This is a genomic window from Marinobacterium lacunae (genome assembly GCF_000705555.1).
Taxonomy (GTDB): domain Bacteria; phylum Pseudomonadota; class Gammaproteobacteria; order Pseudomonadales; family Balneatricaceae; genus Marinobacterium_D; species Marinobacterium_D lacunae.
In genome coordinates this window covers 230687-287747 of record NZ_JMQN01000013.1, presented here as the reverse complement: position 1 = coordinate 287747, position 57061 = coordinate 230687, and the positions used below count along the sequence as shown (strand labels likewise).

Here is a 57061-nt window from a genome sequence, read left to right as displayed (position 1 = left end):
GGTGCTGATCGATGGCATCAAGGTCGGCTCGGCGACGTTGGGCACCACCGGTTTTGAGCATCTGGCGGTTGATCAGATCGAGCGGATCGAGATCGTGCGCGGACCGCGTTCATCCCTCTACGGCTCCGAAGCGATTGGCGGCGTCATCCAGATCTTCACCCGGGGCGGCGCTCAGCGTGAGGGATTCTCGCCGCGCTTCAGTACCGGAGTGGGCAGTCACGACGCCCGTGAAGTGACACTAGGGGCGTCCGGTGGGAACGGTCAGGGCTGGTATAACCTGGATCTGAGCGACTACACCACCGATGGCTTCAACGCCAAGGTGGAAGACTCCTTCGGCTATAACCCGGATGACGACGGCTACGATAACCGCTCCTGGGCACTCAGTGGCGGTTACCGCTTTAGTGACAGCGCAACAGGGCGTCTCAACTGGAGCCGCAACGAAGGTGATAACGCCTATGACGGTGGCAGCAGCTTTGACAACTACAGCACCACGACCCGCATGGATACGCTGGGCGCGGCGCTTGAGCTGACATTGCGTGACGACTGGGCACTGAACATGACGCTCGGGCGCAGCCGTGACGAGTCGACCCAGTACGGCGATGGCCAGTATCAGAGCCATATCGATACCGAACGCGATACTGCCTCAATTGTCAGCGAGCACCAGATCGGTGGCATGAATCAGTTCACCTGGGGCGTGGACTACCAGCAGGACGAGGTGGACAGCAGCAACGATTACGCCGAAACCTCGCGCGACAACCTGGCGGCGTTTGGCCTGTTGCAGCTCTATTTCGGCGATCAGGATGTGGCGATCAGTCTGCGTCGCGACGACAACGAACAGTTCGATGGCTACAACACCGGCTCTCTGGCCTGGGGTATACAGCTCGATACCGATCTGCGCCTGTTCGCCAGCTACGGTACTGCGTTTAAAGCCCCGACCTTCAACGATCTTTACTGGCCGGAAACCGCGTTCTCCGTGGGTAATCCCGATCTGGTGCCTGAAGAGTCCGAAACCTACGAGATCGGCCTGTCCGGTCAGAATGCAGGTGTTCGCTGGAGCGCCAACCTGTACCAGACCGAGGTGGAAAACCTGATCTCCTGGGATATCAACGGAGTTGGCAAATACATGCCGATGAACATCAGCGATGCGCGCATTCGAGGTCTGGAGCTGGCGGCGTCAACGCGTTTGGCAGGCTGGAATCTGCAGTCGAGCCTCGACCTGATGGATCCGAAAAATCTGGAAGATGACAGCCTGCTCAGCCGTCGTCCGCGCAAGGTGCTGAACCTGGCCGCGGATCGCGATTTTGGCAAATGGTCCATGGGTAGCTCGCTAAAAGCGGTGGGCAAGCGTAAGGACAGCACGGCGCATCTGGCCGGATACACCACCGTGGATCTGCGCGCCGGTTACCGTCTTGGCGGCGACTGGTCGTTGAAGGCACGCATCGACAACCTGTTCGATGAGCAGTACCAGACCGTTAACAACTACAACCAGCCGGATCGTGAGTACTGGTTGTCACTTCACTATGCTCCCGGCGCCTGAGCGCGCCGGATAAACTGAAAGGAGACGTTCATGCTCAACCTGAACAAAAATCCGCAGATCGCTATCGGTATCGGTTTGATACTGCTGATGGCGGTTACCCGCGGCCAACATGCCGCAACGATCGACGCGCTGCCCAGCGCGTCCTGGGCGGTGTTCTTCCTGGCCGGGGTTTTCCTGCGCCCGCGCTGGATGTTCCCACTGCTGTTCCTGCAGGCGGTTGCACTGGACGTTATCTCTCTCGGTGGCTTTACGGAAGCGGCCAAGCACCACTGCGTCTCTCCGGCCTACGCAATGCTGTTGCCGGCATACGCGACACTCTGGTTTGGCGGTCGCCTTTACTCACGCATCCATCGTGACAGCTGGATGACGCTTGCGCCGCTGGTCGGCATCCTGCTGGTCAGCGCATTTGTCTCCAACCTGTTCTCCAGCGGTGGCTACTACTACTTCTCCGGTGTTTACACCGATCCGACCCTGTCGGGCCTCTGGGGGCGTATCGAGCTCTACCTGCCGCCCCGTCTGCTGACCCTGTTCGGCTATGTCGGTGCAGTGGGTGGCCTGATCCAGCTGATGATCCTGAGCGCTCGTCCGCGTCAGGCTGTTCAGGCATGAATGACGAGAGCAGCCGGGAGCTGCGTCACCGGGAGCGGATGCAGCGCAAGAAGGCTGTCGTCGATCAGGCGATAGCCCGCGCGGATGTTGATCGTGGCGTGTTGCTGGTATTGACGGGCAACGGCAAGGGTAAAAGCAGCTCAGCCTTCGGCATGCTGGCCCGTGCGCTCGGGCATGGCATGCAGGTGGGTGTCGTGCAGTTTATCAAGGGCAGTTACAGCACCGGCGAGGAGGCGTTCTTCCGTCGCTTTCCCGAGGTGAGCTACCACGTCATGGGCGAGGGGTTTACCTGGGAAACCCAGGATCGCGAGCGTGATGTTCAGGCGGCGCAGGCAGCCTGGGCGCAGGCCCGTGCACTGCTTCGCGACGAGCGGGTGTCGCTGGTGGTGCTGGATGAGCTGAACATCGCCCTCAAGTACGGTTACATCGCGCTTGAGGAGGTGCTCGAAGCGCTCCAGCAGCGTCCGGCCATGCAGCATGCGGTGGTCACCGGTCGCGGTGCACCGGCTGCACTGATCGAGATTGCCGATACGGTAACCGAGATGCAGGTGGTCAAGCATGCGTTCAAGGCCGGTGTCCGGGCCCAGAAGGGGGTGGAGCTGTGAGTGCCGAGTCTGTGATCTCTTCGCGCAACTGCCCGGCGCTGCTGATCTCGGCGCCGGCGTCCGGTCAGGGCAAAACCACGGTGACGGCAGCGCTGGCGCGTCTTCACACACGTCAGGGGAGACGGGTACGGGTGTTCAAGACAGGGCCTGACTTTCTCGATCCGATGATACTCGCCCGCGCCTGTGGCTCCGAGGTCTACCAGCTGGATCTGTTCATGGGGGGGGCCGAGCACTGTAAACGTCTGCTCTGGGACGCCGCCGGTGAGGCCGACCTGATCCTGATCGAGGGCGTGATGGGCTTGTATGACGGGGCGCCGAGCAGTGCCGATCTGGCCGAGCTGTTCGGAATTCCGGTGTTGGCCGTTATCGACGCAGGTGGCATGGCGCAAACCTTCTCGGCACTGGCCCATGGTCTGGCCAGCTATCGCCAGACGCTCGCGTTCGGCGGTGTGCTGGCCAACCGGGTGGGAAGCCTTGGCCATGCACGTATGCTGGAGGAGGCGCTGCCGGAGTCGCTGCGCTGGTATGGCGCCCTGACCCGCGATCAGGCTTTCGAACTGCCCAGTCGCCATCTCGGGCTGGTGCAGGGCAGCGAGATCGAGGATCTGGATCGACGGCTTGATGCCGCGGCCGACGCCATCGCCGAGACGGCCGGATCCGAGCTACCGCCGCCGGTGCTGTTTCAGGCACAGACAGAAACCCCGACTCGGCCGCTGTTGGAGGGCGTTCGGATCGGGGTGGCACGGGATGCAGCATTCAGTTTTATCTATCCGGCGAACCTCGACACCCTGCGTGAGCTGGGGGCCGAGCTGATCTTTTTCTCCCCGCTGACTGATGCTGATCTGCCGGAGGTGGACAGCCTGTATCTGCCCGGCGGTTATCCGGAGCTGTACCTGACCGAGCTCGGAGCCAATTGGCCTTTGATCGAACAGATTGCGGCGCATCATCGTCAGGGCAAGCCGATACTCGCCGAGTGTGGCGGCATGCTATGGCTGTGCGAATCGCTGACGACGCTTTCGGGTGATCGGGTCGAACTCTGCGGACTGTTGCCCGCACAGGCGAAAATGCATGCGCGTTTTACCGCCCTGGGACTGCAACGTGTGCAGTTGCCGATGGAGGAAGATCACGCAGAGCTGCGTGGGCATACCTTCCACCACTCCAGTCTGGAGACCGAGCTTGAGCCGATAACGGTGGGCGAATGCCCCAACGGGCGCAAGGCGGCGGAGGCGGTCTACCGTCTAGGTCGCTTGAGCGCGTCGTACATACATGCGTACTTCCCCTCTAACCCCGTGGCCGTTGCGGCCCTGTTCCGGCCATGAGTCAGGCGTTCAGCGCAGTTGAGCGCGAGGCGGTGTATCGCGCGATCCGCGAACGCCGTGATATGCGTCATTTCAGTGGTGAAGCGCTAGAAGCCGGGGTGCTGGAACGTCTGCTTCAGGCGGCCCATCAAGCGCCCAGTGTCGGTCTGATGCAGCCTTGGCGTTTTATCCGCATCACCGATAGCGATCTGAGAGGCGAGATTCGCACACTGGTTGATCAGGAGCGGCAGGCGACCGCCAAGGCGTTGGGGGAGCGGGAGGCCGAGTTTCTGCGGCTCAAGGTCGAGGGGCTCGACCGCTGCGCCGAGCTGCTGGTGGTATCGCTGATGGACCAGCGAGAGCGTCACATTTTCGGCCGCCGGACGCTGCCGGAGATGGATCTGGCGTCGGTTGCCTGCGCGATTCAGAACCTCTGGCTGGCCGCCCGTGCCGAGGGTGTCGGGGTCGGCTGGGTCTCGCTGTTCGATCCCGATGCGCTGGCGGATCTGTTGGCCATGCCGTCGGGTAGCCGGGCCGTGGCGATCCTCTGTATCGGCCCTGTGGATAGGTTTTACGATCAACCGATGCTTGAGCAGGAGGGGTGGACCAAGGCAGCGCCCCTGTCGGTGATGCTGGCAGAGAACCGCTGGCCTGCCGGGGAGGTGTTGCCATGACGGCAGCACTGCTGCTGTGCGGGGTGTTGCTCGACCTCTGGTGGGGCGAGCCAAGGCGCTGGCACCCACTGGTCGGTTTCGGACACTGTACGGCGTGGATCGAGCGCCGCTTCAACACCGGTAATGGGGGCGTGCGTCGCCTGTTGGGTGTGCTCGCCGTACTGATGCTAGTGCTGCCGCCGGTGCTGCTGTGCCTCTGGTTGGTCCAGTTGCCCTATGTGGGGCTGCTGGTGTCGGTACTGACGCTCTGGTTTGCATTGGGGCTGAACAGTCTGCGCGCGCACATGCTGCCGATTTTCAACGCACTCGAGCAGGGTGATCGCGATAAGGCCAGAGCGCTGACCGCACGGATCTGCAGTCGCGATGAGGCGACGCTGGATATCGAGCGCAGCGCCGTGGAGTCTATATTGGAAAATGGCAGCGATGCGGTGTTCGGTGCGCTGTTCTGGTTCTGTATTGCCGGGGCGCCCGGGGCGTTGGCGTTTCGGCTGATCAACACTTTGGACGCCAGCTGGGGCTATCGCAGCGAGCGTTTTCTACATTTTGGCTGGGCCGCGGCGCGGCTGGATGATCTGGTGGGCCTGATTCCGGCGCGCCTGACTGCGATCAGTTATGCCCTGTGCGGGAATGCCCGCCTTGCCTTTCATTGCTGGCGCACTCAGGCAGGTGCTCATGACAGCCCCAATGGCGGCCCGGTGATGGCCAGTGGCGCCGGTGCACTGGCGGTGCAGCTGGGTGGTCCCACCTGCTATCGCGGTATTTGGGTGCACAAACCCCAGCTCGGCGAAGGGCCTGCGGCCTGTGCCTTGGATCTCAAGCGGGCGATCGCTCTGGTGGGGCGTGGCGTGATGCTTTGGCTCTCGGTGATTCTGATGATGCAACTGATCGGGCAAGGGTGGCTGGTGTGGCAGAGCTGACTCCTCCGGTGCACGGCGGCGGTGTGAACGCTGCGGCAAAACGTTATGGAATACCGGTCGAGTCCTGGCTGGACCTCTCCACCGGTATCAATCCCCAGGGGTGGCCGGTGCCGCGAATCCCGCAGAGCGTGTTCGCCCGTCTGCCGGAGGCCGATGACGCGCTGGAGAGCGCGGCGGCCGAGTACTACGGGAGTTCTGACCTGCTGGCGCTGGCCGGATCGCAGCAGGCCATTGAGTTGCTGCCACGCCTGAGGCGGGAGCTGTCCGGCCGCAGTCGTGTCGGTGTGTTGGCGCCGGGGTATGCCGAGCACGACTACCACTGGCGCGTGAACGGCCATCAGGTCGTATCGGTGCCTGCACAGGCGATTGAAGCGCATCTCCCGGAACTTGATGTACTGGTGGTGATCAATCCCTGCAACCCGAGCACATGTCGCTTTACGCCGCTGCAACTTGAGCAGTGGCGGGAGGCGCTGGCAAGCCGGGGCGGTTGGTTGGTGGTCGATGAAGCGTTCATCGATGCCACGCCTGAACTCAGTCTGCTTAGGGGCGAGATGCCGCCGGGGCTGATTGTACTGCGCTCACTGGGCAAGTTTTTTGGTCTGGCCGGGCTTCGGGTCGGTTTCCTGTTTGCCGAGCAGGCCGTGCGTGAGGCTCTGGAAAAAGTGATTGGCCCCTGGAGCATTGCCCACCCGTCGCGCTGGGTGGCCGCTCAGGCGCTGCAGGATACGCGCTGGCAGCAGCGCACACGTGAACGCTTGATCGTCCAGCAGGCGCGCCTGAGAGGCCTGTTACAAACCTATCTGTCAGACCCGGTGCACAGTACAGCGCTATTTGCCTGGGTCGAGACAGATGAGGCCCGATACCTCGGACAGCGGCTGGCGATGCGCGCTGTGCTGGTACGTCGGTTCGAGACGCCCTCTGGGCTCAGGTTCGGTTTGCCCGGTGTCGAGACTCAGTGGCGCTGGCTGGAGCGGGTTTTACAGGAGATCAAAGAGTGACAGGTGGTACGGGTTACGGTCGTACATTGATGGTGCAGGGCACCACGTCTGATGCCGGAAAGAGTACGCTGGTGGCTGGGCTGTGCCGTGTTCTCAAGCGTCTGGGGGTCGAGGTGGCACCGTTCAAGCCCCAGAATATGGCGCTGAACAGCGCGGTGACGGCCGAGGGCGGCGAGATCGGGCGGGCGCAGGCAGTGCAGGCGCAGGCCTGTGGTCTGTCGCCCCATATCGACATGAACCCGGTATTGCTCAAACCCTGCTCCGATACCGGCGCTCAGGTGATCATTCATGGTCGCGCGGTCGATAACATGGAAGCCGGGCGCTATCACGACTATAAGGCGGTTGCCTGGCAGGCCGTGGCTGAATCTCACGATCGCCTTCGACAGCGCTACCGCGCAGTGGTGGTCGAGGGCGCCGGTTCTCCCGCCGAGATCAATCTGCGTGACCGTGATATCGCCAATATGGGCTTTGCCGAGCGGGTCGATTGTCCGGTGATCCTGATTGCCGACATCGACAAGGGCGGCGTGTTTGCCCACCTGGTCGGTACTCTGGAGTTGTTAAGCCCCACCGAGCAGGCGCGGATCAAGGGGTTCGTGATCAACCGCTTTCGCGGCGATATCGGCCTGCTTCAGCCCGGTATCGACTGGCTCGAGCAGCGCACGGGCAAGCCGGTTCTGGGCGTGTTGCCGTATCTGCATGGTTTGCATCTCGAGGCGGAAGACGCCATCGATACCGCCGCTGGCGAGCTGGAGAAAAGCGATGATGCATTGAACATCCTGGTACCGGTTCTGCCCCACATCAGTAACCATACCGATTTTGACCCCTTGCGCCTGCATCCGCAGGTGCGGCTGACCTTTGTCGGGCCCGATCAGGAGAAGCCACCCGCCGATCTGGTCATTCTGCCCGGATCGAAGGCGGTGCGCAGCGATCTTGCCTGGCTGCGCGAACAGGGCTGGGCGTCATACCTGATGCGGCATCTGCGCTACGGTGGCCGCGTGCTGGGTATCTGTGGTGGCTACCAGATGCTGGGCGAGCAGGTCGACGACCCTCTGGGTATCGAGGGCCCGGCCGGCTGCTCTGCGGGATTGGGGCTTTTGCCGGTCCAGACCGAACTCAAGGCCGACAAGACCCTGCGCAACACCCGGGGTCGCCTGATGCTCAACGGCGATCATGAACCGGTGCGCGGGTATGAGATCCATTGCGGTGTCACTCAGGTCGCCGCGGAAGCTGCACCGCTTTTGGTGTTGGACCAGGGGGCCGATGGTGCGATCTCCGACGATGAACGCGTCGCGGGTTGTTATCTGCATGGATTGTTTGAGCAACCGGAGGCCTGCGAAGCCTTTCTGCGCTGGGCAGGTCTTGCCCGTGCGCGGAGAATCGACTACCTGGCGCTGCGGGAGGCGGGCATCGATCGGGTTGCAGACACACTGGAGCAGTATCTGGATATAGCGGCCGTCAAATCGCTGCTGGCGCTGGATCAGGAGGGCTCGCGATGATCCGTTTCATAACCGGAGGCGCCCGCTCCGGCAAAAGCAGCCGCGCCGAGCAGTTGGCGGCCGCATCCGGTCGGGAGGTGGTCTATATTGCTACCGCCGAAGCCCGGGATGGCGAAATGAGCGAGCGTCTGGCGATGCACCGCGCACGCCGCCCTTCGAACTGGCAAACCGTCGAGGAGCCGTTGGCGCTCCCCGAAGTGATCCGTAGTCGGCAGGGCGAAGGTATCTGCCTGCTGGTGGATTGTCTGACGCTCTGGGTGACCAATCTGCTGCTGGCCGATCGGGATATGCAGGTGCATCGCGAGACCCTGTTATCGGCGCTTGAAGTGGCAAAGGGGGAGATCATTCTGGTCTCCAACGAAACCGGCATGGGTGTGGTGCCTATGGGCGAGTTGAGTCGACGTTTTGTTGATGAGTCGGGCTGGCTGCATCAGGCGGTCGCGGCGCAGGCCGATCAGGTTGTGTTGATGGTGGCGGGTCTGCCGCTGGTGGTGAAAGGGGACAGCGTATGATCGATAACGCAGGCTACGATCCGGCATTCTTGAGCTGGCTGGACGCGCCGGTAGCGGCGCTGGATCAGATTAGCCGCAATGCGGCGCAGGCGCGGCAGATGCAGCTGACCAAGCCGCAGGGGGCGCTGGGTGATCTGGAGCGACTGGCCGTCCGTCTGGCCGGGATGCAGGGGCGCGCATGCCCGGGCGCTGATCGGGTATCGATCGCGGTCTTTGCGGCTGATCACGGTGTTGCGGCTGAAGGCGTATCCGCCTACCCGCAGGCGGTTACCGGGCAGATGATCGTCAATTTCTCCCGCGGCGGGGCCGCGATCAGTGTGGCGGCCAAGGCGCTCGATGCGCATCTTCGGGTGTATAACCTGGGTACGGTGACCGCGCTGGAGCCGCTTGCAGGCGTCGAGGATCAGGTGATCGCGCCGCAGACCGGCAATCTGGCCCGTGAGGCGGCGATGACGCAGGCGCAACTGGTGCAGGCGATGAATGTCGGCCGGTTGGCGGTTGAGCAGGCACAGGCGCGTGAAGCGGTCATCGATATATTCATCGGTGGCGAGATGGGGATCGGCAATACCACACCGGCTACCGCGCTGGCGGCGGCCCTTATGGGGCTGCCGGTCACTGACTTGGTCGGGCCCGGCACCGGCATTGATGGCGCGGGTATCGCACGCAAGGTGGCGGTTATCGAGCGGGCGCTGGCGCTGCATAAACCGCAACCGGTCGATCCGCTGGAGATGTTGCGTTGTCTGGGTGGGTTTGAAATAGCGGCGCTGTGCGGAGCGTATCTGCAGTGCGCTCAACAGGGCGTACCCGTGTTGGTCGATGGTTTTATCTGCACCGTGGCGGCGTTGCTTGGCTGCCGTCTGCAGCCCCAGCTTGGCGATTGGCTGCTTTTTTCCCACTGCTCTGCCGAACCCGGTTATGCACGCCTGCTGGATCATCTCCCCTCCTTTCCGTTACTGGATCTGGGCATGCGCCTGGGCGAGGGCAGCGGCGCGGCGGTGGCAATACCGCTGTTGCGCATGGCCTGCACACTGCACGCCCAGATGTCGACGTTCGAGGAAGCCGCTGTATCGGGAGCCAGTCTGTGAGTCTGACGCTTGAGCTGCTGCGTCACGGTGAAACCATCCGTGGCCGATGTTATCTAGGGCGCACCGATGCGCCGCTGAACGAGCGTGGCTGGCAGCAGATGCACGAGGGTTTGAGTCAGCGTTCTGCCGATCAATACGATGCGATCATCAGCTCACCCCGTTCGCGCTGTCTCGACTTTGCCAGGGCGTGGGCCGATGACGATCGGCTGAGCATCGAGCCACGCATCGCCGAATATGATTTCGGCGAGTGGGACGGCATGACCGGCGAAGAGCTCTATGAGCGTTATCCACAGGCACTGTCACGGTTTTGGAGCGACCCCTGGCGCTACCCTCCGCCGGGTGCCGAGAGTATGCCGGCGTTCTTTACCCGTCTTGAGTCCTGTCTAGATGACCTCAAGCGTATGTACACAGGGCGGGTATTGTTGATCTGCCATGGCGGGGTGATCTGTGTGATGCGCAGTCTGATCGAGCGCCTGCCACGCGAGCAGCTGTTCGAGTGCATGCCGAAACATGGCTCGTTGCACCTCTTTGAGGATATCGATCAGTGATTCAGCTGCGCCGACAACTGGACGCCTTTGCCTGTGCCCTGCAATTCCTGACCCTGATACCGGTGCAGCTGTCGGCACCGCCGGATCGACGCACACAGGCGTTGGCGATGCTCTACTACCCGGCAGTAGGCGGCTTGATCGGAGCGCTTTTGTGCCTGGGTGCGAGGTTGACCACCGGCCTGCCGCTTGAGTTGCAGGCGACGCTGCTGCTGCTGTTGTGGTGTGGTGTAACCGGCGGGCTTCATCTCGATGGTCTGGCCGATAGCGCCGATGGCTGGATGGGCGGGCTCGGTGATCGCGAGCGGACGCTCGCAATCATGAAGGACCCCCATATCGGTGCCAGTGGCACGATCGCGTTGTTGTTGCAGCTGTTACTGAAGTGGAGCCTGCTGATGGCAGTACTGCCTCAGGAGGGGGGCTGGTTAGCATTGGTGATGGCGCCGGTCGCGGCGCGGGCATCGGCACTGATGCTACTGGTGCAGACGCCCTACGCACGACGTGGCGGTATTGCCAGCGAGATGCTCCAAGCGTTGTCGATAACCGCCGTCGTGATCTTGGTTGCCGTGATCGCTCTGGTGCTGTTGCTGATCAGTCCGCTGTGGTTGCTGTTACCGGTGTCTCTGTACTGGGCCGGCCGGGCCCTGATGTTGCGCCGATTGCAGGGCGTGACCGGAGACACCGCCGGCGCGCTGATCGAGTTGAGCGAAAGCGCGCTGCTGCTGGCGGCATCGTTGGCCTATTTGACTACACCGGCGTCCGGCGTGCTGACCTGAGCCTGGCCCCCGGGGCTGACCCATGTTGCCAGCAGTTGCTCCAGTGTCGGACCAATAGGGGCATCGAGCTTCAGATCAAGCAGTGCATCGGCCCGCGTCTTGCCCAGCGTCAGGGCGGCGATCGGTTTCCCCCACTCCTTAGCGCGTCGACAGAAGCGAAATCCCGAATAGACCATCAACGATGAGCCGACCACCAGCAGCGCATCGGCGCGTTGCAGGGCATCGAGCGCGTGCTGAACACGGGATTTGGGCACGTTGTCGCCGAAGAACACCACATCGGGTTTGAGAATGCCGCCACAGTGCGGGCAGTGCGGTACTTCGAAGTCGCTGAAATCCACCTCAAGATCGGCATCGCCGTCGGGCGCCGTGGCAGCAGTAAAGCCGCTGAAGTCAGGGTTCAGTCGGGCCGAGCGTTCATGGACCTCGTCGCGGCTGCATTGGTAGTTACAGCCCATGCAGATCACGGCGTCGGCACGTCCGTGCAGGTCGATCACCGCCTGCGAACCGGCGCGCTGATGCAGACCATCGACATTCTGGGTCACCAGCAGCTCGATGTGACCCCGTTGCTCAAGCAATGCCAGTGCTTCGTGGGCCCGATTGGGACGCGCTTTCTGCATCACCGGCCAGCCGATCAGGCTGCGTCCCCAGTACCGCTGGCGCGTGGAATGGCTGTGCATGAAGTCAGCGTGTTGAACCGGCTGCTTGCGCTTCCACTGGCCGTCACGGTCACGGTAATCGGGGATGCCCGAATCGGTGCTGATACCGGCGCCGGTCAAGACCAGCAGACGGGGGTGGCGGTGAATAAAGTGGAACAGGGACGGGCTGCTCGACATGGGCTCTGCTCTCCGGCGTGTATCTGTTAGCTACTTGTACTCTACCAGAGGCTTTTTGGATTTTTGCTTACGCATGATGTGGAGGCCCTCGACTACAGCGGCAGCAAAAGCCCGTCGCGACTGATCAGCCAGCAGGCGAAATCCTCGGCCAGCTGCAACTGGCCGCTGTAATGCGTCCGAGCCTCGGTTTTGATCTCGCTGATCTGTCGGTCGCCGCGACGGCGTGCCTTGCGCAGGTAGCGGGGGCTGAAGTGCGTCAGAATCAGGTTGGGAATACCTCGGGATTCGGCGAAACGTGCCACTTGCGCTGCGCAACTGTGCTGGGGCTCAGGCCCGACCTGCTCAAGCACATCGGCGGTATAGGTCGCCTCGTGCACCAGCAGGGCTGCATCGGCACACAGTCCGGTGAGGCGCTCGGGGCTGTCGTTGTCACCGGCGATCACGGCCACGCGGGGCGCTCTGGAGGGGCGGGTGTAATCGGCACTGCGCAGCCAGCGGCCATCGGGCAGCTGAAGATCCCTGCCCTGCTGCAGCTGCGCATACTCAGGTCCGGGCGACACGCCTTCGTCCTTGAGCCGTTGCACGTCGAGCTGTAACGGAATCTCGCACTCTTCAAGTCTGTACGCCCAGCACTCGGTGCGGTGGCTCAATGCACACGCCTGTATTCTGAACCCCGCGGCTTCAAGATCGAGTGTGCCGTCAACCGGGATGAACTCGATCGGATAGTCGATGCGCATCTCGGTACATTCGATGACCGCTTGCAGGTAGCGCCAGATAGCGTGCGGCCCCACCAGCGTCAAGGGTGCCTTGCGGCCGTTGAGCTGGCAGGAGGCCAGCAGCCCCGGCAGTCCATAACAGTGATCGCCGTGAACGTGGGTGATCAGAATGGCCGACAGCTGCAGTGGTGAGAGCCGTGTGCGCAGCAGTTGATGCTGGGTTGCCTCGCCACAGTCGATCAGTACCCAGGGTTTGCCGCGCTCGGGCTGAACCGCTGTGGCGCTGACATTGCGGTGGCGGGTCGGTGCGCCGGAGGAGGTGCCTAGAAAGGTTATCTTCACAACAAGGGTCCAAACGCTGTTTGTCCCTTCAGTGTAAAACAGCCCCGCACCGATGTATCGGGCGGGGCGGTGTTTGCAGGTTCAGTCGATATCCTGAGGCATGGCGCTGCGTTTGCGACCGGTCAGCATCGACTTGACCAGACTTTCCCGGTGACGCAGGCTCGCCAGCACAACACCTGCAACGTGCAGGCCCACCAGCATCAGGATCAGGTTGCCGATGAGCTCATGCAGCTCCCCGACCCAATCCACGCCCCAGAAACGGTCGGTGGTGCCGAGCCAGCCGCTGAAGGTCAGGGCCGCCAAGCCGATCAGCAGGACGACCACCATCATACCTCCGGCCGGATTGTGACCGATATAGCGGGCTTCGCGGGCATGGCGGATATCCCGCAGATAGGCGATAACCTTGCCGGGGTGGCGGACAAAATGGTTGAAGCGGGCGTAGCGCGTGCCGATCAGCCCCCATATGACTCTGATCGTTATGAGCGATGCGACGATGTAGCCGCAGACCTCGTGAAGATCCTGCCATTCGTCGGCGCTGATCCAGGCCACTGCAAAACTCAGTACCAGTGACCAGTGAAAAACACGGACAATCGGATCCCATACTTTAACGCTGGGTGGTACTCCAGTGACCTGCATCCGGCTGCTCCTTAGTCCTGCATCTTCACAATTTCAAAGGACTTCGGGTTAAAGTAGGCCTCAACGCGCTCGCCCTTGTCGTCTTTCGCGTAGACCTCGTAGCAGCCCTCATCCACCTTGATCTTGCGGACCTCCCAGCCCTTTTCCTTGACCGCCTGTTCCAAGGCATCCTGAGTCTGCCATTCGCTTTTGGGTACATTGCACAGCTCATCTTCCGCATGAGCGGCAGCGGAGAGGGTGGCGGTAGAGATCAGCAGTGCAGCGATGAGTTTGTTCATGTGTAGCTCCTTTTTGACATGTTGGATGAGGCCACTTTAGGAGCGATTACTTAAGTGATGCTTAAGTGCGGTGACATTGAGCTTGAGGCTGTCTGGCCGGAAATTCTCCGCCGGACTGTGGTATAAACAGCCACAGGCGAAGCGATCGGGAGCTGAAAAATGAAGTTGCGCACCCAACTGACACTGACGATGTTACTGGTTGGCCTGATCGCCTCGGCGCTAGTAGGCGGAGTCGCCTACTGGTTATTGATGCGCGACTTCCGCCAGTCGGTTCAGGATCAGGCGTTCGATAATTTTCAGACCGATGTACAGGCCTATCTGAGCCGTTACGGGTCCTGGTCGAGGGGCGAGTCGGTCGAGCCATTCCCGCTGTTTGTGCAGCGCTCGCGCCCGATGCTATCCCCGGGCTTCGGTTCAGGCCCACAACCTCCGTTTCCGCCCGCGGACCGGAGAATGCCCCTGCCCGATCATACCGGTATCGATGCCAATAGAGCGCCGAGCGGTATGGGCGCCCAGCGCAGAACCGCACCCTTCCTGTTCATGCTGACCGATCCTGCCGGTCGGGTGGTTAAGCCCGGGCAGGATTATCGCCGGGGCGAGCAGGTTTCCGGTCGTTTGCTCGCCAGTGCTCGCCCTATCGAAGTTGACGGCAAGGTGGCGCTATTGGCTGTGCCGTTGGGCGATCCCAACTTGTCGCCGCAGGACCTTAGCTATCTGGCGGCGATGGAGCGGGCTCTGAGTTATGGCCTTGCCGGTGCCGCCTTAATGGCTTTGCTGCTTGGGGTGCTGTTCAGTCGGCGTCTTTGCCGCCGGATAGACGAGCTGACGAGCGCGGTGCATGCGATGCGCGCCGACGGAGAGCTGGAGCAGGCGGTGGCTGTGCACAGCCGGGACGAAATCGGCGAGTTGGCCGGTGCCTTCAATCGCATGAGTCGTGAGCTGGCAAAGGCTCACGCCGAGATGAGAGAGGCCGCCATCCGTGACCCGCTGACCCAATTGCATAACCGCCGCTATTTTAACGAGCAGGCGGCTCTGGCGTTCGACCAGGCTGTGCGTTACGACCAGCCACTGACGGTGATGATCGCGGATCTCGATCACTTTAAGCAGATCAACGACAACTTTTCCCACGCCGTGGGTGATGAGGTACTCAAAGGTGTTGCCCGGATCCTCAGGAGCAATATCCGCAAGAGTGACGTGCTTGCCCGGCATGGTGGCGAGGAGTTTGTGATCCTGTTTCCACAAACCTCGCTGCAGCAAGCGTACGAGCGTTGCGAGTTACTGCGCACGCAGATCGAAAACAGTGACTGGAGCGGCGTGCATCCGCAGCTGAATGTCACTCTGAGCATCGGTTTGAACGACGCTCTGACATTGGGCAGCATCGAGAAGATGCTCAGTGCCGCTGATGAGGCGCTCTATATCGCCAAACGATCCGGGCGCAACCGCATCGAGCCGGTGGCGGCCTGAGATCAGCGCACGCAGCGCACGTAGTTGTCGATACGGATTTCATCACGCTGACCGCCCTGAAAATCCCCCCGCCGTACACTGGCGTCTTTCGGGTCGCTGCGCTGGGCGCCGGCACCGTGCACGTCGATCCCGTCGACGGATGTGCAGTGGCCAAAGCAGATATAGTCGGCCTGCCGGATGTTGTCGCCGTGTGTGGTAGAGGACCAGAACCAGCCGCGTTTATCGCGCATCTGCAAATGACGCGTATCGATGGCCGGATCGTGACGGCTGTAATCAACGATGCTTTGGAGCTCTTTGATATTGGGCAAGCGCCAGTCGTTGTGGCCGCCCAAATCAAGACCCTCACAGTAAGCGAGTGCTTGCTTCCAGTTGCGCGTCTGACCGTCGTCGCGCTGCTGCCAGGTCAGCGCACTGGCCCGATCGGTCACGGTGGCATCGCCGTTATCGACGAAATCGTTATCGCCCCAGGGCTTGCCGCGCACGCAACGATAGAACAGCGCCGTGCGGCCGCCTTCGATCGGGGCCTGTTTGATATGGCCATCGAGGAAATTCATGAAAAACGCGGCCTGTACCCCCTTGCGTCCCCAGTGATCCCCTGTGTACAGGGTTGCTGACCAGGTCTGGCCCATCATGTCGGTGGCATGAGTGCTGGCGTAGGGATCGTTGCGCAGGATGGAGGCGTCAGGTTGGTGAATCTCGAAGCGATCATCCAGGTAGGGGCGTCGGCCTACCGAGCCGCGAAAGTCGGCGATCGAAAACAGCTCTTTGATCGAGGGCAGGCGCCAGTCGTCATAACCGCCCAGTTCCAGTTGCGCGCAGGCCTGACGGGCCTCGTTCCAACTCAGGCGGGTTGCATTATGCGCCTGCTGCCACATCAGTTCGGTGATGCGGTCGGTGACGATGCCATCGCGCACTGAGTAAGCAGGCGAGGCACCTGAAAACTGAGCATCCTGACCGTAATAAGCCTGCCCGGGCTTGGGGCAGGGGATCAAGCCTTGATCGTCGAAGCAGCCGCCCTGATTGGTATCCGGTATACGGCTTACGATGCTCAGCGCCCCGTCGGGCGTCGGCGGTATATCGGCACCCAGAGGGGCTCCTGCTCTCGCCATGTCCGGTTGCCCGTTGTTGAAACCGGGGCTTGGTCGGCCTCCCATCTGACCCTCCGGCAAGGCTGAGGCCGGGGCTGTGCGCAAACTGGTCGGGCCATCAAATTCAGGCACACAGACAAGCCCCTGCCGCACCGGGCGACAGCTGCCGTTAACCTGGCCGTGAGGTGCGCGGAACGCGCACTGCGTACCTTGTTGTTGTCCACTGCAGGCCTGGAGTGCTTCAGGAGGCGGGCCACCCGCCGGGGGCTGGGCGTTGGCGCAGGCGCAGGCCAACAGCAATGCGATCAGTTGTTTTCTCATCCTGAGATCCTCGTGCCGGACAGGGAGCCCCGCTATCATAGGGGGCATGGACGCGTGGGTGAAGTCGGCATCGATACCGTCTTGCCGGTACAGGCCCCGTGAAACCGTTGAAGCGGAGGGATGATGTCGATTATCAAGTTTTCCAGGGAAGAGCAGGCGTTGATCGTCGAGCAGATACAGCAGTATTTCAGTGAAGAGCTGGATCAGGAACTGGGCGGTTTCGACGCCCAGTTCCTGCTTGATTTCATCGGTGATGTGATCGGGCCTTATTTCTACAACCGTGGTCTCTATGACGCGCTGGCGATGCTGGAGACGCGGATGGAGAACCTGTCCGAGTCGATCTACGAACTGGAGAAAACAACGGCGTTCAAGCGCGGCTGAGCGGGGCGGGCGGGTTTGACACCCGTGAGCCAAGGAATACCAGACGCGCTGTCCATTGCTGGGGACTCTGCGCGTGCGAGAAGCTCCAGGCGAAGCGGTTGCACAGCTTGCTGACCAGTTGCAGTCCGAGTCCGAAACCGTCGGGCTTGCGGCTTGGATTCTGCTCGTCGGGGCGGTCGTTGCGTACCTCCACTGCTGCATCTGCGGTCAGACGAATCGATATGGTGCCGCCTGGGGTATGTTGGCAGGCGTTGCGGATCAGGTTGCTGAGCACGATACGGCAGGGCACAAGCGGCAGTTCGCGCGTGCAGGGGCTCAATTCGGTTTTAACCTGTATCTCCTTTGCGGCAATCAGGTAGCGGTTGGCTTCGATCAGTTCGGTGATCATCTCGTCGAGCTTTACCTGCTTGCGCTCGGGCTGGTAGGCGTCGTCGCGGCTTAACCATAGCAGGGTCTCGCTGAGCTGATTCATGTTGTCGGTGGCGCGGTTGATGCGCGCCAGTGCGTTGTGACACACCTCGTTTTCTGGTGGGCTGAACCGGTACAGCAGTTGTAGATTGCTGCTGATTACGGCCAGAGGGGTTCGGAGTTCATGGCTGGCATGACGCAGGAACTCATGTTCGCGGGTCAGCGAGTCGCGGGCGGACTGCAGGCTGCTTTGCACAAGATCCGCCAGCCTGTTCACATCGCTGTACAGAAAGTCGGGGTGGGGGGTGTCGATGGTCGAGGAACTCAGTTTGCGGGCCCACTCGATAAGGCGCTGCATCGGACGCGAGATCACCGAATAGAGCATGATCAAAATGGTCAGGCTGAGCAGCAGGGCGGTAATGCTGATCAGCATCAGGCGCACCATGGAGTTGCGAATATCCTGCTCATTGGCGCTGTTCATGCTGGTGGGCTCCACCTGACGCATGTAGAACACCTCTTGCTTGGCAGGTGTCAGCAGCTTCATCAGGAATACAACGCCGCCTTCGGGCAGCCCCGGGACATTGAGCAGAATGCGCAGCTGGTTGGTGTCGATCTCGTCGGCGGCAAGACGCTCTTTTACATAGGGCGGGAGGTGGTCGTATCCGGTGGTCAGACTGAAGCCGAAAAGCTCGGGTTGGCTGTAGGGCTGGTTGGCGTCGATCAGGGGGGCGTAGTGGGCATGCAGGTCTCGAATGATGAAGCGGTTCAGCGTATCGATGCCGTTTTTAAAATAGGAGTCGGCGATCAGGGTGTAGCTGAGGATAACCGTGACCAGCATGCCCAACAGTGCGAGCATCAGGTACTGCCGAAGGCTAAGTTTGATCATGCACGGGTTCTCTGATTTGGAAGCCGTATCCGCTCAGTGTATGGATCAAGGGCGGCAGCCCCTGTTTGTCGACGACCTTGCGCAGGTGGTGCATATGCACTTTGAGGACGTTGCTCTCCGGCAGATCGTCACCCCAGAGGGCGCGTTCAAGCACCTGACGGGATACCGGGTCAGGGCTTGCCCTAAGCAGGGTTTCCAGAATCTGCCAGCCCGAGGGCGTCAGTTTAAGCTCCACTTCTCCCCGGTGTGCGGTGTGACGGTCGAGATCCAGCAGCAGATCCGCCACTTGCAGCTTGCGCATCTGGCCGCTGCGACGGCGGCTCAGGGCATCGATGCGTACGGTCAGTTCTTCGAACGCGAAGGGCTTGATCAGGTAGTCGTCGGTGCCCGCGCGGAACCCTTCAATCTTGTCGTCGAGGGAGTCGCGCGCCGTGAGCATCAGAACGGGGGTGTCGAGCCCCTGCTCCCGCATCTTTCGACACAGCTCTAGACCGTCCATGCGCGGCAGCATCAGGTCGAGTATGACCACATCGTATTGGTTCTTCTGTAGCAAGTTCAGGCCGCTGATACCGTCGGCCGCGTGGTCGCAACGGTATCCGGCCAGTTCCAGATACTGGATCAGGGTGCTGGAAAGGTCTACATCATCTTCTATCAGCAGAATATTCACGCTTCAGTCCTTTGGTCCGAGGGGATCGGCTAACCGAGCATCCAGAGTAGTTAATCGCGTGTTAACAGTCGGTTAAGTAGCAGCGGTTGATAGCTTAATAATTTCTGACCGATTAGTGAAGTTTTGGTGTCGATATTTTGCGACATTTATGGTGGCGGCCTCGCGGGCCGAGTGACGAGGTGGGGTTGGGTTCACCGGGGTCATTCGAAACCCTGTTGGAGATGCGGGAAATAACTGTGTTCAAGTTGAAAAACGGTGTATAAGCGGGCGTCTGTTGCGGATTGGAAACAGTATTTGGAATGTATTAAACAGCTAAATCCTGTTAGCGGATCCGTCTGCGTGGAAATTGGCTGTAATCCTATTGAAAATATTCAATCTCAGGTTCAACCGATTATTGGTATATTAGTCCGTTGCGGATCTACAATGAGCCGTTTTCGTTTTGGGTATGGCAGGAAAGTGGATCCGATTAGGTTCAAATAATTATTAAAAAACGGTTCAGGCCGTGGCGTGGTAGCAGTTAGTTGGGCATGTATCTTAATTATTTCCAGTCTTCGCCATTCGGTGCGCTGATTTTTGATTTGAATTTTCAAATCATCGGCTGCAATAAGGTTTTCCTTGTGCAGACGGGCTATCGAGAGCATGAGCTGTACGGGCAGGGGCTGTCGGTATTGTTGTGCGAGTCGGCGAGCGCACAGCTGGCGAGCGATATCGAGGCCTTGAAATCGTCGTCTACCCCGCACCTGAACCTGACACTGGCACTGCGCTCGAAGGATGGTTGCAACCGTAAGCACCCTCTGATGGCTATCCGTCTGGATGAGCCTGTCGGATCCACTACCGCCTTTGTGCTTCAGCTGTTGGCGCCGTGTACGGTTGACCAAGCACTTCACCCAACTGGGGCCCTGCCATCATCGGCGGTTGAGTATCGTGACGATAGTGCGGATGTGGCAGCCGACATGCTCTCGGACTCGGTTGAGCAGGCAACCGGTATCCGTCGTGAACTGATCGATTCCCTTCAACTGGCCGTGTTTGAGGCGCTTGCCAAAGGGGCGCCGCTGGGGATCTGCCTTGAGCGGGTTGTGAGTTACATCGAACAGGCGTGCCCTGAGCTCTGCGCCAGCGTGATGCTGGTGGATGATCATGCACGCTGTCTTCAGGTGGGGCCCGCGCCGAGCCTGCCTGCTGAATACCTGAAAGCGATCGATGGTCTGGCGATAGCAGAGGGGCAGGGCAGTTGTGGTACGGCTGCTTACAGGGGGCAGGTGATGGCCGTCGATGATATCGCCACCCACCCCTACTTCTTGGCTTACCGCGAGTTGGCGCTGGCGGCGGGCCTTAGGGCCTGTTGGTCGCAACCGATTATCGATGTGAATGGGCAGGTGCTTGGAGTGCTGGCGATCTATCGCCGACAACCGGGAGCACCGGGTCTTGAGCATCTTGCTCTGGTACACCGCGCCAGTCAGTTTACGGCGATCGCTATCCGTCGGTCCCGCGCCGAGTGTGCGCTGCGCGAGAGTGAGGAACGGTATCGGCAAATCTTTGACAACTCAAAAGATGCACTGTTTCTGGTGGAACAGGCTGAGAATGGCCAATATCGCCATATCGAAGTCAATCCGATGCTTGAGTCACTACTGGGTGTGCCCCGATCCCGGTTGCTGGGCAAAACGGTGGACGAGCTGGCGCCGCCGGACTTGGCGCTTTTGATCAATTCGAAATATCGCCTCTGCTTCCAGGGCGGGCGCACGCTTGATGAAGAACTCGAGGTAGAGCTGCCTGCGGGACGTCGTACGTTTCACACAACGCTGGTACCGGTGAAAGGCAGTTACGGTAAGGTACATCGCGTCGTTGGAATTAGCCGGGACATTACCGAGCGCAAACGCGCGGAGCAGCTGTTGCATGCGCGCGAAGAGGCCTTTCGGGCATTGGCCGAGAACTCGCCGGATGGCATCGCGCGTTATGATCGTCTGGGGCGGTGCATTTTTATCAATCCTGCGCTGAGTGCCGCGTTGATGCTGGAGGATATCGATGCCTGCGATGCCGATGATATCCAGCGGACGTTCGAGCAGTTCGATTCAGAATATGGCTGCCAGTTGCGCCGGGCGTTACGCAAGGGGGAGGAGACCCAGGCGCTTATCCCCTGGCGGGGACGGGATGGGCAATGGATATTCAGTGATGTGCGTTTCGTGCCCGAGTTCGATCCGGTAGGGAATGTCGTGTCGGTGCTGGCAGTGGGGCGGGATGTGACAGCGCTCAAAGTGGCTGAGCAGCAACTGAGGGCACTGGCGGACAATTCGCCGGACTTGATCGCCCGATGTGATGGAACCTCCCGTGTCCTCTATATCAACAGGGCGTTGGCTGGCAAGCTGCGGGTCAAGAATGTCGATGCGGTGCTGGGCATACCGATCTCTCAGGCCTTTTCCGATACCCCTGAGTATTCAAGGCTGGAATCTGCTGTACGCCGGGTTTGGACATCGGCCAGTGGTGGTGACCTGGAGCTGTATCTTCCGGCACGCAACGAGTGGCATTTTTTCCGTCTGGTACCCGAGAGCAACGCCGATGGAAAGCTCAGCTCGGTTCTGATTGTCGGACAAGATGTGTCCTCTCAGCGGATGCGCGATGCCTCTCTGCGTGAGTCCCAGTCGATGCTGCGAGAGCTGGCCGCGCGTCGCGAATCGGAGTTGGAAGCCGAGCGCAAGCGTATCGCCCGAGAGGTGCATGATGAACTCGGGCAGCTGCTGACCTCCCTGAGATTGAACCTTAACCTGTTGGCAAGGGAGTTCGGCAGCGCGCAGCCGGAGCTGGGCAGTCGTGTGCGCCTGTTGTGTACGATTGTCGACCGAACAATTCAGTCGGTGCGCGATATCGCATCGACGCTGCGACCGCCGGTGCTTGATATGGGAATTGCATCGGCACTGGAGTGGCTGGTACAGCGCTTCTCAGCCGATACCTGTCTGCAGTGCTCATTGCAGCTGGATGAATCGATCGAATTGGACGAGGCGCGCGCGATCATGGTGTTTCGTGTCGTCCAGGAGTCGTTAACCAACGTGGCGCGTCACGCCAAGGCCAGTAGTGTGCGGGTCAGCCTGCGACGTTGCGGTGGTAAATGTCAGTTATGCGTCGCCGATGATGGCGTCGGTTTCGATCCCAAGGCATATGCGACGCGGCGCTCGTTTGGCCTGATCGGCATGCAGGAGCGGGCTTTGATGATGGGCGGCAAAATGCGTCTGGACAGCGCCCCGTACAGGGGCACACGTATTGAACTCAATATACCGCTGGAGCAGGAGTGCAAGCATGATCCAATTACTACTGGCTGATGACCATACGCTGGTGAGGGAGGGGCTCAAGCGCCTGTTTCATAGTAGCGGCGTAATTCAGGTCGCAGGCGAGGCGGCATGCAGCGGCGAAGTGCTCAATCTGCTCAGACATCAGCGTTTTGACATTGTACTGCTCGATATATCGATGCCCGGTATGGGCGCAGAGGAGCTGCTGGATCGGTTGCGTACTCACTATCCTTCGCTGCCGGTGCTGATATTGAGCATGCACAATGAGCCTCAGATCGCCAAGCGCAAACTCAAGGCGGGCGCCAGTGGCTACCTGACCAAAGACAGTGAACCCGAGATGTTGCTGGAAGCGATTCAGCGGGTAGTGAAAGGCGGGCGTTATCTGAGCCCTGAATTGGCCGAGCGGATCGCATTCGAAGCCGACAGGATTGACGACGATGACAGCAACACCCGGCTGTCCAACCGGGAGATGCAGGTGCTGCGACTGCTCGCGCAGGGGCTTAGTCAGAATGAAATCGCCACCCGGCTGGTGATCAGCAACAAGACGGTGAGTACCCACAAGACGCGTCTGATGCGCAAAATGGATATCGGTAGCAACGCCGAGCTTATTCGTTATGCCGTGGATACGGGTATCGTTGAATGATTATGTCTTTTCCTTGCGTCATAAATTGATTGGTGACCGTTATCAAAAAGCGCTTTATTTGCATTTTTTATTGGCGACTTTGCGCCTTTTTATATATTCCATGAGACACTCGTTAAATAGCCATTAATGGTTATTAAATGCTCTTTTGGTTGTAGGAATATTCTGAATTGGCGGATATTTTTTTACGTATTTTCTGATATCAAAAGCTGAATATTCCGAGTCGTGATAGCGTCCGTTTTTTGACATATTTGCACCTTGTCGTATTTGTGCGACAAATGCGTAGGCAGTTTGGCTCGGGGTTTAATTCACCCGGGATGAATGCGGGAATATTATCGGTATTAGGCAGCTTTTATTTATATCCCGACCCGTTTTAAATGAGTGGTTACTCGGATATGTCAAATAGTACACGGATTGTTTCCCGTTGCGGCGGGCAGACAGGTCACGGCTTCCCGGGCGTTTATCGCCCGATTGGGGACGTGATGATGGAGATCTCCCGACAGGCGGCTGTTTTTTTACCGAAAGCGGCCGGGCGGCGAGAAGAATGAACGACAGTGGTCACTTTTCAGCGGGGTCTAGCGTATCGATGAGCACAGACATAGTGATTGCTCCAGTGTTCGATGATAAAAGCGACGCACGTTGCCTGCTGGAGATGACGTACGGAACCAGCCTGAGGGTTGTATCTATAAACGGGGTTGGGCAAACGTTGCTGGGCGTCTCTCAGGGCGATCTGATCAGTCATCTGGATGACGCCCGGTTGACGCCTGAGTTTTCCGCTCGACTGATCGATGAGGTGCAGAGTTGCTTCGTCGATAACAGCACGCGCAGTTACCAGATATTGCATCAGGGCCAGGGCCAACCGGTCCGGCTCAACATCAGTCTGGTGCCGGTAACGGATCCGGTGGCGACGACCTATCGTGTGCTGATGCTGCTTCGGGAGTATGTGCCTTTTCATCACTTTGATGAGTCGTCGGCTTCCCGCGAGCAGATGTTCTGTAACCTGGTGGAAAACTCGCCCGATACTATTGCGCGATATGATCGTGAATGCCGCCGCTGTTATGCCAACCCCGCATTCGTCCGTCAGTCGGGCGTTGCGCTGTCCAGGCTGATCGGATTCACCCCCTCCGAGGTGCCCGGCGGGGATGAAATGAAGGCCTACGAAGCACGTGTCAGGAGTGTTCTGGAGCAGGGTGCAGAGCAGCAGTACGAGTTGTCCTGGCTATCGGAAGAGGGGGTGGAACGTTGTAGTTTGATCCGCCTTTCACCGGAGTATGATGCTGCTGGGCAGGTCAGCAGCGTGCTGGCGGTCGGGCGGGACATCTCCGAAGTCGATCAATACCGCAGGCGTGTCCATGTGTTGGCCAACTATGACGCGGTCACGGGGCTTCCAAACCGTGAAATGTTTTACAGCCGATTGCGTCAGGAGATTGCCACCGCGAGGGAAGCCCACGGCTCTGTCGGTCTGATCATTCTGGATTTTGATCACTTCAAGGTGATCAACGACAGCTTGGGCCATGTGGCGGGAGACTGTCTTCTGCGTGAGGCCTCCGAACGCCTTAAACACTGTCTTCAGCATGACGAGTTCGTAGCCCGTCTTGGCGGCGACGAGTTTGCGATCATATTGCCTGATTGCCATGAGCGGGACCGGCTCGGTCATGTTCCACAACTGCTGATTGAGGCATTCGGCGAGCCATTCGAACTGCATGAGCGGGAGATATTTGTCACCGCCAGCATCGGGATCTCGCGATATCCACAGGATAGCCGCCAGATCGATGATCTGATCAAGTATGCTGACTCCGCCATGTATTCCGCCAAATCGCGTGGTCGAAGCGAGATCGCCTACTATGAAAAGGGGCTTACCACAGGCGTTACCGAGCGGATGATGCTGGAAGGCGAGCTTCGCAAGGCGCTTGAGCGCAACGAACTGGAGCTCTACTTCCAGCCCAAGATCGAGCTGGTACATCAGATCATCGTCGGCAGCGAGGCGTTGCTGCGCTGGAACCATCCGCAACTGGGGCTGCTGACCCCGGATCGATTCATCACCCTGGCCGAGGAAACCGGGCTGATCATTGAGATTGGTGACTGGGTATTTAGACGTGCCTGCGAGGTTGCCGTGGAGTGGAACCGTGATGAGCAGAAGTTGCATACCGTCGCAATCAACCTGTCACCGCGCCAATTCGTCGGCAAGGATCTGGTGTCGACCGTTTGCGAGATCCTGGAGCAGACGGGCTGTTCACCGCGATGGATCGAGGTTGAGATCACCGAGAGTTTGCTGTTGGATGATCAACCCTCGACGCGACGGGCATTGAATAAGTTAAGTGAGTTGGGTATCCGCATAGCGATCGATGATTTTGGTACCGGCTATTCGGCGCTGAATTATCTGACTCGCTTCCCGATTCATATACTGAAGATAGACCGCTCCTTCATTGAGCGGATCACTACCGACCGTAACTGTGAAAAGCTGGTCAAGGCGATCATCAATCTGGCGCGCAGCCTACGCATGACGCTGGTGGCCGAAGGGGTGGAGACCAAGGCGCAGGCACTGTTCCTGGAGAATCTGGGGTGTCATCAGGTACAGGGCTACCTGTATGCGCGTCCGGGACCCAAGTCAGAGATCGAAGGCAGTCTGTTGAATCTGGCGAGCTGGACCCTGGGGCGGGACTATCGAGATGAGGGGGATGGCGAGTAGCCGTGTTGTCGTGAGCGGATTCTGAGGCCATAAAGTGAAACGGTTCCCAACTTGGGAACCGTTTTCTTTTACCGGTCGAATCAGGCGCCTAATGCAGCCTTGGCTTCACGGCGGCGACGGTGCAGGACCGGCTCGGTGTAGCCATTGGGCTGCTCGCGACCTTTGAATACCAGATCGCAGGCCGCCTGGAAGGCGACGGAGTCGTCAAAGTTGGCAGCCATCGGTCGGTAGGCCGGATCCCCGTCGTTCTGGCGGTCCACAACCGCGGCCATGCGCTTCATGGTTTCCATCACCTGGGCTTCGGAGCATACGCCGTGGTGCAGCCAGTTGGCGATGTGCTGGCTTGAGATACGCAGAGTCGCACGGTCTTCCATCAGACCCACATCGTTGATGTCAGGTACCTTGGAACAGCCAACCCCCTGATCGATCCAGCGCACCACATAGCCGAGGATGCCCTGAGCGTTGTTGTCCAGCTCCTGCTGGATCTGTTCGGCGCTCCAGTCCGGATTCTGCGCCACCGGAACGGTCAGGATGTCGTCGAGGCTGGCGCGCTCGCGGGACTTCAGCTCCTCCTGACGGGCGAATACATCCACCTTGTGGTAGTGCAGCGCATGCAGGGTTGCGGCGGTCGGAGAGGGGACCCAGGCGGTGTTGGCTCCGGCCAGCGGGTGACCGATCTTGGCTTCCAGCATGCCGGCCATCAGGTCGGGCATCGCCCACATCCCCTTGCCGATCTGGGCGCGGCCGCTGAGGCCGCAGGCCAGGCCTGTGTCCACGTTCCAGTCTTCGTATGCCTTGATCCAGGCGGCGTTTTTCATGTCGCCCTTGCGGATCATCGGACCTGCTTCCATGGAGGTGTGGATCTCATCGCCGGTACGGTCGAGGAAGCCGGTGTTGATGAACACCACACGCTCCTTGGCGGCACGGATACACTCCTTCAGATTGACGGTGGTACGGCGCTCCTCGTCCATGATCCCCACCTTCATGGTGTGGCGAGCAAGACCCAGGGCATCTTCAATGCGTCCGAACAGCTCGTTGGTGAAGGCGACCTCTTCAGGTCCGTGCATCTTCGGCTTCACGATGTAGATGGAACCGGTCACGGTGTTGCTGAACTGGCCATTACCTTTCACGTCGTGTACGGAGATCAGCGTGGTAACCAGACCGTCCATGATCCCTTCCGGAATCTCGTTACCGTCCTTGTCCAGAATCGCCGGGTTGGTCATCAGATGGCCGACGTTGCGCACGAACATCAGGCTGCGACCCTTGAGCGTTACCTCGCCGCCGTCTGCTGAGGTATAGACGCGATCGGGATTCATTGAACGGGTGAAGGTCTTGCCGCCCTTGCTGACCTCTTCGGTCAGATCGCCCTTCATCAGGCCGAGCCAGTTGCGGTAAACCAGTACTTTGTCTTCGGCATCGACCGCGGCGACGGAGTCTTCGCAGTCCATGATGGTGGTCAGCGCCGACTCCATCAGGATGTCCTTGACCCCGGCGGCGTCGGACTTGCCGATCAGGTCGGTGCGGTCGATCTGAATTTCGAAGTGCAGGCCGTTATGCACCAGCGCGATGCCGGTGGGGCTGGCGGCGGTGCCGGTGTAACCGACCAGCTGTGACGGATCGGCCAGTACCCCTTCGCTGCCGTCGCGCATCGCCACGCACAGGGCACCATTCTGGATGCTGTAGCCGGCGGAGTCCTTGTGCGAGCCACTGGACAGCGGCGCGTAATCGTCGAGGAACTTGCGAGCGAAAGCGATCACCTTGGCGCCGCGTGCGGGGTTATAGCCACTGCCGGCCTCGGCGCCGCCGTCGCTGGAGATGGCATCGGTGCCGTAGAGCGCGTTGTAGAGGCTGCCCCAGCGTGCATTGGCTGCGTTCAGTGCATAGCGCGCATTCATGACCGGAACCACCAGCTGAGGGCCCGCCATGGTTGCCATCTCGGGGTCTACATTGCTGGTGGTGGCCGTAAAGTCAGGGCCTTCCGGCAGCAGGTAGCCGATATCGGTCAGAAATTGCTTATAGGCAGCGAAATCGAACTGGCCGCGATTCTGGCGGTGCCACTCATCGATCTTCTCCTGCAGCGCATCGCGTTTGGCCAGCAGCTCACGGTTGCGAGGTGCCAGTTCATGCACGATGGCATCGAAGGCTGCCCAATAGGCTTGCGCATCCACGCCGGTGCCCGGCAGGGCTTCATTGTTGATGAAGTTGTAGAGTTCCTCAGCGACCTGCAGGCCGCCAACCTGTACCCGTTGGCTCATGAGATATGCCTCGATTATCCAGTTATTGTCCCCGGCTCGCCGTGAGGCTGTGTTGACCCGGAGAGGAAGTTGGGACTTAACAGCATTGTGCAATGCGAAAATAACGCAAATTTCCGGCGATGTAACCCGTTTGCGCCTAAAGTATTAATTAGTCGCCTTTTCGTGTTATTTGGCGACAATATCGATGCTTTTTATGGCAGGTTTTCGCGTTTTTTTGTTGTTTTTTTACTAGAAAATAACGCGGTATCACATTGCAGGTGAGCCCATCATACCTTGAGTGAAGGATGATTGATCTTGTCATATAGTGAAAAAATAACAATGTGTTTTCATATTGTGAAATGTCGGGTGCGGCGCCCGGCAATCAATCGCCTGGTGGCGGATTGCCGGGCTTTGCAGCATCGGGTGTGGACGGGTAGAAGTGAACGTCCAGTTGCGGGAAGGCGATCTCGATACCGGCCTCCCGGAAGCGTCGGTCGATGGTGTGGTTAAGTCCGTCGGTAACGGGCACACGGTCTTCCATACGGCTGACGAAAACGCGCAGGTCGAAGTCGAGTGTGCTGGCGCCGAATGCGCGGAAATAGGCATCCGGTTCCGGATCATTGAGCACGTGTGGATTGTCCTTGGCGATCTCGACTAGCAGCGCCTTGACCCGTTCGGTATCGCTGCCGTAGGCGACACCTACTTGCAGTACGATGCGGGTTGTGGAGTCGGTCAGCGACCAGTTGATCAGGCGTTCGGTGATAAACGTCTTATTCGGAATCACCACCTCCTTGCGGTCCCAGTCGATCATCGTCGTCGCGCGAATCTGGATCTGTGATACCCGGCCGGTAACATCTCCAATGGTGACGGTATCGCCGATACGAATCGGTTTTTCGAACAGCAGGATCAGGCCCGAGACGAAGTTGGCGACGATCTCCTGCAAACCGAAACCAAGACCGACCCCCATTGCAGCAACCAGCCACTGCAGTTTGTTCCACTCAAGACCGAATTGGCTGACACCGGCCATAGTGCCAACCAGTATCAGGATATATTTCAGCAGTGTGGTGATGGCGAATCCGCTGCCCGGTGACAGGTTGAGGTGGCGCAGTACCAGTAGCTCAAGTAACCCCGGCAGGTTGTAAGCCGCGAGCAGGCTGGCGCCGAGAATTATCAGACCGGTGATCAGGTCGCTCAGCGTGATAGCACGCAACAGTTCGCCGTTGGCGGTGCTCTGGTATGTACTCCAGAGCGGGATCCGTTCCAGTATTTGTAGGGTCGGCAGGAAGTCGCCGAGCGTCAGCCATACCAGCAGTACCAGCAGTGCACCGGCTGTGACCTTGTTCAGGGTGCGTGCCTGTACCGAGATGGTCTTCAGATCCAGATAGTCCTCTTTTGGCAGCGGCAGCTCCTCGTCTGGGCTGTTGCGTGCGGCGATCTGTTCGGCCCGTCTCTCCAGCGCCTGCTTGAACGCCAGTTGGCGCTCCTCGATCAGCAGCCAGCGCTGGCCAAGGCGATAGAGCATGAAAACCAGTGCAATCTCGATGATAAGCAGTGTCAGAATCAGCATCATGAACAGGGCGCTGAGCAGGTAGCCGTATATGCCCAGCCCGAACATCACCAGATTGAACGCAATCATGGCGCCAATCCACAGGCGGGAGTCGGTCCACCAGCTCTGACTTTCGGCCAGCCGATTGAATTCGCTGTTGATCTTCCACATCACCCACCAGAACCTCAGCAGTACCAGAGTCAGTAGCAAGAACAGCAGTCGACCGCCCGAGGCGAGCAGGTCCGGCTGCTCAAGCCCGTCACTGATAAAGAGTCCCACCAGCAGTGGCAGTGTCAGCCAGCCGAGTAACCGTATCTCTCGCCGCAGGACGCGGCACAGTCGCTCCGGCAGTTCGAGGTGCGCAAAGAGCAGGCCGTGCGGTGTGCGCAACCAGCTCAGCGTACAGACATAGACAAAGCTGATGGCGGCAAGGGCGTAAAGCAGTAGCGAAGCCGTGTCATGCAATGGGTGGGAGGCGTTCAGTGCGCGCTGAAGCAACAATGCCAGAGTCGGTAGCGGTGTGGCGACCAGAGGCGCAGCTATCAATAGCTTGAAGGTGCGGGAAAACCGGTCCTGCGAGACCTTGCCGATCTGCTGGTGCCAGCGCTCCCAGTGGCGGCGCAGGTAGCGCGTAAGCACCCATGACAGTGCCAGCAGGGAGAGGGCCGTGCCCAATCGCGGCCAGAAGGCGCGGTCCCGATCGAAAAGCGGTTGGGCGCCACCGAGTTGCTGCCAGCTGTCCTGTAAATGGCCAAGGCCGCTCTCGAGGTCACTAAGCCAGCTGCGATCAAGCGGTTCCACGGTTGGCAGCCAGAGCAGATGCTGTTCGATCAGTGTTCGGGCTTTCTGGGTTTGCTCGTTGATCTGCTGTTGTGTGCTCAGGATTAGTGAGCGGGCGTTGATCAGCTGCTGACGGCTTTGGCGCAACTGTTCAAGCAAGCGCCGTCTGTTGTCGAGCAGGCTTTTGTACTGTGACTGATACTGGTCATCCAGCGCTGTGACGCTGTCCGGCAGTTGGTTCTTGAGCTGTTCGAGTTCGAAGATTTCCCGATCACCGCTCAGATTCGCCAGTCGTAACTGGTTGATCTCGTTTAGGCTGGTTGAGGTATCCAGTGGTCGCGTCAGTTGGCGCGAAAACTGTCGCAATTCGGCGCTGAGTTGCGGGATGTCCAGTTCCAGCTGTTGCTGGATCAGCTGTGATTGTTGGGTGATCTGCTCCAACTGACTGTTCAGGCTTCTCTGGCGCAGTTGGCTGCTGTCGATGTGACGCAGCAGCCGGCTCAATTGTTCGTTGCTGTTGCGATTTTTTTGCCGGAGCAGCTCCAGCGGAGCAGGCAGGCTGCTGCTGCCCGGTGCCAGCTCTGCCAATGATTGCTCCAGGGCACTGCGTCGACGTTCGAGCAACGCGTTCTGAAGCTGTTCGATCTGGGACGACAAGGCTTCGATTTCTCGCCGGGTCTGACTGAGTTTGAGCTGGTTCAGCTCAGACTCACCTGGCAAGGCCAGCAGCTCCAGTTCGAGTGTTTGAATCTTGGCGGTTTGCTCCTCCTGCTGCGCTTCGCTCAATACCTGCCGTGCGTCGCGTAACACCTGCGCAATGCCTTCGTCTGGAAGGTCGGGCTTGGGGGAAGTGCTTTGTTTGAGCTGCGTCAGTTGGCTACGCAGATCGATCATGCGGGCGTCGTCACGGCTGATCGCATCGCTCAACTGGTCACGTTTCTGCTCCAGCTTGACCAGCTCGGCCTTACGTTGGGTAAGGCGCTGATCCAGTGATTCGGCTGTGTCGGTGGCGGTGACCGGATCTTCCGGCGCCGGCAAAGGAGTGCTCAGGGTGTTTCGCAACTGGTTGAGCTGATCGGGCAACTGCGCAATCTGTTCATTCAGCTGCTGGCTGCGCTCACGCAACTGAGACAGGTTGTCCAGCGCGCTTTGCGTTTGCTGATAGGTTTCACGCAGTGCCTGAGTCTCGGGACTGGTATCCTCGGGTTTGAGCTTGTCGAGCTGCTGAGTCAGTGATTCCAGTGTTGGCAGTGCTGCGCGCACCGGTTGAATCAGTAATACTGAGAACAGCAGCAGCCAGGAGAGGCTGCGAAGTGCCGAACGGGCACGCGAAGGTCGATGCATGGACGGGTTCCGATCCCGGTAAGGTCATTGACTCTATTGTCGTCAACATAGCGCTGATAGGAAAGCCGGATTGACTCATTACAGCCAGTTAGACGTTGCCGATGCTCCTGGGTTCACGGCCAGGCAGATTCGTGAGCAGCTGCCGCATGAGTTCCATTGCCATTGGAATCCCTCCCGCTCGCTTGAGGCCTATCTAAGGCATTACGGGCTGGATCGGTTGGTGTCGAAAAGCGATTACAGTATCGCACGATTGGTGGTCGGCTTCTCTGAAGTTGTCGTGCAGCGTTTTCGACAGCGTGAAAACGCCAGGGGGACTGTGTTGCTGGTGCACGGCTACATGGACCATGCAGGCCTTGCGCGACCCTTGGCCGATTATCTGTTCGAGCACGGTTGGGACGTGCTGCTATATGATCTGCCTGGTCACGGTTTATCCGATGGCGCTCCTCATGCCGTGGATGACTTCTTCCACTATGCCGAGCAGCTCTCGGGGCTGATTAGCAAGCAGATGCCGGCACTGTCTGAACCGCTGACCCTGGTGGGCCACAGCACCGGCGGTGCGATCATCACGACGCTGCTGTTGAGAGCGCCAGAGGCACGAGATTGGCCACTAACACGGCCGGTACTGCTGGCGCCTCTGTTGCGGCCAACCCATTGGCAGAGTATCAGACGCAAGTATCGCTGGCTCAGGCCTTGGCTTAGGCGAGTCAGACGCGTATACCAGCATAATTCTCACGATCGCGATTTCCTCACGTTCATTCGCCGGCGGGATCCGCTTCAGCACCCCTGGATACCGGTTCGCTGGATAGGGGCGATGCTGAGCTGGATCGACTGGGTCGAGCAGCAGCCGAGCAGTGCGTTCTGTCCACTGATCATTCAAGGGACAGAGGATGCGACCGTTGAATGGCGGCATAATCTGGATGTCTTCGGGCGGCTGTTTCCCGGCGGTGAGCAGTGTCTGGTCGAGAGTGGACGGCACAATCTGATCAACGAGGCGAGGCGTTGGCGCAGCCAGGTGTTTGGCCGTTTATTGCAGCAGCTGGAACGGGATTGTGCCGAGGCGTGTCGGGAAACGGAGCAATGAAAAACGCCCGCTCGCAGATGCGAAACGGGCGTTCAGAGGCAAACGCGTCAGCTTAGAACAGACGGCGGCAGCGGATGGTACCGTCGATCTGGCTCAGCTTCTCTAGTGCAACTTCCGAGTAGTCAGCGTCTACATCAATGACCACGTAGCCAACCTTGTCGTTGGTCTGCAGGTACTGGCCGGCAATGTTGATGTTGTTCTCGGAGAATACATTGTTGATTTTCGACAGCACGCCCGGAATATTCTGATGTACGTGCAGCAGGCGGTGAGCGTTGGGGTGCTCCGGCAGCGCCACCTCCGGGAAGTTGACGGAGGTGATGGAGGAGCCGTTGTCGCTGTACTTGACCAGTTTCTCGGCCACTTCATAGCCGATGTTTTCCTGGGCTTCCATGGTGGAACCGCCCACATGAGGGGTCAGAATCACGTTGTCGAATTCGCGCAGCGGGCTTACGAACTCATCATCGTTGGTGCGTGGCTCGACCGGGAACACGTCCACAGCTGCGCCGAGCAACTTGCCGCTGGCCAGTGCCGAACACAGGGCGTCGATATCGACTACGGTACCGCGGGCAGCATTCAGGAAGATTGCGCCATCCTTCATCTGCTCGAACTGAACCTGGCCCATCATGTTCTTGGTTGCAGCGGTTTCCGGTACGTGCAGGGAGATCACGTCACACATGCCCAGCAGTTCGGCCATGGAGGCAACCTGGGTGGCATTACCCAGCGGCAGTTTGGTGACCACGTCGTAGAAGTACACCTGCATACCAAGGCCTTCGGCCAGCACGCTCAGCTGAGAACCGATGCTGCCGTAGCCGACGATACCCAGCTTCTTGCCGCGGATTTCGTAAGAGTTCTTGGCGCTTTTTTGCCAGACACCTCGGTGTGCCTTGGCGTTTTTCTCGGCCACGCCACGCAGCAGAATGATCGATTCAGCCAGTACCAGTTCGGCAACCGAACGGGTATTGGAGTAGGGGGCGTTGAATACCGCAATACCGGCGCGGGTCGCGGCTTGAAGATCGACCTGGTTGGTGCCGATGCAGAAGCAGCCGACGGCCACCAGCTTTTCAGCGGCTTCAAATACTTTCTCGGTCAGCTGGGTGCGGGAGCGGATGCCGATGAAGTGCACATCGCGGATGCGCTCCACCAGTTCCTCTTCCGGCAGAGAACCGGTGTGGAATTCGATGTTGGTGTAGCCCTGGGCATTCAACGTGTCGATCGCGGACTGGTGCACGCCCTCCAACAGCAGGATCTTGATCTTGCTCTTTTCGAGGGAGGTGGGTTTGCTCATCATCTGCAGCGGGTTCCTAACTTTCGCCGAAAATGTCGGCCGGTGGTAAGAAAGTGCCGCATTGTAGCATACCCGGGGCATATTGAGCGCTTGCGGAAAGACTGAGTTGCGGAAATTTTCTCAGCAGAAGTTGAGTAGGATTGGAGTTGCCGCCGAATGGGGATCTTCGGCGGCGGCAGGCATCAGCTATAGAAGCAGAGGTAGGCAGTCGGCTTGCTGACCTTCAGGTCGAATGACTGCTCGGCGGCGATGCTGAACTCCGTACCGGCCGGGAAGGACTGCCAGTCACTGCTGCCGGGCAGGCGTACAACCAATTCTCCGCAGGTAACCTTCATCAGCTCATTCTGGCTGGTGCCGAAGGTGTACTCGCCGGGCGCCATGACGCCGGAGGTGACAGGGCCGTCCGGGCCTTCAAACGCGATCGACATTACCTTGCCGTCGAAATACTGGTTTACGCTCAGCATTGCAGCTTTCTCCGCAAAAAAAGGAAGCATCATAGTGACATCTTGTGCCGCTGTCATGTTCCGTGAGTAGTAGTTGCGTTCGGTGTATGGTCGATCAAAAAATCGACAAAGGCCCGATTGGCGCGCGACAGATATCCATCTCGGCGCCAGGCGATGGACAGATCAAGCCAGACCGGCTCGGAAAAAGGACGTGCCACCAGATCCGCATCTTCCTCGATTACCATGGTCAATAATGTTGTGATGGCAAAGCCGTGGCGAACGATCTGCTTGATCAGCGGCAGCAGGTTGGTCTCAAACCCTATTTTCAGTGCATATCCGGATTCCCGAGCCAGACGTTCCATCGTTTCGCGGTGGAAATAGCCCTGTTTGAACACGACGAGGTCTTCCTGAAAGAAATCAGCGGGACTGACGCTGGGCCGTTCGGCAAGCGGATGGTCACGCAACATAACGGCGGTCATCTGATCGCGCAGAAAACAGTGACTTTCGAGGTCGGCCGGTGGTGTGTCGCTGACGATGACGCCAACATCGATCTCCCCTTCTGAGATCATCTGCTGGATCTTGCGTGCCCCCGACTCGACTACGGTCAACTGCAGGTTCGGGTAGCGGTGGCGAAATGCCATCAGGATCGGCGGAAAGTAGTAGGAGCCGAGCATGCTGGGAATGGCGATCCTGACCTCACCGCGTTTCAACCCGTGCAGTTCGCGCATCTCCAGTTCGGCGTCTTCGGTTGCCTGCACGATGCGACGGGCATGAGCGAGCAGTGTGTGGCCCTCGTCAGTCAGTTCGATGCTGCGTTCGCGACGGTGAAACAGCGTCAGCTCCAGACTCTCCTCCAGTTTACGGATCGCCATGCTGACTGCAGGCTGGGCCACATGCAGGCTACGCGCCGCCGCGGTAAAGCCGTTTTCGTCGACGACGGCGAGAAAATAGCGCAATGCACGAATGTCGATCATAATACTTCCTTATCAATACAATAATAATTATATATTTTATTGATTTTAAATCCATTGCTATCGTGGTCAGAGTTTAACCAACTGCTGGAGCTCTACCGTGATTGAATTGGGTCATAACGCGTTTTGGCGAGCCACGTTGGCGCTCGTTCTGGGCTCATTCATGATCTTTGCCAACGTCTATGTCACCCAGCCGCTGCTGCCGATGCTGGCCGAGGATTTCGGCATATCGCCGCTATTGGCGGGTTGGAGTTTCACGGTTACGACCCTGATGCTGGGTTTGTCACTGCTGTTTTACGGCCCGCTCTCCGATGCGCTTGGCCGACGGGTGATCATGCTGGTGACCATGACCGGTGCTGCGCTCGTTACGGTGGCGCTGGCACTGGTGAGGGATTACTACGTGTTGCTGGCATTGCGCGCACTTCAGGGTGTTCTGCTTGGTGGCCTGCCTGCGGTGGCGATCGCCTATATGGGGGATGAGTTCAGCAAGCGCGCGGTTGCCGTGGCGGTTGGGCTGTATATCAGCGGCAACAGTCTCGGGGGTATTGGCGGGCGCCTTGTTGGCGGTTTCGTCGGTGAATGGCTGGGGTGGAGCAACGCCTTTCTGGTGATGAGTGGCGTAAGCCTTGTGTGTCTGCTGGCGTTTGCGCTGCTGCTGCCGCCCTCCCAACACTTTTCGCCGCGGCCGGTGCGGCCTCGTCAGATGCTGGCAGATCTGGCTCTGCACCTGCGTAACCCAGCGCTTCTGCTGGCCTACATCATCGGCGGCTTGAACTTCTTTATATTCGTTAATCAGTACAGCTATGTCACCTTCGTGCTGGCGGATGCGCCCTACAACCTGCCGCCGAGCCTGTTAGGTCTGCTGTTTCTGACCTATTTAAGCGGTACGGTCGGCTCGACGCTGGCCGGTCGGGTGGCGCTGAAGATCAGTCAGCCGCGCTGCATGACACTGGGTATTGTGATCCTGATGATCGGGTCTGCGGTGACACTGATGCCAGGATTACCTGCCATTATTCTGGGGCTTTTGATCAACAGCTTCGGCTTCTTTTTTGCGCACTCCAGCGTCAGCAGCTGGGTGAGCCATAATGCCGAGAGGGCCAAGGCCAGCGCGTCGTCCCTCTATCTGATGTTTTACTACCTCGGTGCCAGTGTGGGTGGCTTCTACCTCCACCCCTTCTGGGGCATGGCGGGGTGGTTCGGTGTGGTAATGGGGTCCACTTTGGTCTTGGCCATCACCCTGTGCTGCTCGCTGTGGCTGGCAAAACGTCCGCGACCGATACTGGTTGCCGCCTGATTGCGAGGCTATGATGCGATCAGGTAATTGAGCGAATAGTCAGTAAGGAGCGGTTATGGGATATCAGCATACGATGGCGGATGGGGCTGCGGTTGCGCTGCCGGTGGGAAAGGTGGTTTGCATCGGGCGCAATTACGCTGAGCACGCACGTGAGCTGAATAATGAAGTGCCCAGCGAGCCGTTGTTGTTCATGAAGCCCTCCAGCGCGTTGAGTACGATGTCGGAACCGGTCAAGGTGCCGCGTGGATTAGGCAGCGTTCATTTCGAGACCGAGTTGGCAATACTGATTGGCGAGCGCCTGAGCCATGCGGATGAGCAGGCGGCACAGCACGCCATTGTGGGTGTCGGGCTGGGATTGGATCTTACCCTGCGAGATGTGCAGGAAAAGCTCAAGTCCAAGGGACATCCCTGGGAGCGCGCCAAGGGGTTCGACGGTGCCTGTCCCTTGTCGCCCTTCCTGACTCCGGCCAGTGTCGGCGATCTGACGGACGTGCAGTTGCGCCTGACGGTTAACGACGAGGTACGCCAGGATGGCAACAGCGCACAGATGATCACCCCGATTTTGGCGCTGATCAGCTATATCAGCCAGTGGTTTACGCTGGAGCCGGGTGATGTGGTTCTGACCGGTACACCGGCCGGAGTCGGGGCTTTGGAGCCTGGCGACAAGCTGCGTGTCGAGATCGTCGATCTGCTGCGGGTGGATACCTGCGCGGAATGATCCTGCGCTGGTGCTGTAGTGTGCTGCTCTGCTTGCCGTTGAGCCTGATGGCGGCAGAGCGCTGGCAGCAGCCGGAATATATTCTCGACAGTCTGATCGAAGTGGGGCTGCGTGCCGAGCACGGCCCCGACCCGCTTATCCTGCGAAAATGGCACGAGCCGTTGCGCGTCCACGTCGATTACCAGTTGCCCGAACGGGCGCTTCACGAACGGCTGATCAAGGCTCATCTGGATCAGCTCAGCGATATTACCGGCCACCCGATCAGGCTTGTAGCCACAGCCAGGGCGGCGAACGTTGAAGTGCTGTTACTGCGCCAGCAAGCGTTGGCCGAGGTATGGCGAGCGAAAAGCAACGGCGGATCCATCCCCCCGAGAACACTTTGTCTGGCGCGCATCTGGAGTCAGGGCGGCGAGATCAGCCGGGCGTTGGTGGCTATTCCGGTGGATCGGGCCAGTCAGGAGGGCAAGCTGGTCAGCTGCATCGTCGAGGAGCTGACCCAGATTCTGGGGCTGCCCAACGATTCAGAAAAGGTCTACCCCTCCATCTTCAATGACCGCTCGACCGATCAGTTGCTCAGCGGGCTGGACTTTGTCCTGCTGCGGCTGCTCTACGATCCGCGAATGCAGTCGGGCATGGGGCCTGAGCAGGTCCGACGTGCCGGTCGGCCGATCGTGTTGGAGTACCAGCGTCAGGGAGTAATTGATGGAGCCGCCCGAGAGGTGCGCCGAGGCGAGCTGTACTCACTGCTCGGCTATTGATCTGTTCAGCGGCAGGCGTTGAACAGATCGAGTTTGGGGTTGTAGACGCTTGTTTCAACACCCATCAGCCCAAGAACCGAATGGAACAGGTTATCGTGGCTGAATTCATCATGGCGTTTCTCAGCCAGACACGCTTTGCTGATATGCGCATCCTGTAGCATCCCGTCCGATAGCCAGATCACCATCGGCACGCGCTTTTGCTGTTCCGGTGCGATCAGGTAGGGCACGCCGTGCAGAAACACCCCAGACTCTCCCAGTGACTCGCCGTGATCGGACATGTAGATCAGCGCGGTGTCATACTGCTCCTGCGCCTGCTTGAGCATGTCGATGGTCTGTGACAGGAAGTAGTCTGTATACAGAATGGTGTTGTCATAGGCGTTCACGATGCGCTCGACATCGCAACTCTGCAATTCGGCACTGTCGCACACGGGTTTGAACTGCTCGAAGTTGCTGGGGTAGCGCTTGTAGTAGGCAGGGCCATGGCTGCCTTTCTGGTGCATGACAATGACACGGTCGCCCGGGCGTTCCTGCGTCGGCTTGAGTTCAAGCCCCTCCAGCATCTTGGTATCGAAGCACTCATCGTCTTCGCAATTGGCCGGATTGGTGGACTCATTGGGTATGCGATCGCATGCGCCCTTGCAGCCTGAGTTGTTGTCGCGCCAGAGGGTATCAATACCGGCATGTGCAAGTACGTCCATCAGCCCCTCGGTATAGTGGGCGCTGTCGGCATCGTAGTTGTCCCGGCCGCTGGCGGAGAACATGCAGGGCACCGATACGGCGGTACTGGTGCCGCAGGACCAGGTATTGTCGAAGAACAGGACATCGCGCTTGCTCAGCTCGGGGTTGGTATCACGCGTGTAGCCGTCCAGCGAGAAATTCTGTGCCCGAGCGGTCTCGCCGACGACGATGACAGTCAGGCGCGGGCGCGGACCGGGTTTCTGCTCGTGAGCATCCACGCCGATGCTTTCGAGCGGGTGATTGCTCTGTGCATATGCGCCGCTGAGGGTGCGCAGGCCATAATAGAGATAGTTGGTTGGCACGATCAGATGACGTACCTCGCGGTGGTTACGAAACAGCGAGGCAAAGCTCTGATATTGCAGCAGCGCGACGCCTCCAATGATGACGAGACTGAAGAGCGCGCCCAGCGTGCGCAGCTTTGCCGCATGCAGCCAGGTGGTCTGTCGCAGGGGGACGGCCAGCACGAGCGCGCTGGGCAGTACGCCAAAGCCCAGCATCCACCCTACCAGTCCCGGTGTCAGCAATTCCTGAACCTCCGCCGGATCGGTTTCCAGGGCGTTTTGCACCATGGTCTTGTCGATCATCACGCCGTAGGCGTTCATGTAGTAGCTGATGCCAGCGGCGCTGAGCAACACGACTATCGCTAGAGGACGCATCAGGGCCCGAGGCACCAGCAGGGTGATCAGCAGATTGAGTATGGCGACGAAGAACAGGAACAGGCCGATTACAAAAACGACGCCCGCCCACCCGGATGCCTGAGGCTGTGTCAGAATCATCTGCCAGAGTGGAACGTTGTAGGCGCAAATCAGCAAGATCGAAAGCGCCAGACTGAACTGAAAGGTGTTGAGCTGAAACCGTCTAAAGGGAAGGCGGGTGGGCATCAGGTACTCCGCGGTGAGCATTTTTATACAGCCTTGAACGGTATTTCATGAAACTTAAACAAATCTTAAGCGCGGTGGTGTCGAGTCGTGATGGACAGCCTGAGCGAGGCTGGCATACTGGGCGCTGCTGTTTAGAAGGCTTCTATGTCGAGTAGGGAGAGAGCATGCTTTGGGTCAAGATGCTGCATATATTGGCGATGACCAGCTGGATGGCAGGGATTTTTTACCTGCCGCGCATATTTGTGCATTACGTGGAGGGTCGCAGTGCCGGTCAGGATGTGACCCGGCTCGAGATCATGGCGCGCAAGCTGTACGGCTTCATGACCATTATGGCGGTGTTTACTCTGGTGTTTGGGGTCTGGCTATGGAAGGGCTGGGGATTCAGCGGTGGATGGCTGCATGCCAAATTGCTGTTTGTGGCGCTACTGATCGGCTATCACCTGTGGTGCAGGGCCTATCTTAAGCAGTTGCAACGCGGGGAGTTGACCCGCAGCGGCAAGTATTTCCGGCTCTATAATGAGCTGCCGCTGCTGATATTCGTGCCGATCCTGATCTTCGTGGTGGTCAAGCCGTTCTAAGGCTGGAGGCGGTTGATACGTGCTTCCAGGCGGTCGACCGCTTCGCGAAGCTCATCCACCTCGTCGAGGAAAAGCTCAATCTCGATTCGGGTCGGTAACAGCTGGGCCTCTTCCTGCAGATACTCCTTGCTGTTTAGGATCAGCGATTGGGCAGTGTCCCGGCTGTAGCTGCCGAGTGAGCGCAGGAACCGGGCGGCCTCGTGTCCGGCGGCATCGCCGAGCAGGTTGCCAAGCCAGGCTTCCCAGTCGATTCGGGTGTCGGCCAGTATGCCTTGAAGTGTATGAGCCAGTGCGGCATCGCCCCTGAGTGCGACACCCTTTCCGAACAACACCTCGTTTCCGGCGATCGGCAGTCGCATTAGTGACAGGGCCTGACCTGATAGGGTGACGTCTGCCTCGCCTTCGTAGTGTGCCAGTAGGTCGATGCCTTCGCTATGCGGTAGCAGGTAGAGGGCCATGGCGGGGCTGGATGCTTCCACTGCGATGACCCTCCCGCCCAGTGCACCGAGACGATCGAGAGTGACCGGGTCCTGAGCCAGCAGCGTGTTAAGGCTTTGCTCGGCAAATGAGAGCAGGCCTGCGCTGAGCATGTGCAATGGCATGTACGCCTCCTTCAGGCGACGGTCAGGGTTTGATGCCCGTGTGCAGGGCGACCACCCCGCCTGTCATGTTCTGGTAGCGGCAACCGACGAAGCCGGCATCGTTCATCATCTGCTTCAGTGTTTCCTGATCCGGGTGCATGCGGATCGATTCAGCAAGGTAGCGATAGCTCTCGGCATCGTCGGCGATCAGCTTGCCCATCTGCGGCAGAATATTGAACGAGTAGAAGTCGTAGGCTTTGGTCAGCAGGGGGTTGTCGGTCTTGGAGAACTCCAGCACCATCAGCTTGCCGCCGGGCTTTAACACTCGCTGCATGGAGCGCAGCGCCGCATCCTTGTCGGTTACGTTTCGCAGGCCAAAGGCAATGGTGATGATATCGAAGGTGTTGTCGGCAAACGGCAGGCACTCGGCGTTGGCCTGAACATATTCGATATTGCCGGCAGCGCCTGCGTTGATCAGTTTGTCGCGGCCAACCTTCAGCATCGAGTCGTTGATGTCAGCCAGCACGACCTTCCCGCTGGGGCCGACAAGACGGGAAAACTTGCGTGTCAGGTCGCCCGTGCCGCCTGCGATATCGAGCACCTGCATCCCGGCCCGCGCGCCGCTCTGCTCGATGGTCAACCGCTTCCAGAGACGGTGAATGCCGCCGGACATCAGGTCGTTCATCAGGTCGTATTTTCCGGCAACAGAGTGGAAAACGTCGGCAACCCGTTTCACCTTCTCGTCGACGGGTACTTCCTGATAACCGAAATGGGTGGTGTCCTGCTTCTTATCGCTCATTGTCCGCTCAAATTGCCTGATGGAAAGTTGCTGCATTGTAGCGCCCGACAAGGTGATTTGTCTTGAGTCGCCTCAATGTGCGCGGTGTTAGCCGCGCGCGATCAAGCCGTTGTCGCGGCTTTTTCCCGCCGCTTCCAGCTGTTTGAGGTAGCGCTCCCAGTATTCAGCCTGGTTGTGCGCCAGATCGTGCAGGTATTCCCAGGTGTAGAGTCCGGAGTCGTGGCCGTCGTCGAAAATGATCTTGAGCGCGTAGTTGCCGGAGGGCTCTACGCCCTTGATGCCGACGTGTTTTTTGCCATGTTGCAGCACGCCGTTGCCGATGCCATGTCCACGCACTTCCGCCGAGGGGGAGTGTACGCGCAGAAATTCGGCGGACAACTCAAATGTGCCGTCGTCGTACACCAGCTCCAGTGTGCGGGATTTCAGGTGCAGTCGGATATCGCGTGGTAGCGGGACCTCGATCATGCTGTGCTCCTGGCAAGTATTGGGCGCGCTGCAGAGTGCGGCGCGCCGACGGCTTGGGTTAGAGGATGTAGTGGCTCAGGTCTTCGTCGCGGCTGACCTGTCCGAGCTGATCGTCGACATAGTTCTTGTCGATACTGATCTTCTCGCCGCTGCGGTCGGCTGCTGAATAAGAGAGTTCCTCGAGCAACCGCTCCATCATCGTGTGCAGGCGGCGAGCGCCAATATTTTCGGTGGTTTCGTTGACCTGATAGGCCAGCTCGGCCAGACGTGAGATACCGTCTTCGGTGAACTCGATGTTGACCCCTTCGGTGGCCAGCAGCGCACGATACTGCTCGGTTAGTGATGCCTTGGGTTCGGTCAGGATACGACGGAAATCATCCGGCGTCAGTGCCTGTAGCTCAACACGGATCGGCAGGCGGCCCTGAAGTTCGGGTATCAGATCGGACGGACGGGCCAAATGGAAAGCACCGGAGGCGATGAACAGAATGTGGTCGGTACGCACCATGCCATATTTGGTGCTGACGCTGCAGCCTTCGATCAGCGGCAGCAGGTCGCGCTGCACGCCTTCACGCGAGACATCGGCACCGCCGCTTTCGGCCCGCTTGCACACCTTGTCTATCTCATCGAGGAACACAATACCGTTCTGCTCGACTCTTTCGACGGCCTGCTGCTTGATCTCCTCTTCCTTGACCAGTCCTGCGGCCTCTTCGTCGGTCAGCAGCTTGAACGCCTCTTTTACCTTCAGGCGACGGCTCTGCTTGCGGCCCTGTCCCAGGTTGGAGAACAGGCTCTGCAGCTGGTTGGTCATCTCCTCCATGCCTGGAGGCGACATGATCTCAACGCCCACCTGCGGCTGGGCCACTTCAATCTCGATCTCCTTGTCGTCAAGCTGGCCTTCGCGCAGCTTCTTGCGGAAGATCTGCCGTGTGGCGGAATCGGTCTTGCTCGGCGCTTCACTGTCGAAACCGCTTGAACGGGCCTGCGGTAGCAGCGCGTCGAGGATACGCTCTTCGGCGAGCTCTTCAGCGCGGAAACGGTGTTGATCCATCGCTTGCTCACGCACCATCTTCAGCGACATTTCGACCAGATCGCGGATGATGGTTTCGACATCGCGGCCAACATAGCCCACTTCGGTGAACTTGGTCGCTTCGACCTTAATGAATGGTGCGTTGGCCAGTTTGGCCAGACGGCGGGCGATCTCCGTTTTGCCGACCCCGGTAGGGCCGATCATCAGAATGTTTTTCGGCGTGACTTCCGGACGCAGCTCCTCGTCGAGTTGCATGCGGCGCCAGCGGTTGCGCAAGGCGATCGCCACAGAGCGTTTGGCTTCATCCTGACCGACAATGTGGCGGTTCAGCTCGGACACGATTTCACGTGGGGTCATGTTGGACATTGAGGTCTCCTCAGCCTGCCGCTGCGAGCTGTTCGATGGTCAGGTTGTCATTGGTGAAGACGCAGATGCCGGCGGCGATATGCAGACTCTTCTCAACGATGTCGCGGGCGCTCAGATCGGTGTTGTCGACCAGTGCACGCGCGGCGGCGAGCGCATAGTTGCCGCCGGAGCCGATTGCGATGACGCCATCTTCCGGTTCGATAATATCGCCGCTGCCGGAGATCAGGAATGTCTTATCCTTGTTGGCGACCAGCATCAACGCCTCCAGTCGGCGCAGAACACGGTCGGAGCGCCACTCGCGGGCGAGCTGGATGACGGAGGTGATGATGTTGCCCTGATGCTTGTCGAGCTGCTGCTCGAACAGGTCACGCAGTGTAATGGCGTCAGCAGTGCTGCCTGCGAAACCGGTAATGACCTGATGCTTGGCCAACACATTTACCTTGCGCGCGCTGCCTTTCATTACGGTGTTGCCAAGTGAAACCTGGCCGTCGCCGCCGACGACGACCTGATCGCCGCGGCGAACAGAAACAATGGTTGTCATGACAGAGGATTCCCTGTTTGTCGGTGAATACAGGGGATATGGATGCGACGCGCCGGATTTCAAGGGTACGCAGTCGTATGCGTTGAAATCCGGCATTCATCAGGGCGTTGATTTGCTATTCGCCGCGAATCTCCAAAGGGTGGATATTCAGCGTGTACAGTTTGTTCGTTGCGGCGTTGACCTCGGCTCGGGTATCAAACGGGCCGGTTCGCACGCGATACCAGACACCGTTGCTGCCTTCGGTGCGGCTGGTGCTGACATTGGGGAGGCCAGCCAGAATCATCTTTGCACGCATCTGCTCGGCGTCCGCTGAGTTGCGGAATGACCCCGCCTGCAAGAGGATTTTGGTTTCCAGCTTGGCGGTTTTCGGCGTCGACTTGTAGGCCGATACCTCCGGCGTCTCGACCGTACTCTTGGGCAGCATGTTGTAAAACTCGAAACGCTCGCCGCTCTTCTCGGGTTCGCTTTGCGGCGTTGGCGTTGGCGCCGGCGTCGGTTTCGTCGGTGCGGGCTTTTCGACCTTGGCAACCGGTGCCGGTGCCGCCGGCTTGGCCGCAGGCGCGCCCCCTGGTTGCTGGAGCAACAGGTAGATCAGCACGCCCAGGCCGCCCAAGGCGATCAGCGATACCAGTGCCAACCCCCAAGGCTTGCGCGGTGGCGGGGCCGGTTGTCTGCGCGGCGCCGCCTTGCGGCTTGCCGAGGTACCGCCGCGGCGTTTTTGTGCGTAGTCCTGTCGAGCCATTGTCGGTTACATCTGCTCCGGTGCGCTGACGCCGAGCAGGGTCAGGCCGTTTGCCAATACCTGACGCACCGCAGCGCTCAGCGTCAGTCGGGCGTTGCGCAACTCTGCATCGTCAATCAACATCTTGTGCGCGTTGTAGTAGGTGTGGAAGTCACCGGCCAGATCGCGCAGGTAGTTAGCCAGCAGATGCGGCTCGTAGTTCAGCGCGGCGCTTTGCAGCAGTTCCGGGTACTTGCTCAGTGTCGTGACCAGATCTTTCTCCGCCTCGGTATCGAGGCGTGTCAGGCTCTGGAGGCCTGAGTTCTGGTCCCAGGCCATGCTCTGTTCTTCGAGCTTGCGCAGTACCGAGCAGACGCGGGCATGGGCATACTGGATGTAGTACACCGGGTTGTCCTTGGATTCGGACTTGGCCAGGTCCAGATCGAAATCCATGTGCTGGTCCGCCTTACGCGTAACATAGAAGAAGCGGCAGGCATCGGCACCGACCTCTTCGCGCAGCTCGCGCAGGGTGACGAATGATCCGGAGCGGGTCGACATCTGCACGCGCTCGCCACCACGGTAAAGAATGGCGAACTGTACCAGCTTGACGATCAGACGCTCGGGGTCGTATCCCAGTGCCTGGATGGCCGCTTTTACGCGGGTGATATAGCCGTGGTGGTCGGCGCCCCAGATATTCACCACCTGATCGAATCCGCGTTCGAACTTGTTCATGTGGTAGGCGATGTCAGACGCGAAGTAGGTGGTCTGGCCATTGGCACGTTTGACCACGCGATCCTTGTCGTCGCCGAAATCGGTAGAGCGGAACCAGAGGTTGCCATCCTTTTCGTACAGGTGGCCCTTCGCCTGCAACGACTCCAGCGCCTTGTCCACGTCACCGTTGCTGGTCAGTGAGCGCTCTGAGAACCAGACCTGATAGTCAGCGCCAAACTCGCCGAGATCTTCGCGGATATCGCTGAGGATGGAGTCGAGACCGGCATCGAAAACCAACGTGTAGTCGTCGCCGAGCATGGACTGGGCGCGCTCGATCAGTGCGTCGATGTGCAGTTCCTTGTCACCACCGGCTGGTTCGTCCGGGGTGATGTCGGCAAAGAGGTCGGCCACCGGGCGCAGGAACCGGTCGCCGTGACTTTTTTCAAGGTCATGGGCGATGTCACGGATGTAGTGGCCCTGATAGCCGTTGGCCGGGAAGGTCAGCTCACCATTAAGCAACTCGAGATAACGCAGCCATACGCTGACGGCGAGAATGTTCATCTGTCGGCCGGCGTCGTTGACGTAGTACTCGCGCTCGACCTGAACGCCTGCTGCCTCCAGTAGATCGGATACTGTGGCGCCGTAGGCGGCTCCACGGCCATGGCCTACGTGCAGCGGTCCGGTTGGGTTTGCAGAGACGAACTCGACCTGAACGCGCGGGCCGGAGCCGGCCTCGGTACGGCCGAACTGCTGGCCCTGAGCCAGAATCTCGCCAATCACGGCATAGGCTGAAGCCTGAGTGATGAAGAAGTTGATGAACCCAGGGCCTGCGATCTCGGTTTTCTCGATGCTGTCGGAAGCGGGCAGTGCGGCACAGAGTTTCTGGGCCAGCTCACGAGGGTTGCAGCGTGCCGGCTTTGCCAGTGTCAGCGCAATATTGGTGGCAAAGTCCCCGTGAGCTTTGTCGCGGGTGTTTTCAACCATGATGTTCGGCTGTATATCGGACGGCAGTGTGCCGTCGGCGATCAGTGTCTCGAGCGCAGTGTCGATCAGCTGTGCAATAAGTTCTTTCATCAACATACCCTGAGGGGTGAGCGTGGATTCGGGCCCTGCGAGCGCTGGCTCAAGCAAAAGGAGAATGCGGCCCCGGAAAACCGCGCATTATATCGCCCGTAAGGGGGGGAATGCCAATCTGATTCGGTGCCAGGGCCGCCGCAGCGGCTGTCTTAATAGTTGTCGATCGGGTCCACATCGAGTACCCAGCGTACGCGCCGTCCCTGAGGGTTGTTCTGGGCTTCGTGCACCAGCGCGTTCAACCAGGTGTGCAGTGCGCTGCGATTGTGCGAGGAGATCAGCAGTTGCGCTCTGAACAGCCCGCCGCGTTTCTCCATCGGTGACGGGAAGGGGCCGATTATCTGTACGCCTGTGGGCAGCTCTGTGTTGAGGCGGGTCTGCTCGCTGAGCTCACGAAGAAACTGCTCGGCCCAGCCCTGACGGGTAGCCTCGCCGCGCACCAGAGCGTGATGGGTGAACGGGGGGAGTTCGGCGGCTTCTCGAAGTTGCATCTCCTGGCGTGCGAAGTGCAGATAGTCGCTGCCGATCAGGGTTTGCAGCATCGGATGCTCGGCATGAAGGGTTTGCAGAATCACCTCCCCGGGGTGGTTGGCACGCCCGGCACGCCCTGCCACCTGCAGAATCAGCTGCGCGGTGCGCTCCATGCCCCGGAAATCGGCGCTGAACAGTCCGGCATCGGCATCCAGGATGGCCACCAGGGTGACGAGAGGAAAGTGGTGGCCTTTGGCCAGCATCTGGGTGCCGATCAGGATGCAGGGGTCGCCCCGGTGGACCTGTGCCATGATCTTCTCGAGTGAAGCCTTGCGCGTGGTGCTGTCGCGATCAACCCGCAATACGGGCGTGTCGGGAAAGTGGTGCTTGAGCGCATCTTCCGCACGCTCGGTGCCGATGCCCAGAGGACGTAGTTCATGGCTGCCGCATTGGGTACAGGCGCGGGGAATGGGCGTTTGTCGGTCGCAGTGGTGGCAGTGCAGATGCGGCGGGTTTCGGTGGAGCGTCATGTGTGCATCGCAGCGGGTGCAGTCGACGATGGTTGCACACTGATTGCAGATCAGTGAGGGGGAAAATCCGCGCCGGTTCAGAAACAGCATGACCTGAGTGCCGGCAGCCAGGTGTTGGTGCATCCGTCGAATCAGTTCATCCGATAATCCTGCATCCAGCGGTTGCTGGCGAATGTCGAGCAGTTCAAATCGCGGTGCGGTGGCGTTCCCCGCGCGACGGTGCAGGTTTAACTGCTCGTAGCGTCCTGCACGGGCGTTCTGGAGGGATTCCAGTGCGGGTGTGGCGCTGCCGAGTATGATCGGGATCCCCTCGCGACTAGCGCGCACCACAGCCAGGTCTCTGGCGTGGTATCGAAATCCGTCCTGCTGTTTGAAAGAGCTGTCATGCTCCTCGTCGACAATGATCAGGCCGGGGTTTCGCAGGGGGGTGAATATTGCCGAACGCGTGCCGATGACGATGCCTGCGCTGCCGTTGCGGGCGTGCAACCAGGTATCCAGCCTCTCGCGGTCGCTCAGGTTTGAGTGCAGAGCGTGAACGGGGACGTTGAAACGGTTGCGAAAACGGGTCAGGGTTTGCGGAGTCAGGCCTATTTCGGGGACCAGAACCAGCGCTTGTCTGCCTTCGCTGAGCGTGCGCTCTATCGCCTGGAGGTAGATCTCAGTTTTGCCCGATCCGGTTACGCCATATAAAAGGAAGGCCTTGAAACCGTCCGACGCTCTGATTCTCTGCATTGCGCCAGCCTGCTCGTCATGAAGTGTCAGCGGTGGCTCTCTCAGGATCTGATCGCGCGATGCGGCGTGTCGACCGTCAGGCAGGTGTTCGAAAGATTCGGCCAGGCCTTTTTCCGTAAGCGTTTTCAATAGCGGAGTATGGCCACCCTCGGCGCGGATAGCGTCGGGGCTGATGCCCTTGGGGTGGTCGAGTAGAATCTGCAGCAGCTCGCGCTGTCGGTGGGCGCTGCTGCTCAGGCGGTCCGGGTTGGCATCGGCTGTGGCGCGCCATAGGGTGGCATGTGCAAACGCGGCGGGCCGTCCCTGGCGCAACAATACAGGAAGGAGCTGCGCCAGAGCATCGCCAACCGGATGCTGGTAATAACGTGCCGCCCAAAGACCGAGTTCAAACAGGTTCGGGTCGAGAACCGGTTCATCGTCCAGTATTTCGTGCACCGGTTTCAGCTTGGCCAGTGGCAGGTCGCTCTGCTCGGGCGTGTCGACGATCAAACCGATCATTTCGCGTGAGCCGAAAGGAACACGCACCCGACAGCCCCTTTTTGGCGGAGTCTTCAGGCTGCTCAGTGGCAGGTGGTAGTCGAACAGCCGGTGTAGAGGGGTGGGCAGTGCGATGCGCAGTATCAAGTGGACGGTTCCATTCAGAGCGGTGAATCACAGAAGCCTAGTCTATGTATGTTTTACGAGCGATTAAACTCCCCTAATCAGTTGCGGGTACTTATAGGTGTGCGTATAATGCGCGGCCTTATCCTATGTGATGCAGAATAAGCTACAGGACAGCCATGTCGCTACGACGCTGTTTCTGTCGATTGTGCGGTGCTCGGCGCAATAGGGCGTGACGGGTGGCGGCACTTAAAACAACGATTCGAGGTTTGACATGAAAGCTGGTATCCATCCGGAATACAATGAGATCAAGGTTACCTGTTCCTGCGGTAACGTGATGAACACTCGCTCTACCCTGGGTGACGCAGAAATGCTGGTTGACGTTTGCAGCCAGTGCCACCCGTTCTACACCGGCAAGCAGAAAGAAGCTACTTCCGGTGGCCGCGTAGATCGCTTCAACAAGCGTTTCGGCGCACGCTCACTGAAGAAGTAATTCAGCCGGTTATGCCGCTGATGCTGAGAAAGGCACTCCTGGGGAGTGCCTTTTTTATTGCCTGTTCGATGCTATCTCATGTTGCTGTGGCCAGCTGCTCGATGCCTGCGAGCGCTTGGCGTGATGAGGTTGTGAAGGTGATCGATGGCGATACCCTGCGTCTGGCGGGCGGGGACACTGTTCGATTGATCGGCGTGAATACGCCGGAGCTCGGTCGAGAGGGGCGCAGGGGTCAGGAGGGAGCCTGGGAGGCGACCCAATACCTCAGGCAGTGGGTTTTGGGGCAGCAGGTGGAGGTGGTGCCGGGTGTTGAGCGGCGTGATCGTTATGGTCGTCTGTTGGCCCACGTCGGACTGCAAGGTGTTTCCCTGTCTGAGCGGTTAATTGAGCACGGGTTGGGTGTCGCGGTTGCGATCGCGCCGAATGTGCGGTTAAGCGACTGTCTTTTCGAAGCTGAAAGGCGTGCGCGTGAAGCCGGTGTGGGTCTGTGGCGCAGCGATCCCGTTCGTCCGGCAGGCGAGGTGCGAAGCGGTGGCTTTGCGCTTCTCAGAGGGCGGGTGACACAGATAGATCTGACGTCGAAAGCCGTGTATGTGGAGCTCGATGATTATCTTGTGTTGCGCGTAGAGCGAAAGCGTCTCGATGCCAAAGAGCAGGTTTGGTTGCATTCACTGAAAGGTGTAATGGTTGAGGTCCGTGGCTGGGTGATCGATCGGGGCGAGCAGATTGGGGCAGGTCGCAAGCGTTGGTTGATCGGGATCAGTGATCTTCGTCATGTGAAAACAACGAATGGTTGATTGTCTGAAGTGCTGTTGTTCGCTATAGCACGTTTCTATATGATGCAAGCTCTCCATATGCAACCTTAGTGGAAACAGCAACCATGTCTCAAGATTTCAAACAAGCGGCTCTCGATTACCACGAGTTTCCTCGCCCCGGTAAGATCAGTGTGGAGCTGACTACCCCTGCTGAGACTGCCCGTGACCTTTCTCTGGCATACTCTCCGGGCGTCGCAGAACCCGTGCGTGAAATTGCCAAAGATCCGGATGCGGCTTATCGCTACACCGCCAAGGGTAACTTGGTTGCCGTCATCTCCAATGGTAGCGCTATTCTGGGTCTGGGTGACCTCGGACCGCTGGCATCCAAGCCAGTGATGGAGGGTAAGGCCCTGCTGTTCAAACGCTTCGCCGGTGTTGATTCTATCGATATCGAAGTTGATGCTGAGAGCCCGCAGGCATTTATCGATACGGTTGCCCGTATTGCTGATACATTCGGTGGCATCAACCTTGAGGATATCAAGGCGCCCGAGTGTTTCGAAATCGAGCGTGCGCTGATCGAGCGCTGCAAGATCCCGGTATTCCACGATGATCAGCACGGTACTGCAATCGTCACAGCTGCGGGCATGATCAACGCTCTGGAACTGGCTGGTAAGAAGCTGGAAGAGGCAAAGATCGTATGTCTCGGTGCAGGCGCCGCAGCCAGTGCGTGCATGAAGCTGCTGATCAATATGGGCGCTAAGGTCGAAAATATCTACATGATCGACCGTAAGGGTGTGATTCACTCCGGTCGTGATGATCTGACCCCGGAAAAGGCTGCGTTCGCTACCGAGACCGATCTGCGTACGCTGGACGAGGCAATCGAAGGCGCCGACGTATTCGTGGGTCTGTCCGGCCCCAACCTGCTGTCACCGGAAAACCTGCTGAAAATGGCTGACAGTCCGATCGTATTCGCCTGCTCCAACCCGGATCCAGAGATCGCCTACGATCTGGCCAAGGCGACCCGTTCCGATCTGATCATGGCCACCGGTCGCTCCGATTATCCGAACCAGGTTAACAATGTCCTCGGCTTCCCGTTCATCTTCCGTGGTGCGCTGGATGTGCGTGCATCGGCGATCAATGAAGAGATGAAGGCGGCGGCGGTGCGTGCATTGGCGGATCTGGCCAAGCAGCCGGTGACTCAAGAGGTGCTCACAGCGTACGGTCTCGACTCTCTTGAGTTCAGTCGTGAGTACATTCTGCCGAAGGCAACCGATTCTCGTCTGCTCGGTGCAATCTCGCACGCAGTAGCACAGGCGGCGATTGATACTGGCGTGGCGCGTTTGCCGATGCCGGCCAACTATCCGCTCTGAGTTAGTCGAATATAAAAAAACCAGCCTTCGGGCTGGTTTTTTTATCTCTTCACTCAGCGCTAGCCGCTGAAGCCAAAGATCTGCTCGGCCGTTGGAGGGGCCAGTTTTTCCTCGGGGCTTTGCGCATGTTCTTTCGGCAACTGGTCCGCGCGGAAGTATTCGACAATCGCATCGCTCTGGCCAGGGTAGGCGAGTTTGCCGGTAGCCGGGTCGATTCTTGCGCTGATTACGCCCTCTGGTGCTGAGGGGGCGCTCTCTGGTGTTCCTTCCAGTGCATCACGCATAAAGTCTATCCAGATTGGCAGTGCTGCGCTGCTTCCGTACTCGCGTCGACCCAATGGCGCCGGTTGGTCGAAACCGACCCAGGCGGTCGCCACCAGTTTTTGGTTGAAGCCGCTGAACCAGGCATCCTTCTGATCATTTGTGGTGCCGGTCTTACCGGCAAGGTCGCCCCTGTTCAGAACCAGTGCGCGTCGTCCAGTGCCGCGTTTGATGACATCCTGCATCACGTTATAGATCAAAAATGCGGACTCCGGCGTGATGATCCGAGGGGCGGCGCCTTCAGTATCGCTATACTGGATGCCCGGTTGAGGTGCGGCGTCATCTGGGTTGTCGCGAGTTGCGTAACTGCACTCCGGACAGGCTTTGAGAGGCTTGGCTTCAAAGATTACCTCACCCTCAGCGCTCTCTATCTTCTTGATCAGATAGGGGTCTACTTTGAATCCGCCGTTGGCGAAACTCGCGTAGCCGGTGACGACCTGAAGGGGGGTTGCATCGGCGCTACCCAATGCCAGAGAGAGGTTTTGTGGCAGGCGCTCCGGCGTGAAGCCGAAGCGTAGTATGAAATCCCGTGCCTTTTCGATGCTCAGTGCCCGCATCAGGCGGATAGAGACAAGGTTACGGGAGCGGTAAAGCGCTTCTCGCAGACGAGTGGGGCCGCCGAAGGTGCCATTATCATTTTCCGGGCGCCAGTTGCTTTCGAGGCTGACGTCATGGAATACCACGGGAGCGTCGTTAATGATCGAGGCTGGCGTGAATCCGTTCTCGAGTGCTGCAGTGTAAAGGAAGGGCTTTATGTTTGAGCCCGGCTGGCGATAGGCCTGGGTAGCGCGGTTGAACTTGTTAAGTGCAAAGCTGAAGCCTCCATTGAGGGCCAGAATGCCGCCGTCTTGGGGTTCGAGGGCAATAAATGCGCCCTGAGCTTTGGGTATCTGGGTCAGCTGCCAGCCGTCCTGTGAGTGGATGACCCTCACCAGATCGCCTTGCGCCAGGATATCGCTGGCTTGTTTCGGGGCGGGGCCAGCGTAGTTGACGCTTTTATAGGGGCTTGCCCAGCGCATTCCGTCCCATGAGATGGCTATTTCACCGGAGTTTTCGGTTAGAAGTGTGGCGCTGTTTTTGTCGACGCCGGTGACCAGTGCAGGGGTGAGTCCGCCGAACGTGGTGGTGTCCTTTAGCAGCTTGAGGCGTTCGGTGTTGGAGAGGTTGCTGATGTCATACTGGTGCTCGGCGCCGTGATAGCCGTGCCTTTCGCTGTAGGCAAGCAGGCCGTTGCGCAGTGCGGTGGTAGCACTTTGCTGAAGCCGGCTCTCGATGGTCGTGGTGACGCTCAGCCCTTCGGTGTATAAATCCTCCCCATACTGCTGGTAGAGTTCCGATCTGACCATCTCGGCAATGTAAGGAGCCTCTAGTTCGATGTCGCTGCCGTGGTAGCTGGCGGTGACTGGCTGGGCAAGCGCGTCTGTATAGCGCTGCTGATCAATGTAGCCCAGGCTTAGCATCCGGCCCAGAATCCAGTCACGCCGCTCAAGGGCGCGTTTTGGGTTGGACAGTGGATTGTACGCGGAGGGCGCTTTGGGCAGTCCGGCGATCATTGCCAGTTGCGCAAGGCTCAAGTCTTTGATCGGCTGGCCGTAATATACAGTAGCGGCTGCTTGAATGCCGTAGGCGCGGTGTCCAAGGTATATTTTGTTGATATAGAGTTCGAGGATCTCCTCTTTGCTCAGCTCCTGCTCGATTCTGAGAGCGAGAAGGATCTCCATGAACTTGCGGCTGAAGGTGCGTTCACGGGTGAGGAAGAAGTTCTTCGCCACCTGCATGGTAATCGTCGAGCCGCCGCTTTGGATCTGTCCGGTACTGGCGAGCTGTAAGGCTGCGCGAAACAGTCCTTTGACGTCGATGCCAAAGTGCTCGAAGAATCGGGAGTCCTCTGCCGCTTGCAGTGCGTGAATGAAATCTTCCGGAATTTCGACGTAACTTATAGGTGTGCGGCGCTTTTCGCCGAACTCTGCGATGAGCTTGTGATCGGCAGAGTAGACGCGAAGAGGTGTCTGAAACTTTACTTCGCGTAATGTTTCGACATCCGGTAGCTGGGGGGCGAAATAGTAGTAAATTCCGGCCGCGGCGATAAGGGTGGCAAGAAGGCCGGCAAACGCCAATGCACTCAGCCATTTGAATATTTTGTAAAAAGTTCGCATGCTAGCCCTGACAGCGTAGATTATTTTTGAGCCTGAGCATTATATCGGCACCTAAAGCTTGGCCTCTAGTGAACAACAGTTTAAATTCTGGTTTATTGAGACTAAAGTGACGCTTGGAGTGTTGCTTAGAGATATAAGGAAAATGTCGTGGTCAGCTTGTTCGGTAATAAAAATGCGGGCTGGGTGGGCGTTGACATAGGTTCTTCATCCGTCAAGCTTGTCTCCCTCTCTCAGCACGGGCGCGACTATCAGGTCGATTCGTATGCTGTCGTGCCACTGCCGCCAAGCGCCGTGGTCGATGGTACTGTCGAGAATCAGGGAGAGGTGTCCGAGGCTATAGAGCGCGGACTTAAAATCTGTGGCAATAAACTCAAACATGCAGTTGTTGCTGTACCGTCCTCGGCGGTGATCACAAAACGTCTCGAAATTAGCAATGCCTTTTCCGAGCAAGAACTCGAGGAACAGGTCAAAATCGAGGCGGATCAATTCATCCCCTATTCTCTCGATGAGGTCGCGCTCGATTTCGAGGTCATTGGCCCGGTCGATCATCACCCCACATTGAACGAGATCCTTCTGGTTGCATGTCGCCGGGACGATGTATCGACTCGTGAAGAGGCGGTTAATGGCGCTGAACTTCAATGCGAAATTGTCGATGTCGATACGTTCGCGGTGGAACGCCTGCTGCCTCTGCTCGAGGGGTATAATCCCGATACACTGGTTGGTCTTGTCGATATCGGCGCCTCTACCCTGACTCTCAATGTCTTCAAGGCGGGCAAGATCATCTATAACCGCGAGCAGGCGTTCGGCGGCAACGAACTGACCAATGCTATTCATCAGCAATATGGTCTGGAAGTGGCCGAGATCGAACAAAAGCTGCGTAGCGGCAGTCTGGACGAAGAGATTGTTGAGATGTTGGTCATGCCGTTTCGACAATCGGTTATCCAGCAAGTTTCCAGGGCGTTACAGTTTTTCTACTCATCAGGTGTTCAGAATCAGCTCTCCGAAATCTATCTTGCCGGCGGTACGGCTGCGATAACCGGGTTAGCAGAACTGATGCAGGAAGAGATAGGTGTGGCGTCGAAGGTCGTCAATCCGTTTTCAAACATTCGCGTTGGCTCTCGCCTGAATCAGGATCGCCTGATGAATGATGCGCCGATGCTGGCCAAGGCATGCGGCCTTGCGCTGAGAAGCTTTGATAGGTAGGGAAGAGACTTATGGCGCGTATTAACCTCCGGCCCTGGCGAGAGGAACGGGATGCCAAACTGCAGAAGCGGTTCGTCGGAAATCTGTTGGCAGCCGCCGTTCTAGGGGCGCTAACGGTATTCGGCATCAGTTATTACTACGACATGCAGATGGACAGGCAGCAGGCTCGAAACAATTATGTGAAGGCCGAAATCTCAAAGCTCGACAAAAAGATTGCCGAAATCAAGGAGCTGAAACGCCAGCGTGAGAGGCTTTTGGAGCGTCTCAATGCGATTCAGGAGTTGCAAGGTAACCGTCCGGTTATCGTGCGTAACTTCGACGAGCTGGTCAGGGTGCTTCCAGACGGTCTTTATTACACTTCGCTGGCGCGGAAGGGAGATCGCGTAACCATTGATGGTCTGGCTGATCTTAATAATGACGTCTCTAGCCTGATGCGTAACCTGAACGACTCGATCTGGTTCGGTGAGCCAACATTGTCCAGGGTGCGTGCAGCGAATCAGATGCGCAGCTTTAACCTTTCCGTCCCGTTGAAGAAGCCCAAGGCTGAGGAGGCTGGCAAGTGAGCACGGCTGTAGAAAGTCTGAAAAATGCCTTCAAGGGGTTTGATCCCAATGATATGGATATCAATTCGGCGGGTAAGTGGCCGGTCGGTATTAAGGCAATCGTATACATTCTCCTTTTTGCGGTGCTCGTCGGTGCCGGTATCTATTTCCTGATTCTGGATAAGCATGCGGCGGTGGAGCGTGAAATCAGCAAGGAGCAGGAACTCAAGCAGCAGTTCGAATCGAAGGCGTTTCAGGTGGCCAACCTTGCAGCGCTACGCAAGCAGATGGCTGATGTAGAAGGTCGCTTCTCCGAGTTGTTAAGACAGTTGCCGACCGATAAGGAGGTTCCTGGGCTGCTTGAGGATATCACTGCCATTGGCAAGAACGCGGGGCTGGATATCGACAGTATCGCGTTGCAGGCCGAGCGGAAGGCGAAATTTTATGTGGAGCTGCCAATCAGTATTCAGGTTAAGGGGACGTACCACCAAATGGGCGAGTTCGTCAGTGGAGTGGCTGCGATCAAGCGTATCGTGACCCTGCATGATTACACGATCAAACCTGCTGGTGGCCAGTTGTCGATGAATATCAGTGCAAAGACCTATCGTTATGATGATACGAAATGAATCCGTGAGAGCACATGGCGTGCGGCATCGTACCTGGGTCGCGCTGTCACTGTCGGCCTTGCTGACCACCGGTTGCCTGTGGGTTGAAGATACCACCGACCTTCGGCAATTTATCTCAGCGACGCTGGCCAAGCCTGGCGGCAAAATTGAACCGTTGCCGGAGTTCAAACCCTACGAGAGCTTCGTGTACGAGGGCTCCAGTTTGCGTGACCCGTTCAAACGGCTGGTGCCGGAGTCGGAAGCTGACAAAATTGCGGGCCCTGACTCGGGGATCAAGCCGGATGATGATCGTCCCAAGGATTACCTTGAGGAGTTTGCTATTGATCAGCTCAACATGGTCGGTACGATCACGCCGCTGGGGTCTCAGTCCCTCTATGCCTTGGTTCGGGATAACAAGGGTGAGATTCACAGGGTGACTGTCGGTGATCATATGGGGTTGGATTACGGAGAGGTGGTCGAAGTGAGCGATCACGCGATAAAGCTGGTCGAGATTATCTCGAATGGCCGAGGTGGGTGGATGACACGCCCGCGAAACCTGGCTATGCCGGAGCAGGAATAACGAGGGATGCTGACTGTGAATAGACTTAATACATCATCAAAAGGTCGGTTGCTGTCCTGCGCCGTGTCCTGGATCAAGGGGGCGGTAC

The 57061-nt window shown here is 58.8% G+C and carries 52 protein-coding genes (2 of these 52 cut by a window edge); 30 read left to right on the top strand and 22 right to left on the bottom strand.

Annotation, left to right across the window (positions count from 1 at the left end):
* The 12 genes in view from ADIMK_RS04170 to cobS are tightly spaced (at most 30 nt apart) and all read left to right on the top strand, a layout consistent with a single transcriptional unit that may run on beyond the window.
* Positions 1 to 1537, top strand: partial view of a TonB-dependent receptor domain-containing protein gene (locus ADIMK_RS04170; protein ID WP_036183932.1) — the 3' portion only. 293 nt of this gene lie to the left of the window's left edge; only the last 1537 of its 1830 coding nucleotides appear in the window; the start codon falls outside the window, past its left edge; it ends in the stop codon at positions 1535 to 1537.
* Between the two features lie 30 nt (positions 1538 to 1567).
* Positions 1568 to 2146 carry a hypothetical protein gene (locus ADIMK_RS04165; RefSeq protein ID WP_036183929.1) on the top strand — a complete coding sequence of 193 codons (579 nt, stop codon included), beginning with the start codon at positions 1568 to 1570 and terminating at the stop codon, positions 2144 to 2146.
* On the top strand, positions 2143 to 2751 hold the full coding sequence (cobO, locus tag ADIMK_RS04160) for a cob(I)yrinic acid a,c-diamide adenosyltransferase (RefSeq protein WP_036183926.1): 609 nt from the start codon (positions 2143 to 2145) through the stop codon (positions 2749 to 2751). The genes ADIMK_RS04165 and cobO overlap by 4 nt, the downstream gene beginning before the upstream one ends.
* A complete protein-coding gene (locus tag ADIMK_RS04155; RefSeq protein ID WP_231516998.1) occupies positions 2748 to 4070 on the top strand; it encodes a cobyrinic acid a,c-diamide synthase CobB in 1323 nt (440 codons plus the stop codon). Before cobO ends, ADIMK_RS04155 begins: the two co-directional genes overlap by 4 nt.
* Positions 4067 to 4723, top strand: a complete 657-nt coding sequence (gene bluB / locus ADIMK_RS04150) for a 5,6-dimethylbenzimidazole synthase (protein ID WP_036183923.1) — start codon at positions 4067 to 4069, stop codon at positions 4721 to 4723. The genes ADIMK_RS04155 and bluB overlap by 4 nt, the downstream gene beginning before the upstream one ends.
* On the top strand, positions 4720 to 5640 hold the full coding sequence (cbiB, locus tag ADIMK_RS04145; protein ID WP_036183920.1) for an adenosylcobinamide-phosphate synthase CbiB: 921 nt from the start codon (positions 4720 to 4722) through the stop codon (positions 5638 to 5640). Before bluB ends, cbiB begins: the two co-directional genes overlap by 4 nt.
* Positions 5628 to 6638 carry a threonine-phosphate decarboxylase CobD gene (gene cobD / locus ADIMK_RS04140; protein WP_231516997.1) on the top strand — a complete coding sequence of 337 codons (1011 nt, stop codon included), beginning with the start codon at positions 5628 to 5630 and terminating at the stop codon, positions 6636 to 6638. Before cbiB ends, cobD begins: the two co-directional genes overlap by 13 nt.
* Before the next feature lie 29 nt (positions 6639 to 6667).
* Positions 6668 to 8134, top strand: coding sequence for a cobyric acid synthase (locus ADIMK_RS04135; RefSeq protein ID WP_036184243.1), 1467 nt, complete (start codon positions 6668 to 6670; stop codon positions 8132 to 8134).
* Positions 8131 to 8646 carry a bifunctional adenosylcobinamide kinase/adenosylcobinamide-phosphate guanylyltransferase gene (gene cobU, locus ADIMK_RS04130; RefSeq protein WP_036183917.1) on the top strand — a complete coding sequence of 172 codons (516 nt, stop codon included), beginning with the start codon at positions 8131 to 8133 and terminating at the stop codon, positions 8644 to 8646. The genes ADIMK_RS04135 and cobU overlap by 4 nt, the downstream gene beginning before the upstream one ends.
* Positions 8643 to 9731 carry a nicotinate-nucleotide--dimethylbenzimidazole phosphoribosyltransferase gene (gene cobT / locus ADIMK_RS04125; RefSeq protein WP_081849652.1) on the top strand — a complete coding sequence of 363 codons (1089 nt, stop codon included), beginning with the start codon at positions 8643 to 8645 and terminating at the stop codon, positions 9729 to 9731. Before cobU ends, cobT begins: the two co-directional genes overlap by 4 nt.
* Entirely contained in the window at positions 9728 to 10279 is a 552-nt protein-coding gene (locus tag ADIMK_RS04120) for a histidine phosphatase family protein (RefSeq protein WP_051692442.1), read from the top strand. Before cobT ends, ADIMK_RS04120 begins: the two co-directional genes overlap by 4 nt.
* Positions 10276 to 11052 (top strand): adenosylcobinamide-GDP ribazoletransferase, encoded by a 777-nt coding sequence (gene cobS / locus ADIMK_RS04115; RefSeq protein ID WP_197027467.1) that lies wholly within the window; start codon positions 10276 to 10278, stop codon positions 11050 to 11052. The genes ADIMK_RS04120 and cobS overlap by 4 nt, the downstream gene beginning before the upstream one ends.
* Here cobS and ADIMK_RS04110 read toward each other — a convergent pair.
* The 4 genes from ADIMK_RS04110 to ADIMK_RS04095 form a co-directional block, all read right to left on the bottom strand.
* Complete coding sequence (locus tag ADIMK_RS04110) at positions 11016 to 11885, bottom strand: NAD-dependent protein deacetylase (RefSeq protein ID WP_081849650.1); 870 nt, start codon at positions 11883 to 11885, stop codon at positions 11016 to 11018. The genes cobS and ADIMK_RS04110 overlap by 37 nt on opposite strands.
* A 92-nt stretch (positions 11886 to 11977) precedes the next feature.
* The gene (locus ADIMK_RS04105; protein ID WP_036183914.1) at positions 11978 to 12943 is read right to left on the bottom strand and encodes a ribonuclease Z; all 966 of its coding nucleotides are present in this window, start codon (positions 12941 to 12943) and stop codon (positions 11978 to 11980) included.
* 81 nt (positions 12944 to 13024) lie between these two features.
* Positions 13025 to 13579 (bottom strand): cytochrome b/b6 domain-containing protein, encoded by a 555-nt coding sequence (locus tag ADIMK_RS04100; RefSeq protein ID WP_036183912.1) that lies wholly within the window; start codon positions 13577 to 13579, stop codon positions 13025 to 13027.
* A gap of 11 nt (positions 13580 to 13590) precedes the next feature.
* Positions 13591 to 13857, bottom strand: a complete 267-nt coding sequence (locus ADIMK_RS04095; RefSeq protein ID WP_036183909.1) for a PepSY domain-containing protein — start codon at positions 13855 to 13857, stop codon at positions 13591 to 13593.
* A gap of 159 nt (positions 13858 to 14016) precedes the next feature.
* Between ADIMK_RS04095 and ADIMK_RS04090 the strand changes: the two genes are divergently transcribed.
* Entirely contained in the window at positions 14017 to 15321 is a 1305-nt protein-coding gene (locus tag ADIMK_RS04090; RefSeq protein ID WP_036183906.1) for a GGDEF domain-containing protein, read from the top strand.
* A 2-nt stretch (positions 15322 to 15323) separates the two neighbouring features.
* Here ADIMK_RS04090 and ADIMK_RS04085 read toward each other — a convergent pair whose 3' ends face one another.
* Positions 15324 to 16730, bottom strand: coding sequence for an Lcl C-terminal domain-containing protein (locus tag ADIMK_RS04085; protein ID WP_036183904.1), 1407 nt, complete (start codon positions 16728 to 16730; stop codon positions 15324 to 15326).
* 123 nt (positions 16731 to 16853) lie between these two features.
* On the opposite strand from ADIMK_RS04085, the gene ADIMK_RS04080 reads away from it, so the two are divergent.
* On the top strand, positions 16854 to 17111 hold the full coding sequence (locus ADIMK_RS04080; protein ID WP_036183902.1) for a DUF2164 domain-containing protein: 258 nt from the start codon (positions 16854 to 16856) through the stop codon (positions 17109 to 17111).
* Here the strand turns inward: ADIMK_RS04080 and ADIMK_RS04075 are convergent.
* Together ADIMK_RS04075 and ADIMK_RS04070 are read right to left on the bottom strand one after the other, a co-directional pair.
* Positions 17098 to 18405: a sensor histidine kinase gene (locus ADIMK_RS04075; protein WP_036183899.1), complete on the bottom strand. Its 1308-nt coding sequence runs from the start codon at positions 18403 to 18405 to the stop codon at positions 17098 to 17100. The genes ADIMK_RS04080 and ADIMK_RS04075 overlap by 14 nt on opposite strands.
* Positions 18392 to 19072 (bottom strand): response regulator transcription factor, encoded by a 681-nt coding sequence (locus ADIMK_RS04070; RefSeq protein ID WP_036183897.1) that lies wholly within the window; start codon positions 19070 to 19072, stop codon positions 18392 to 18394. The genes ADIMK_RS04075 and ADIMK_RS04070 overlap by 14 nt, the downstream gene beginning before the upstream one ends.
* 617 nt (positions 19073 to 19689) lie before the next feature.
* On the opposite strand from ADIMK_RS04070, the gene ADIMK_RS04065 reads away from it, so the two are divergent.
* The 3 genes from ADIMK_RS04065 (at position 19690) to ADIMK_RS04055 (ending at position 25679) form a co-directional block, all read left to right on the top strand.
* On the top strand, positions 19690 to 22383 hold the full coding sequence (locus ADIMK_RS04065; protein WP_197027466.1) for a PAS domain-containing protein: 2694 nt from the start codon (positions 19690 to 19692) through the stop codon (positions 22381 to 22383).
* Positions 22361 to 22993 carry a response regulator gene (locus tag ADIMK_RS04060; protein ID WP_036183893.1) on the top strand — a complete coding sequence of 211 codons (633 nt, stop codon included), beginning with the start codon at positions 22361 to 22363 and terminating at the stop codon, positions 22991 to 22993. Before ADIMK_RS04065 ends, ADIMK_RS04060 begins: the two co-directional genes overlap by 23 nt.
* A 583-nt stretch (positions 22994 to 23576) precedes the next feature.
* Positions 23577 to 25679 carry a putative bifunctional diguanylate cyclase/phosphodiesterase gene (locus tag ADIMK_RS04055; protein ID WP_197027465.1) on the top strand — a complete coding sequence of 701 codons (2103 nt, stop codon included), beginning with the start codon at positions 23577 to 23579 and terminating at the stop codon, positions 25677 to 25679.
* 80 nt (positions 25680 to 25759) lie between these two features.
* Here the strand turns inward: ADIMK_RS04055 and ADIMK_RS04050 are convergent, their stop codons facing one another.
* Both ADIMK_RS04050 and ADIMK_RS04045 read right to left on the bottom strand, forming a co-directional pair.
* Positions 25760 to 27934, bottom strand: coding sequence for a malate synthase G (locus ADIMK_RS04050; protein ID WP_036183891.1), 2175 nt, complete (start codon positions 27932 to 27934; stop codon positions 25760 to 25762).
* 361 nt (positions 27935 to 28295) lie between these two features.
* Positions 28296 to 31583, bottom strand: a complete 3288-nt coding sequence (locus ADIMK_RS04045) for a mechanosensitive ion channel domain-containing protein (RefSeq protein WP_036183889.1) — start codon at positions 31581 to 31583, stop codon at positions 28296 to 28298.
* 70 nt (positions 31584 to 31653) lie between these two features.
* Here ADIMK_RS04045 and ADIMK_RS04040 point away from each other — a divergent pair, with 70 nt between their 5' ends.
* A complete protein-coding gene (locus tag ADIMK_RS04040; RefSeq protein WP_156042778.1) occupies positions 31654 to 32664 on the top strand; it encodes an alpha/beta hydrolase in 1011 nt (336 codons plus the stop codon).
* 52 nt (positions 32665 to 32716) lie between these two features.
* Here the strand turns inward: ADIMK_RS04040 and serA are convergent, their stop codons facing one another.
* The 3 genes from serA to ADIMK_RS04025 form a co-directional block, all read right to left on the bottom strand.
* On the bottom strand, positions 32717 to 33949 hold the full coding sequence (gene serA, locus ADIMK_RS04035; RefSeq protein ID WP_036184220.1) for a phosphoglycerate dehydrogenase: 1233 nt from the start codon (positions 33947 to 33949) through the stop codon (positions 32717 to 32719).
* 182 nt (positions 33950 to 34131) lie between these two features.
* Positions 34132 to 34413 carry a pyrimidine/purine nucleoside phosphorylase gene (gene ppnP, locus ADIMK_RS04030; RefSeq protein WP_036184218.1) on the bottom strand — a complete coding sequence of 94 codons (282 nt, stop codon included), beginning with the start codon at positions 34411 to 34413 and terminating at the stop codon, positions 34132 to 34134.
* Between the two features lie 53 nt (positions 34414 to 34466).
* Entirely contained in the window at positions 34467 to 35363 is an 897-nt protein-coding gene (locus tag ADIMK_RS04025; protein WP_036184215.1) for a LysR family transcriptional regulator, read from the bottom strand.
* Between the two features lie 100 nt (positions 35364 to 35463).
* On the opposite strand from ADIMK_RS04025, the gene ADIMK_RS04020 reads away from it, so the two are divergent.
* The 3 genes from ADIMK_RS04020 to ADIMK_RS04010 are packed head-to-tail and all read left to right on the top strand — an operon-like array spanning position 35464 to position 38133.
* Positions 35464 to 36657: an MFS transporter gene (locus ADIMK_RS04020; protein WP_036183887.1), complete on the top strand. Its 1194-nt coding sequence runs from the start codon at positions 35464 to 35466 to the stop codon at positions 36655 to 36657.
* A 55-nt stretch (positions 36658 to 36712) separates the two neighbouring features.
* The gene (locus ADIMK_RS04015) at positions 36713 to 37375 is read left to right on the top strand and encodes a fumarylacetoacetate hydrolase family protein (protein ID WP_036183884.1); all 663 of its coding nucleotides are present in this window, start codon (positions 36713 to 36715) and stop codon (positions 37373 to 37375) included.
* The gene (locus tag ADIMK_RS04010; protein WP_036183882.1) at positions 37372 to 38133 is read left to right on the top strand and encodes a DUF2927 domain-containing protein; all 762 of its coding nucleotides are present in this window, start codon (positions 37372 to 37374) and stop codon (positions 38131 to 38133) included. The genes ADIMK_RS04015 and ADIMK_RS04010 overlap by 4 nt, the downstream gene beginning before the upstream one ends.
* Positions 38134 to 38138: 5 nt before the next feature.
* On the opposite strand, the gene ADIMK_RS04005 is transcribed toward ADIMK_RS04010, so the two are convergent.
* Positions 38139 to 39752, bottom strand: coding sequence for a phosphoethanolamine transferase (locus tag ADIMK_RS04005; RefSeq protein ID WP_036184212.1), 1614 nt, complete (start codon positions 39750 to 39752; stop codon positions 38139 to 38141).
* Positions 39753 to 39916: 164 nt separating this feature from the next.
* Here ADIMK_RS04005 and ADIMK_RS04000 point away from each other — a divergent pair, with 164 nt between their 5' ends.
* The gene (locus tag ADIMK_RS04000) at positions 39917 to 40330 is read left to right on the top strand and encodes a CopD family protein (protein ID WP_036183880.1); all 414 of its coding nucleotides are present in this window, start codon (positions 39917 to 39919) and stop codon (positions 40328 to 40330) included.
* Here the strand turns inward: ADIMK_RS04000 and ADIMK_RS03995 are convergent.
* The 8 genes from ADIMK_RS03995 to ADIMK_RS03960 all read right to left on the bottom strand — a co-directional run bounded on the left by ADIMK_RS03995 (position 40327) and on the right by ADIMK_RS03960 (position 48972).
* Positions 40327 to 40932: a ubiquinone biosynthesis accessory factor UbiJ gene (locus ADIMK_RS03995; protein WP_051692436.1), complete on the bottom strand. Its 606-nt coding sequence runs from the start codon at positions 40930 to 40932 to the stop codon at positions 40327 to 40329. The two genes, ADIMK_RS04000 and ADIMK_RS03995, sit on opposite strands and share 4 nt — an antisense overlap.
* A 22-nt stretch (positions 40933 to 40954) precedes the next feature.
* Positions 40955 to 41710: a bifunctional demethylmenaquinone methyltransferase/2-methoxy-6-polyprenyl-1,4-benzoquinol methylase UbiE gene (gene ubiE / locus ADIMK_RS03990; protein WP_036183878.1), complete on the bottom strand. Its 756-nt coding sequence runs from the start codon at positions 41708 to 41710 to the stop codon at positions 40955 to 40957.
* Between the two features lie 87 nt (positions 41711 to 41797).
* Positions 41798 to 42175 carry a gamma-butyrobetaine hydroxylase family protein gene (locus tag ADIMK_RS03985; protein WP_036183875.1) on the bottom strand — a complete coding sequence of 126 codons (378 nt, stop codon included), beginning with the start codon at positions 42173 to 42175 and terminating at the stop codon, positions 41798 to 41800.
* A gap of 58 nt (positions 42176 to 42233) precedes the next feature.
* The gene (gene hslU / locus ADIMK_RS03980) at positions 42234 to 43568 is read right to left on the bottom strand and encodes an ATP-dependent protease ATPase subunit HslU (RefSeq protein ID WP_036183872.1); all 1335 of its coding nucleotides are present in this window, start codon (positions 43566 to 43568) and stop codon (positions 42234 to 42236) included.
* Between the two features lie 10 nt (positions 43569 to 43578).
* A complete protein-coding gene (gene hslV, locus ADIMK_RS03975; protein WP_036183870.1) occupies positions 43579 to 44109 on the bottom strand; it encodes an ATP-dependent protease subunit HslV in 531 nt (176 codons plus the stop codon).
* A 115-nt stretch (positions 44110 to 44224) separates the two neighbouring features.
* Positions 44225 to 44851, bottom strand: coding sequence for an SPOR domain-containing protein (locus tag ADIMK_RS21215; protein WP_051692434.1), 627 nt, complete (start codon positions 44849 to 44851; stop codon positions 44225 to 44227).
* 6 nt (positions 44852 to 44857) lie between these two features.
* Positions 44858 to 46615 carry an arginine--tRNA ligase gene (argS, locus tag ADIMK_RS03965; RefSeq protein WP_036183868.1) on the bottom strand — a complete coding sequence of 586 codons (1758 nt, stop codon included), beginning with the start codon at positions 46613 to 46615 and terminating at the stop codon, positions 44858 to 44860.
* A gap of 152 nt (positions 46616 to 46767) precedes the next feature.
* On the bottom strand, positions 46768 to 48972 hold the full coding sequence (locus tag ADIMK_RS03960; protein WP_036183866.1) for a primosomal protein N': 2205 nt from the start codon (positions 48970 to 48972) through the stop codon (positions 46768 to 46770).
* A 250-nt stretch (positions 48973 to 49222) separates the two neighbouring features.
* Here ADIMK_RS03960 and rpmE point away from each other — a divergent pair, with 250 nt between their 5' ends.
* The 3 genes from rpmE (at position 49223) to ADIMK_RS03945 (ending at position 51566) form a co-directional block, all read left to right on the top strand.
* Complete coding sequence (rpmE, locus tag ADIMK_RS03955) at positions 49223 to 49441, top strand: 50S ribosomal protein L31 (protein WP_036183865.1); 219 nt, start codon at positions 49223 to 49225, stop codon at positions 49439 to 49441.
* A 101-nt stretch (positions 49442 to 49542) separates the two neighbouring features.
* Positions 49543 to 50238 carry a thermonuclease family protein gene (locus ADIMK_RS03950; RefSeq protein ID WP_197027464.1) on the top strand — a complete coding sequence of 232 codons (696 nt, stop codon included), beginning with the start codon at positions 49543 to 49545 and terminating at the stop codon, positions 50236 to 50238.
* Between the two features lie 83 nt (positions 50239 to 50321).
* The gene (locus tag ADIMK_RS03945; protein ID WP_036183860.1) at positions 50322 to 51566 is read left to right on the top strand and encodes a malic enzyme-like NAD(P)-binding protein; all 1245 of its coding nucleotides are present in this window, start codon (positions 50322 to 50324) and stop codon (positions 51564 to 51566) included.
* A gap of 59 nt (positions 51567 to 51625) precedes the next feature.
* On the opposite strand, the gene ADIMK_RS03940 is transcribed toward ADIMK_RS03945, so the two are convergent.
* A complete protein-coding gene (locus ADIMK_RS03940; RefSeq protein WP_036183858.1) occupies positions 51626 to 54043 on the bottom strand; it encodes a penicillin-binding protein 1A in 2418 nt (805 codons plus the stop codon).
* Between the two features lie 147 nt (positions 54044 to 54190).
* On the opposite strand from ADIMK_RS03940, the gene pilM reads away from it, so the two are divergent.
* The 5 genes in view from pilM to ADIMK_RS03915 are tightly spaced (at most 11 nt apart) and all read left to right on the top strand, a layout consistent with a single transcriptional unit that may run on beyond the window.
* Positions 54191 to 55246, top strand: coding sequence for a type IV pilus assembly protein PilM (gene pilM, locus ADIMK_RS03935; protein WP_036183856.1), 1056 nt, complete (start codon positions 54191 to 54193; stop codon positions 55244 to 55246).
* An 11-nt stretch (positions 55247 to 55257) separates the two neighbouring features.
* Entirely contained in the window at positions 55258 to 55809 is a 552-nt protein-coding gene (locus tag ADIMK_RS03930) for a PilN domain-containing protein (protein ID WP_036183854.1), read from the top strand.
* Positions 55806 to 56414 (top strand): type IV pilus inner membrane component PilO, encoded by a 609-nt coding sequence (locus tag ADIMK_RS03925; protein ID WP_036183852.1) that lies wholly within the window; start codon positions 55806 to 55808, stop codon positions 56412 to 56414. The genes ADIMK_RS03930 and ADIMK_RS03925 overlap by 4 nt, the downstream gene beginning before the upstream one ends.
* Positions 56398 to 56973: a pilus assembly protein PilP gene (locus ADIMK_RS03920; protein ID WP_081849647.1), complete on the top strand. Its 576-nt coding sequence runs from the start codon at positions 56398 to 56400 to the stop codon at positions 56971 to 56973. Before ADIMK_RS03925 ends, ADIMK_RS03920 begins: the two co-directional genes overlap by 17 nt.
* Positions 56974 to 56979: 6 nt before the next feature.
* On the top strand, positions 56980 to 57061 hold the 5' portion of the coding sequence (locus ADIMK_RS03915) for a type IV pilus secretin PilQ (RefSeq protein ID WP_051692432.1). It continues 2006 nt past the right edge of the window; the window shows 82 of its 2088 coding nt (coding positions 1–82); the start codon lies at positions 56980 to 56982; the stop codon falls past the right edge of the window.

Excerpts from the sequence above, each read along its gene's own strand:
- ADIMK_RS04165 (WP_036183929.1), top strand. The coding sequence starts at position 1,568 with ATGCTCAACCTGAACAAAAATCCGCAGATCGCTATCGGTATCGGTTTG.
- cobO (WP_036183926.1), top strand. The coding sequence starts at position 2,143 with ATGAATGACGAGAGCAGCCGGGAGCTGCGTCACCGGGAGCGGATGCAG.
- bluB (WP_036183923.1), top strand. The coding sequence starts at position 4,067 with ATGAGTCAGGCGTTCAGCGCAGTTGAGCGCGAGGCGGTGTATCGCGCG.
- cbiB (WP_036183920.1), top strand. The coding sequence starts at position 4,720 with ATGACGGCAGCACTGCTGCTGTGCGGGGTGTTGCTCGACCTCTGGTGG.
- ADIMK_RS04135 (WP_036184243.1), top strand. The coding sequence starts at position 6,668 with ATGGTGCAGGGCACCACGTCTGATGCCGGAAAGAGTACGCTGGTGGCT.
- cobU (WP_036183917.1), top strand. The coding sequence starts at position 8,131 with ATGATCCGTTTCATAACCGGAGGCGCCCGCTCCGGCAAAAGCAGCCGC.
- cobT (WP_081849652.1), top strand. The coding sequence starts at position 8,643 with ATGATCGATAACGCAGGCTACGATCCGGCATTCTTGAGCTGGCTGGAC.
- ADIMK_RS04110 (WP_081849650.1), bottom strand. The coding sequence starts at position 11,885 with ATGTCGAGCAGCCCGTCCCTGTTCCACTTTATTCACCGCCACCCCCGT.
- ADIMK_RS04100 (WP_036183912.1), bottom strand. The coding sequence starts at position 13,579 with ATGCAGGTCACTGGAGTACCACCCAGCGTTAAAGTATGGGATCCGATT.
- ADIMK_RS04095 (WP_036183909.1), bottom strand. The coding sequence starts at position 13,857 with ATGAACAAACTCATCGCTGCACTGCTGATCTCTACCGCCACCCTCTCC.
- ADIMK_RS04090 (WP_036183906.1), top strand. The coding sequence starts at position 14,017 with ATGAAGTTGCGCACCCAACTGACACTGACGATGTTACTGGTTGGCCTG.
- ADIMK_RS04085 (WP_036183904.1), bottom strand. The coding sequence starts at position 16,730 with ATGAGAAAACAACTGATCGCATTGCTGTTGGCCTGCGCCTGCGCCAAC.
- ADIMK_RS04080 (WP_036183902.1), top strand. The coding sequence starts at position 16,854 with ATGTCGATTATCAAGTTTTCCAGGGAAGAGCAGGCGTTGATCGTCGAG.
- ADIMK_RS04075 (WP_036183899.1), bottom strand. The coding sequence starts at position 18,405 with ATGATCAAACTTAGCCTTCGGCAGTACCTGATGCTCGCACTGTTGGGC.
- ADIMK_RS04060 (WP_036183893.1), top strand. The coding sequence starts at position 22,361 with ATGATCCAATTACTACTGGCTGATGACCATACGCTGGTGAGGGAGGGG.
- ADIMK_RS04055 (WP_197027465.1), top strand. The coding sequence starts at position 23,577 with ATGAGCACAGACATAGTGATTGCTCCAGTGTTCGATGATAAAAGCGAC.
- ADIMK_RS04050 (WP_036183891.1), bottom strand. The coding sequence starts at position 27,934 with ATGAGCCAACGGGTACAGGTTGGCGGCCTGCAGGTCGCTGAGGAACTC.
- ADIMK_RS04045 (WP_036183889.1), bottom strand. The coding sequence starts at position 31,583 with ATGCATCGACCTTCGCGTGCCCGTTCGGCACTTCGCAGCCTCTCCTGG.
- serA (WP_036184220.1), bottom strand. The coding sequence starts at position 33,949 with ATGAGCAAACCCACCTCCCTCGAAAAGAGCAAGATCAAGATCCTGCTG.
- ppnP (WP_036184218.1), bottom strand. The coding sequence starts at position 34,413 with ATGCTGAGCGTAAACCAGTATTTCGACGGCAAGGTAATGTCGATCGCG.
- ADIMK_RS04015 (WP_036183884.1), top strand. The coding sequence starts at position 36,713 with ATGGGATATCAGCATACGATGGCGGATGGGGCTGCGGTTGCGCTGCCG.
- ADIMK_RS04010 (WP_036183882.1), top strand. The coding sequence starts at position 37,372 with ATGATCCTGCGCTGGTGCTGTAGTGTGCTGCTCTGCTTGCCGTTGAGC.
- ADIMK_RS04005 (WP_036184212.1), bottom strand. The coding sequence starts at position 39,752 with ATGCCCACCCGCCTTCCCTTTAGACGGTTTCAGCTCAACACCTTTCAG.
- ADIMK_RS04000 (WP_036183880.1), top strand. The coding sequence starts at position 39,917 with ATGCTTTGGGTCAAGATGCTGCATATATTGGCGATGACCAGCTGGATG.
- ADIMK_RS03995 (WP_051692436.1), bottom strand. The coding sequence starts at position 40,932 with ATGCCATTGCACATGCTCAGCGCAGGCCTGCTCTCATTTGCCGAGCAA.
- ubiE (WP_036183878.1), bottom strand. The coding sequence starts at position 41,710 with ATGAGCGATAAGAAGCAGGACACCACCCATTTCGGTTATCAGGAAGTA.
- ADIMK_RS03985 (WP_036183875.1), bottom strand. The coding sequence starts at position 42,175 with ATGATCGAGGTCCCGCTACCACGCGATATCCGACTGCACCTGAAATCC.
- hslU (WP_036183872.1), bottom strand. The coding sequence starts at position 43,568 with ATGTCCAACATGACCCCACGTGAAATCGTGTCCGAGCTGAACCGCCAC.
- hslV (WP_036183870.1), bottom strand. The coding sequence starts at position 44,109 with ATGACAACCATTGTTTCTGTTCGCCGCGGCGATCAGGTCGTCGTCGGC.
- ADIMK_RS21215 (WP_051692434.1), bottom strand. The coding sequence starts at position 44,851 with ATGGCTCGACAGGACTACGCACAAAAACGCCGCGGCGGTACCTCGGCA.
- argS (WP_036183868.1), bottom strand. The coding sequence starts at position 46,615 with ATGAAAGAACTTATTGCACAGCTGATCGACACTGCGCTCGAGACACTG.
- rpmE (WP_036183865.1), top strand. The coding sequence starts at position 49,223 with ATGAAAGCTGGTATCCATCCGGAATACAATGAGATCAAGGTTACCTGT.
- ADIMK_RS03950 (WP_197027464.1), top strand. The coding sequence starts at position 49,543 with ATGCCTGCGAGCGCTTGGCGTGATGAGGTTGTGAAGGTGATCGATGGC.
- ADIMK_RS03945 (WP_036183860.1), top strand. The coding sequence starts at position 50,322 with ATGTCTCAAGATTTCAAACAAGCGGCTCTCGATTACCACGAGTTTCCT.
- ADIMK_RS03940 (WP_036183858.1), bottom strand. The coding sequence starts at position 54,043 with ATGCGAACTTTTTACAAAATATTCAAATGGCTGAGTGCATTGGCGTTT.
- ADIMK_RS03930 (WP_036183854.1), top strand. The coding sequence starts at position 55,258 with ATGGCGCGTATTAACCTCCGGCCCTGGCGAGAGGAACGGGATGCCAAA.
- ADIMK_RS03920 (WP_081849647.1), top strand. The coding sequence starts at position 56,398 with ATGATGATACGAAATGAATCCGTGAGAGCACATGGCGTGCGGCATCGT.